The sequence below is a fragment of the Bowmanella dokdonensis genome, assembly GCF_017254865.1.
Lineage (GTDB): Bacteria > Pseudomonadota > Gammaproteobacteria > Enterobacterales > Alteromonadaceae > Bowmanella > Bowmanella dokdonensis.
The window spans coordinates 1-55,452 of sequence record NZ_JAFKCV010000020.1; the positions used below are offsets into that span (position 1 = coordinate 1).

Here is a 55,452-nt window from a genome sequence, read left to right on the forward strand (position 1 = left end):
CGAGAAGAGCGTATGGTTTTAGAAATTTTGAAAACTACCGGATCAGAGTAATGACCCATTGCGGATGGAATGGTGTTATTAATCGTGTACGTTGAGTGCTGATCCCCCGTTTATGGGGTAGAGCCTAATCTGGGGAGAGAAGAAGTTGGTCGGCGTGAGAGGATTTGAACCTCCGACCCCTGACACCCCATGACAGTGCGCTACCAAGCTGCGCTACACGCCGACCGAAGAGGCTGCACAGTTTACTCATTTTGTTTGGCTTTGCAACGCTCTTGTTGCCCTTTGTGAACCGTTTGCCGATTCCTTAGGCAGTTTGTCGCTATTCTGGCGATGACGGGAGCTTTTTTGCAAAGAGGAAGGTACTGAGAACCCTATCAGAAAAGCCAGTCCCAATAGCGCCGAACACACCGAGGCAACCAGGATAGCCAATTTGGCTTCATTCAGGTCGGACGCAGCCATGCCGAGACCGGCAATAAACAAAGCCATGGTAAATCCGATACCACATAACATCCCGCCAGCCATCAACATTGGCCAGCTCAGTTCTGCCGGGCGGACCGCCAGGCCCAGTTTCACCGCAAACCAACTGAACAGGAACACGCCCAGTGGCTTACCGATGATGAAGCTGACTACAATCGCGGGAACCAATGAACCAGAGAAGGTGATGTCTCCCATCGAAACACCGGCGTTAGCAAAAGCAAATAGGGGCATTATCAGGAAGCCCACCCAGGGATGCAGCATGATTTCCAGCCTTTCTACTGGCGAGAGCGCTTCTCTTGCCGCTGCCTCGGCGGTCCGCAGCATCATTCTGGCTTGGGTGTTGCCGCTCCACTTCTGGCCGGGAGGATGGGCAACCACATTGTGCAGAATCTGGTGTAAACGGGCATCGCTGACCCACTTCAGAGTCGGTGTCATCAAGCCCAAAATCACACCCGTTACGGTAGGATGTATACCGGAATGGTCCATGGCCAGCCAAATGCCCGCGCCGAGCAGGAAGTACAACATCAGGTTACGTATACCTAACCAAGCCATCCCCCGCACTGCCAGCAGACCGATACCGGCCAGTGCCAACGCCTGGTAGTTAAGGGCCTCTCCGTAACCGATTGCTACCACCAGAATTGCCCCGATATCGTCGACGATGGCCAACGACAGCAGGAAAACCCGCAGTTGTAACGGGATCCTTGAGCCCAGCAGGGCCAGACAGCCAACCACAAAAGCGGTGTCGGTGGCCATGACCATACCCCAGCCGTGCTGCGCAGAATGTCCCCACATCATTGCCAGATAGATGCCGGCCGGCACCACCATCCCGCCCATTGCGGCACAAACCGAGAGCAACGCCTGGCGTGGTTGACGCAACTCGCCCAGTACCAGTTCTCTTTTAAGTTCCAGCGACACCACAAAAAAGAACAGCGTCATTACCGCATCGTTGATCCAGTCTAGCAAGCTATGACTGATTTCCATCTGGCCGAGACGAAGACCAAACTCCACCTGCCACCATGAGAAATAGTGTTCCGACCAGGGGGAGTTAGCCAGAGACATGGCAAGCAAGGTCGCCACCAATAAGAAGGCTGCAGCCGCCGCTTCGATACGCAAAAAGCGGCCCACTGGTTTGTTAAGCCAGTCAATCAGTTCCTTGGGCATCCGGTCCAACTGCCCGTCATTCCCTGCTTTGGCCCTATGCATTCCTCCCTCCGCCCCGTTAGCCCGACCTTATTTTAGAGGGGGTCCGCCGGCTCTCAAGCGCGGCATAATCGAGGGCATGCTGTAGTTTTTCGTAGCTATGCTCCTTGTACCAGTAAATGACTTTGGTTTCGCTGCGAATGCCATGCTCCTCCATCATTTTTCGCTGTTCTTCACTGACATCGTTCATGAGATACCTCCACCGGCTAAACCGCCTGATCAGATAATAAAAAAGAAATGGCCCCTGACTATGCAGGGGCCTAACGTTCAACCATCTCGTACTATTGCTTCCTTGTCGCGTCCATGCCGAGTAAAACGCTATAGTAACTTCCTTGCCCTATCAAACATCCTTGTCGCTTCCAAATTTCCTGTAGTTCCTACTTCCTTTTAGCCTCTACTTCCTTGTAGCCTCTACCTCCTTGTAGCTTCTACGTTCCCTGTAAATTCAACTTCCTTGTAGCGACTCATCTTCCTTGCAATCTGGACTGCTGTCCTATGAAGATTATTTCTTCTCTTGGCGCTTTTCGGCTTGCTGTGCTTGCTTCTTCTGCTGGTCACTGCCGGGGGCAAGTTTCTGCTGCTGTGAGGGTTTGTTCACGTTTTGATTGGGGTTACTGTCTTTATTGGGAGTTTGCATAGGCACCTCTGGATTCTCGCTGTCGGCCTGATTGCCTAAGCGAAGAGTAATAGCTTAACGCCGCCTGCTCCGCCTATCTGTGCGCTGGCACACACCCCGTAAAAAAGTTGTTATTTATTTTTGCAAAGCTAGTTAGTTTCCCCCTTCCGTATATGCGCTATCGCACAGACCCGCCACCTGGAAGTTGGCAGGATAATCCTGCCAGGAACGCTATTCCCCTGGCAATCCAACAGGAGTGAGATCCATGCAACAAAGCCACTACATACAGAAATCTCCCGTCAGACGCCCTTCCATTGATCAAATGGAACAACTTACCGACCATCGGCAATCCGGTGACCACAGAAGATCGCCGAACAAGAAACGCCCGGTGGTTTTTTGCAAGGATACAGAGGAGGGCAAGCAATGAATGACGTGGCCAATGAAACCAGCAGGACAAAAATCGCTGTCGATAGTTTGCCCGCAATACAACTATTCCGTACGAGCAGCTTATGTGACCAGGACGTCTATAACCACAGGGACGAGAAACTGGGCCAATTGCACGACCTGGTGGTGGAACTGCCAGCAGGTTTAGTATCGTTCGTTATCATGTCGAACGGAGGATTCTGGGGGATCGGAGAAAAGCTGCTTGCCATTCCGTGGAAGGCGCTGACGCTGGACACCCACCGTAAGCGTTTTGTGCTGGATATTTCGTTAGACAGGTTGAAAAGCGCCCCGGATTTTGACAACGGCAATTGGCCTGATCTGAATGACCCGGCCTGGATGTCTGATATTTACGGATATTATGGCGTGGGTCATCCGAGGCCCCAAAAAGCCGTCAGGCACGGACCAGAAAAGGCCCAGCAATAACATTACAAACACGGGCAGTTTGGCCATCGGCGCTGCCCGTTCTTTTCCCGCCCAGCCCACAGTTATAGTGGGCTGTCAGAGGCAAGCATTGATCATAGCTTTTCAGATCCGCCGCATAACAACCGCAACTGATCCCCATCAGGCCTCAATGGGACGAAACTTGTATCTGCCCGCGGCGATACCGGATCATTTTTTGTCCTGTAACTGACGAGCCTCAATAGTGACGGCGCTGCGCCCCACAGCATATCGGCGAGAATCCTGTGGAACAGTCTGAGATAATCCGATTCAGCCCTGTCATGCCCCATCAACAGACAACGGGCCAGTCTCACCCTTACGTCGTGATAGCAGCGGCAGGCTGCGGCTTGGGCCAGTTGCTGGCCGGACTCGAACTCTAAGATTCACTAGCTTAGTAGGGAAAACAATTGCTGTTGGCTTTCCAGCGGCAAGGCTGCCAACAGCTTGTTGTCACTGGGAATGGGTGCCGGATTCTCTTTTGGCATGGGGTTTCCCCTGTTGCTTCCGTCAGCTACAGGCCTCCCCGTCAGATAATCAGAGTTAAAGATGCTCCTTGTTATCAGGATAGGGCCCTACTTTTACTTCAACCAGGGTGGGCTTTGCATAGGCAGTTGGAACCAGTGCTTTAGGCCAATGGGGATTCAAGGCGGCCTGATGTCGCTCTTTACGCGGCAACTGAGTGTAGTGCAAATTGTTGCTGTTCGGACTGATTTCTTCCATCTGACTCTCCGCTAGGACTCAATGCTGTGGCTGTACCTCTTGGTATACCAGCATATTGATTACGGTTATGTACGATAGCGAACAGATGTTCAGATAAACCTAGCACAAACTTAGGGTTTTATAATATTCAGTGCAGGGGCTTCCGCAGCAACCAGTTCATACCACTCTCATTTACGGGATGCGGTGGTGAACAGATAAGCAATTGCCAGGAGTTTCCCAACTGCCTACTCAGAAGAAGGCAATGCCAATGTCCAGCTCGAAAATCAACTTGTTGCTCGTGATGGAAGACACCTTGAGGGCTGGTTCCATCATCGACGCCATACATCAAAAAGTCCCGTCGCTGCATCTTCGCCAGGCAAAGACAACCGCAGAGGCAATAAAACTCCTAACTAAATACGACGTCGAGATGGTCATCATTGAACTCACGTCGGCGTCCGGGCTGGACATTAAACTCAGACTCATTTCACTCCTTCCTGCAACCACCTTGCTGCTGGTATTGGGTGAAAATGTCCTGAGCAACAATCAATGGCTGACTAAGGCCATACGCTATTTCGGCGAGACCAATCAGCCTGACCATCCGATAAGCGCGCGGGGTATTCGCGAACTGGATTATCAGGAGCTGGCCGGCGTGGCACTCGATGCGATGGGGGATGCGGTGCTGATCTGTGACCTTAAGGGTCAGATCATCTACCTTAACCAGCTTGCAGAACTTCTCACGGGCTGGCCAGCCAAGCAGGCCATCGACAAACATTTTACAAGAGTGGTTCTGTTAATCGACAGCCAAACCCGACGTCCTGTCGACTGCTGTACTCAAAGTATCCAAGAGGATGAAAAGTCAGAACACCTTCTACTAAAGCGGGACGGAAGGGAAGTGCCTGTAGAAGACAGGTTATCCTTGATTAGTAATGCTGAAGGACAGATAGTCGGACATGTTATTGTGCTGCATGATGTGAGCCGCACATGGGTCATATCTGAGAAAATGGCATACACCGCTTACCATGACAGTTTAACCGGATTACCCAACCGGCCCCTTATCGAAGAACGACTGCAACAGGCAGTACAGATGGCCATCAGGCACAGGAAAATGGTCGGCATGCTGTTTATCGACCTGGACCAATTCAAACTCGTCAATGACTCATTCGGCCACAGTGTCGGCGATGAGCTTTTACAATCGGTGGCCAGGCGACTGCAGGACTGTGTCAGAACCAGCGACACAGTCTGTCGCTACGGTGGTGATGAATTTGTCATTCTGCTTGCCGAAATTGCCCATAGTCGTGACGCCGAACAGGTCGCTGAGAAAATTATCCAGGCCTTCGCCGCTCCCCACCAGCTCAGCCACCGCCAACTGATCATCAATCTCAGTGTTGGCATCAGCGTTTTCCCGCTCGATGCACAAAACTGTGAAATGCTGTTGAAACACGCTGACCAAGCCATGTATCTGGCCAAAGGGAGTTTGCAGGCTTCCTATCAACTGTTTCAGGAACCGCCGGAATTGGTCAACAAAAGCTAACTATGCGAAGGCAGATCAGCTACGACGTTCGTCCGAACTGATGCGGCTGGCAATCGCGCCGTCCTGATCCTTGTACTTGGCGTCGATTCTTGAGTTGTAGGGCTTTTCGGCGAAATCCGACAGGACCTCGAAGCTCAGGGCGCCAATCTTCATCTTGGGTTTGAGTGCCAGCGGCAACTTACCGCTGTTGAAAAATTCCAGCACGATATTGCCGGACCAGCCCGGGTCGATGCGATGCGCGGTCACATGCACCATCAAACCCAGGCGCGCCAGGGACGAACGGCCATCCAGCCAGCCCACTACATTGGCCGGCAGGGTCACCGATTCCATGGTTACCGCCAGGGCCAGTTCTCCCGGATGCAGGAAAAACGCCTTGCCGTCGGGCAGTTCTATTTCATCGCTCATCACCGATTCCAGGGCCGCCTGCATTTCTTCCTTGGGACCGCTTAAATCAATATAAGGCGCGGCATGGTCCTCAAAGACCCGGAATTTGTTACCCAGGCGAATATCCACGGTGACGCCGCTGATCATAGACTCCTCAGGCATGGGGCTGATTCTGATCTTGCCTTCGTTGAGCCAGGTCTTGATGTCTTTGTCACATAAACGCATTGGGATCTCACTGGGAAAAGGGTTTGCAACACAAACGCACTAACGGGGGGCTATTATTCATGCCCCCGCCGGTCGCTTCAATGTTTAAATCAATCATTTTGCATGCTGATATCAATCGCCTGGGGGGCCTTGAGACTATGCAGATAAAGCTCCAGGGCAAGCTGTCTTGCCGCAGCGCCATACGCCTGGCTCAGAGGACTGTCGGGGCGTTCTGTGATCAGAGCTTTGCCGCTGTCTGTATATTCACGGATATGAATATCCAACGGGATATGACCTAAAAGCGGCACCTGGTTATGGCTGCTGATGTGCTCCCCCCCATCCCGGGCAAACAAATACTCTTTGTGGCCGCATTTTTCGCACTGGTGATAGCTCATGTTTTCCAGTACGCCAAGTACCGGCACATTAACCTTGTTGAACATGGCGATGGCCTTTTGCGCATCGGCCAGGGCAATGTTTTGCGGGGTGGTGACCACCACCGCGCCGGACACAGGGATTTGCTGGGCCAGGGTCAGTTGGATATCCCCTGTGCCAGGGGGCAGGTCGATAAGCAGATAGTCCAGCTCCGGCCACAGGGTTTCGTTAAGCAGTTGCTGTAAAGCCCTGCTGGCCATGGGGCCCCGCCAGATAGCCGCATCGTCTTTTGAGACCAGGTAACCGATGGAATTGGCCACCAGTCCGTGAGCCTCAAGGGGCTGCATATGCTTGTTGTCGCTGGAGGTGGGATGTTCCTGAGAGTTCCCCAGCATAATGGGTATAGAGGGTCCGTAGATGTCTGCATCCAGAATGCCCACCCTGGCCCCTTCAGCCTGCAGGGCCAGGGCCAGATTGACAGTGGAAGTGGACTTGCCCACGCCCCCTTTGCCGGAAGCCACTGCCACCAGATTGCGGATACTGCGGTGGGCCCTTTTTGGCTGGCCGGAAAACGCCACCTTCTGCTGCAGTTCAACCTTGTCCGCCACCTCGGACAGGCGCTTTTCCAGCTCGTCTGACCGGGAGGAACAGGCAAAGGGCAAGGTGATGGTCAGGCCTTTTCTTGAGGTTTCCACCCAGCCTTTTACCTGAGCAGGACAGAGCTGGAAAAATCCGCTGAGCACATTGACAACCTGCTCGGCTGACGCACTGGATTGACTCGATTTGAAGAACAAGGACGACTCCCTTTGGGATGTGATTTGGTGATGCATTAAAGCCTAGATTTGGGTACCATTTGCCTCTTTTCAATTCCAGCCCTCAAACTTCTCACTTAGATAAGGCGGTTATGGCAGATTCGCAACGTAAAATCCTGGTCACCAGTGCCCTTCCCTATGCTAATGGCTCCATTCATCTGGGTCATTTGCTGGAGCATATCCAGACGGATATCTGGACCCGGTTTCAGCGAATGCGCGGCCATCAGTGCTATTCTGTGTGCGCCGATGACGCCCATGGGACGCCGGTCATGCTCAAGGCCCAGGAACTGGGTATTACGCCGGAGCAGATGGTGGAGCAAACCCGCAAGGAGCATCACCAGGATCTGCTCGACTTTTACGTGGAATACGACAACTACTATGTAACCCATTCCCCGGAAAACCGTGAGCTGTCGGAGCTGATCTACAACCGCCTGGATCAGGCTGGTTACATCAGTAAGCGTACCATCAGCCAGCTTTATGATCCGCAAAAGCAGATGTTCCTGCCGGACAGGTTCGTCAAGGGCACCTGTCCAAGCTGCGGCGCAGAAGATCAGAACGGCGACAGCTGCGATGTGTGCAGCGCCACCTACAGTCCCACCGAGCTGAAAAACCCCCGTTCTGTGGTATCAGGCGCCACGCCTGTACTCAAGGACTCCGAGCACTATTTCTTCGACCTGCCCCAGTTCGAGGGCATGCTCAGGGAATGGCTGCGAAGCGGCGCCATTCAGTCCGAGATGGCCAACAAGTTGCAAGAATGGTTCGAAGACGGGCTGCAGCAGTGGGATATCAGCCGTGACGCCCCTTATTTTGGTTTCGAGATACCCAATGCGCCGGGCAAGTTTTTTTATGTCTGGGTGGATGCGCCGGTGGGCTATATGGCCAGCTTTAAGCATTATTGTAACGAACACGGGGTGGACTTCGACACGTTCTGGAAGCCGGACTCCGATGCCGAGCTGTATCATTTTATCGGTAAGGACATCACCTATTTCCATTGCCTGTTCTGGCCGGCCATGCTCGAAGGGGCGGGATTCCGCAAACCCACCGGGGTCAATGTGCACGGTTTTGTGACGGTCAACGGCAGCAAGATGTCCAAGTCCCGCGGTACTTTTATCAAGGGTCGGACCTACCTGAATCACCTGAACCCGGAGTACCTGCGTTACTACTTTGCCAGTAAGCTCTCCGAAGGCGTGACAGATATTGACCTGAACTTTGAGGATTTCGTCAGCAAGGTCAATTCCGATCTGGTCGGCAAGGTGGTAAATATCGCCAGCCGCTGCGCCGGCTTTATCACCAAACGCTTTGACGGCAGGCTGGCCGCCGAACTGCCCGAGCCGGCCCTGGTAGCCGAATTCCAGCAGGCTGGTGAGAGCATCGCCAATGCCTATGAAAAGCGCCAGTACAACCGGGCCATCCGCGAGATTATGGCCCTTGCCGATAAGGCCAACCAGTACATCGACGCCCAGGCACCCTGGGTGACCATCAAGGATGAGACCAAACAGGCCCATACCCAGCAGGTCTGCTCCCTTGGTATAAACCTGTTCCGCATTCTGATGGTGTACTTAAAACCGGTGCTGCCAAAACTGGCGGAACAGGCCGAGCTGTTCCTGAATGACCAACTGAACTGGGCCGGCGCCCAGACCACTTTAACCGACCATGCCATCAATCCGTTTAAAGCATTGATGCAGCGGGTCGATGCCGACAAGGTGACTGCCATGATCGACGCCTCCAAAGAAAACCTGCAGGCCACTGCCGATAAAGTGTCCGCCGACAGCCCGCTGGCCAAGGACCCCATTGGCGAAACCATTAGTTTTGAGGATTTTGCCAAAATCGATCTGCGTATCGCTAAAATAGCCAAAGCCGAGCATGTGGAAGGGGCGGACAAGCTGCTGCGTCTGCAACTGGATTTGGGCGGCGAGACCCGCCAGGTGTTTGCCGGTATCAAATCCGCCTATGCCCCGGAAGATCTGGAAGGCAAGTTGACAGTGATGGTAGCCAACCTGGCGCCGCGCAAGATGCGTTTCGGGCTGTCCGAAGGCATGGTGCTGGCCGCCGGCCCCGGCGGCAAGGATCTATGGATCCTGGAGCCCCATGAGGGCGCCCAGCCGGGTATGAAGGTAAAATAAGCCTAAGCCCGACAGAGTCAAAAAAAGCGCCGATTGGCGCTTTTTTCATGTCACTCGTTACTGGTCACCCGTCCTTCGGTCCTGTTACTACACCTTCCCAGCCAGCTTATCAATAGACTGCATCACCGCTTCGCTGCTTTGTTCCATCTGGCGAAGGGTTTTGAGCAGGTTGTCGTTGATCCCCCCTGCCAGCTCGCTCAGGGCTTTCTTGCCCAGGTCATGCACCTGACGATGCACGGTATCCAGTTGCTTGAACTCGGAAGAGCCGCCAAACTGACCACTGCCTTCACCCTGATACCACTGGCCGAGTTCACAGGCACGATGGTCAGTCAACTGACCGGCCGCCTTGGTGTCGTTCTGCAATACCCCTTCGTAGACCCGGGTTTTGAATATCAGGTGATCCAGTTGCGTGCTGGACAGGAATGTCCTTTGAGCCGAGCTGTTAATCACATCACGCATGGAATGCGACATTTCCAGCACCTGGCTGACCTTGTCCCGCACTTCTCCGGTTTTGTCCAGCAGTCCCCGGGATTGCTGAGAGACCTGGTTGATATTGGATTCAATCTTGCGCGTGCTGTCTTCGATCTTCTCTACCAGGTTATTGATTTCCTGAGTGGACTCGGAAGAGCGCATGGCCAGATTGCGCACCTCTTCGGCCACCACCGCAAAGCCACGGCCGCTTTCGCCGGCGCGAGCCGCCTCGATGGCAGCATTGAGGGCCAGCAGGTTGGTCTGTTCGGCAATGGAGTTGATGGAGACCACGAAATTACTGATGCGGCTGGCCAGTGAGGACAATTCCGTGGCGTGGGCCACCCCTTTTTCGGACAGCTTATCGATTTGGCTTAAGCCCACCACTGTCTCATCAAGCACATCCGATGATCCACTGAAGACCTCGTCGGTATTTTCCAGTCTGCTGCGTTCATGCTGCAGGGTATCCACTGTCTGGTGCAGGGCATTGCGCACCCCGTACAGATGCTGCTGGCCGTTCAGCCAGACATGGCTTAGGTCTTTCAGACCGTTGGCGTCGGCCTGTTGTTCGGCCACAGTAGCGTCGGATTGTCTGAGCTTTTCCTCCAACTGGGCAAGTTGTTGTCGAAGCGCCTGATTCTCGTCCCCCAGGGCTTTAATCTTTTTCTGATCTTCTTCGTTAACCCTGTTGCCAAACAATCCGAACATGTTGCTATACCGCTGTTAATACATTGAGAGGATTGCTATTTATCGACGATTTTGAATCTTACATCAAACATTTTATTTATCCCGTCGCGCATTGACATTAATGCGCTTACCCCTGGTGGAATTCAGATATTAACCTGCTTGCCGATAAAGGCAGGCTTGGGACTCCATTTGGGTCGAATCAGGGACAGGGGCAGTTCACGCTTTTTCGCCACCAGCACATAGACAGAACCAAACCAGCGCCAGTACCGGCAAGCCCAGCGCTGCCAGCGACTGTCTGGATTAAGGTGTCTTTCGAATAATAATTCGGAGTGCAGCAACCCCTGCTCTTCGATAATTTCGAAGCCGAGCAGATTCAACCAGTCCTTGATACGCATGGTCGAAAAACAGCGGGCGTCGTGCAGTAAACTGGCACGCCTAAACGGCAGGTACTTGGCCAGACCGGCCGGACTCAGCGGATTAAAGCCTACCAGCACCAGATGACCGTCCGGCATGATGGCCCGATTCACTTCCCGCAGTATTTGGTGGGGATCCTGGGCAAAGTCCAGCTCAAAGGCCAGCACGAAGGCATCGACGCTGCGCTTTTGCAGGGGCAGCTCCCTGGATCTGGCCAGCACAGATGCGCTTGCAGCAGCGCCACCGGTAACGGCAACCTGATGAGAGATGGGGCAATCGGGCAGATTCAGCTCGGCGCTCAACGCCCCGAGTTTGACCAGGTGATAACCAAACCAGTGGCGGCTGGCCTGCCTCAGACGTTCGGTCAGCAGATCACGAATCTGCTCGCCACAGGGTAGTTCCTGCCAGGATTTTGGATACCTGGGTTTACGGTGGGTAAATGCGGGTCTCATGGAAACCGGGTCAGCCTGTCGTTGTCATGGCAGCATGTTCAGTTAGTATTAGGCTATGGGATAACAAAGATCCTGAATTTGAATACCAAGCATATGATTGAAATAGTTCCGATAAAAGCCTTCAGTGACAATTATATCTGGTGCCTGCGCCGGGACCGGCATGCCTGCCTGGTGGATCCAGGCCAGGCAGAGCCTGCTCTGGACTACCTGCAGCAGGAGAGCCTGACCCTGACTGATATTCTGATTACGCATCATCACCATGACCACACAGGCGGCCTTAAACGACTGACCGGCGTATTTCCCGACGCCCGGGTCGTGGGACCGCACAACCCCGCTGTCGAACCTGTACATCTTCGGGTCGCCCAGGGGGACGCTGTGGGTCTGACGGGTCTTACTGCCAAGTTTGAGGTACTGGAAGTGCCGGGCCATACCCTCGACCATATCGCTTTTTACAGCCTGGAACTGGGTCTTTTCTGCGGCGACACCCTGTTCAGCGCCGGCTGCGGCAGGTTATTCGAGGGAACGCCGGCGCAGATGCTGAACTCGTTGAACAAGCTCAAGGCACTGCCGGACGATACCCCTGTCTATTGTGCTCATGAATATACCCGGGCCAATTTGCAGTTTGCCAGCCAGGTGGAACCCGCTAACGCTGATTTGCAACAATATAGTCACTGGGTCGCCTCCCAGCGTGAACATGACAGGCCCACCCTGCCCTCCAGCCTGGAACTGGAAAAAGCCGTCAATCCGTTTTTACGTACCCATGTCGACACAGTCATACGTCAGGCCGAAACCCACCAGGGACAAGCTCTGGCAGGTGAGGAGCAGGTATTTGCCGCAATCCGGGGCTGGAAAGATCGTTTTTAAGCTATACAATGCCAACAACGCGAGGATCAAAGGGCTCGGGCTGTTAAGGCTCAGGGCAATTTGATTGGAGACCCCCAGACGACGGCCGATAAGATTCCATTGAACTGTTGGATTCGCGTCAGAACAACAAAGAGAAGCCGTACGCCAATGAGAAAACTGCTTTTACTATTATCCTTGTCCGCCCTGCAGGCTTGCGTCAGCACGGCCGACCTGTCCCAGTCCGAAGTCCAGCAGGACAAGGAACTGGAGATTGCAGCCAGGGTACTGGAGTCCTGCGAACAGCCGGACCATGACCTTGAAGCCTGCCAGACGGCCCAGGAAGGCACGATTCCGGTCACCCATCCGGTACAGGAGATCAAGCACCCCATCGAAACCAGCCCCGAGCTGAAGGAACTGCCGGAGGAAGTGCAGGAAGTCACCAACCTGTGGATGCGTATACGCCAGCAGCTCAGCTTCGAAGTGCCTGAAGATAACCGCGTCAAGGCTCAGCAAAACTGGTATCTCAAGCATCCCGAATATATGGACAGGGTCAGCAAGCGCGCCGCCCCCTTTTTGTATCTGATTGTCGAGGAACTGGAAAGCCAGCAGATGCCCATGGAACTGGCGCTGCTGCCCATTGTAGAGAGTGCCTTCGATCCCTTTGCCTACTCTCATGGTCGGGCTGCCGGTATGTGGCAGTTTATTCCCGGTACCGGCAAACGCTTCGGCCTTCGCCAAAGCTGGTGGTATGACGGACGTCGCGATGTGCTGGCCTCCACCCAGTCGGCCATGGCCTATCTCAAGTACCTGCACAAGATGTTCGATGGAGACTGGCTGCATGCCCTGGCCGCTTATAACAGCGGCGAAGGCCGGGTGTTGCGGGCCATCAAGAGCAATAAGCGTAAAGGCAAGCCGACGGACTTCTGGTCCCTGGATCTGCCGCGTGAAACCCGTGCCTACGTGCCCAAGCTCCTTGCCCTGGCCAACATCCTGAAAAATGCCGAACAATGGGACGCCCAGTGGCTCCCCATAGAGAATCGGCAGGTCACCGGCGTGGTGGATGTGGGATCACAAATCGACCTGGCCCTGGCTGCCGAAATGGCCGGCCTGAGTATTGAAGAACTGCATGCGCTCAACCCCGGATATAATCGCTGGGCCACCGACCCCAAAGGCCCCCACACGCTGCTGCTGCCGGTGGATAAAGTCGACAGCTTCATGCTGGCCCTCAACGAACTGGACGATAACAAGCGTCTGAACTGGGTACGTCACCAGGTCAAAAGCGGGGACAGCCTGCTCAAGCTGGCCAAGAAATATCACACCACAGTCGATGTGATTCAGCAGGTCAACGAGCTGAGCGGCAACATGATCCGAACCGGTGACCATCTGCTCGTGCCAGTGGCGCTCCGATCCCTGGATACTTACAGTCTGTCCGCCGAACAGCGGCTGGAAGATCTCCAGTCCAAGCCAAGGGCTTCCTACCAGCTCAACCATACCGTGGGCAACGGCGATACCCTGTGGGACCTGAGCCGCAAGTATGATGTGAACCTGCGCAGCCTGGCCAAATGGAACGGCATGGCACCCACAGACCCCTTGATGCCAGGCAAAAAGCTGGTCATCTGGGTCAACAAAATCTCCAGCAAACAGTCCGACAACGCCGTTATGCGCACTGTCACCTATACTGTGCGCAACGGTGACTCCCTGGCACGTATCGCCGGCCGGTTTAATGTGGGCATCAGCGATATAGAACGCTGGAACCAGTTGAGCCGCAGCAAGTACCTGCAGCCGGGGCAGAAGCTGAAAATCTATGTGGATGTCACAAGGATATAGAGCGATGCTAAGGGTAACCCGGATGAGACAGTTTAGCGTCCGGGTTGTCTGCCCGCTTTTCCCGAAATTCGCTTCGCGCTTTACAGATTACGGACAGCCCTGCCTACTCACTCTTAGCCCCTCTTCCCTCACTATATAATGTTAAATTTCAGCCTGAAAAGACTCAAGGAGAGCCACGAAGGCACCTGGCTGGTCCTGGATTTTCTGATGTTGGGACTGTTAGTCCTGAACCTTGCCCTGATCCTGTTCGACTCATTGTATGCCACCGAACTGTTCCAAAGCAGCCTGAACGATGTCTCCCCGACCCTGCTCAACTGGTACAAGCCCATCCATGCCAATTTTATCCTGATTGACCTGGTGTTCGTGTCGATTTTCCTTATCGAGTTTTGTTTTCGCTGGGTGGTGGCCGTCAGGCGCAAGGAATACCTGCGCTGGTACTTTTATCCATTTATTCACTGGTACGACCTGGTTGGCTGCATTCCCATCGGCGGGGCCAGAATTCTGCGTTTCCTGCGTATTTTCTCCATTCTTTACCGGTTGCAGAAATACCAGATCATCGATTTGAAAGACACGGCGCCTTATCGTTTCTTTGCCTTTTACTACAACGTGCTAATCGAAGAGCTGAGTGACCGTATTGTGGTGAAGGTACTGAGTGACGCCCAGCGGGACCTGCAGCGCGGCTCGCCTCTGTTTGACGAAATTCAGCAGAAGGTGTTGGCGGTGAGGCGCCCTGTTGTGTGCCGCTGGGTTGCGAATTTGCTGGTCCATTCGGGTAAGAGTATTGAAGATCTGCAAACCGGTAATATGCTGCGCGAGCATGTCAAAGCAGGTGTTTCAAGGGCTGTACGCAGCAATGCGCAAATCGCCGGCCTGAAGATGGTACCCATTGTCGGCGGCACCATTGAGAAAACCCTGGAGCGGGCCGTTTCAGATATTGTCATCCAGTCGGTTATCAATCTGTTGTTGGATGTGACGCCGGAAAAAATTGATCATCTGATCAGCCACGGCATTACGGCCAGCAGTCTGGAAGAGCAGACCCTGGATCAGGAAATGCTGGATGTGATTAACGAATGCCTGGAACTGCTCAAAGGCCATGTGTCTCATCAGCAATGGAAAACCAGGCTCTGAATCAGTGATACCAATCGGATTAATCCGATTGGTATGTAGCAGGAGTGTCTGCTTTCTGCCGCTTTTTCAGCGCGTACATTTTCTTATCTGCCACCCGGAACAATTGTTCCGGGCTTCGCCCATGCTCAGGATAGATAGCCGCCCCAATACTGACACTGACGTTCAGACAGTGTTCCTGTAACTCGAAAGGCTGCCGGAAAGCCTCAGTAATCTTTTCCTCAACCCGCTGCACATCGTTTTCATCCCGGATACCGGTCAGCAACAGGGTAAACTCGTCTCCCCCCATACGCGCCACCGTATCAGCGTCCCGGACAATCCTGTCGAGACGTTTAGCCACTTCCAGCAACAACAGGTCACCGGTTTCATGGCCCAGATTATCGTTAATGTCCTTGAAACGGTTCAGGTCCACATAGAGCAGGGCCAGTTTTTGCCGGTTTCGTTGCGCCAGTTTCAGGGCAGTTTCCAGTCTGTCATGGAATAAATTGCGGTTGGGCAGATTTGTCAGGGCGTCATGAGAGGCCATATGGATCAGACGCTGCTCTGTCAGCCGGCGGGTAATGGCCATGGCTAATTGGGTGGCGACAAACTGTAACAACTGCCTGTCCTGTTCTGTAAAGCCGCCAGGTCCGGCCAGTTGTACGATCAGAGCCCCGGCCCCCCAGTCCTGCTCAGGAAAGGGTATCCCAAGCCAATCCCCCGATTGCTCAGGCAGGGACGACGGCAATTGTGCAGCTCTCAGGTTCAGACTCTGACCATTCAGCAATATCCTGCTCAGCGGACTGTTATTTTGCAAGACTCCACTGTGCAATTCAGGGGGTTCAGGACCGATAGAAAACGGACAGGACAGGTTCCGGGTACCCCGGTCATACTGCACCACTGCCAGACTTGAAAGGGGCAACAGGCCAAGAAGAAGCTGATGTATTTTTTCACCCCGGACGGCCAGGTTGTCTGCCCCATAGGCGGTTTGGGTAACCTGGTAGAGGACTTCACGTGTACGCTCGGCACGCTTTAGTGACGAAACATCTCTTGCCACCGCCACCCGCACTCCCTGAGAGTCAAACCAGCGGGCGGACCACATGATATCCACCACAGTGCCATCCTTACGAATATAGCGGTTCTCAAAATGAGGCTTGGGACTGCCCTGCATGATCTCCCGGGCAGCCTGCAGGGTCCGGGCCCTGTCGTCCGGATGCACCAGTTCAATCATCCTGCGGCCGAAGAGCTCATGAGCCTGGTAACCGAAGATACGCTCGCAGGCCGCGCTGAGGTAGAGAAAATGCCCCTCGGCGTCCACCACGCATATGGCATCGAGCAACTGATCGGTGATTTCAGGCAGCAGACTGCTGAAAGCTTGTTTCACGGTAAATACCAACTTGCCTGGCTCTGATACATCTCAAAGCCAAGCATGTCGTATTTCTGACGGCTTTAACAGCCAAAAGGCAAAGAATTCGGCTTAGCGGAACAACACTTTTTCCTGATTGAACCAATACACACAAAAGGCGATGAGTGCACCGGCTATCACGGCTGTGGAACCGAAGATGGCAATGAGGGAATAATAATCCATGGTGCCCTTGATCAGCTCCTTAATCGCCAGGGCGACGTTGGTGATGGGCACCCAGGCCCAGCCGCTGTCGAGATCCACCCCCGGCAGGGTGGCCAGTACTATAGGCAGAATCACCACAAACATGACCCCACCCATATAGCTCTGTGCTTCCTTGAAGCTTCTGGCGTAGATGGACAGGCTGAGCAACATGGAGGCAAATATGGCCACAATGGGGATGAGCATCAGGAACATCAGCACAAAGTCGATAAGGCCGATGGCACCCATAAACTCGGCGACAAATTCGATGGCCATGCCCTGGCTGAGCACAATGCCCCAGCCGGCCATACTGGTGACTGTAATCAATGCCGAGGTGACACCAGCCAGGGCGATAGTCATGAACTTGCCCAGCACCAGTTTGTGGCGTTCAATGGGGGAGATGAGCAGGGTTTCCAGGGTGCCCCGTTCTTTTTCACCGGCGCCCAGGTCAGTGGCCGGATACATGGCCCCCTGCAGGCAAAGGATAAAGACCAGATAAGGCACCAGACCGCCTATTTTCTCACCCCAGTTCTCGCGCTTGTCAGACACATCCTGTTTTTCCAGCACTATGGGTTCAAGCAGTGCCTGTTGCTGGTTTTCATCCAGCGCCAGATGGGCAAAGGCATCGGCTCGTTTTTGCTGGATTTCCCGTTCCACCAGCTCACTGACCCGTTGATGGACCATGTTCAGACCGGCGTCGTTTAACAGCAGTACCAATCTGGCCTGGCCACCCTCGAGGGGCGGAATGGCAAAGTTATCCGGAATGGTGAGAATAAAATCCAGCGTTTCACTGCGGATCAAGGCCGCATGATCGGCGCCAGCCTCAAGCTCCACACGGGAAAACCTGTCACTGTCTGCCATGGCCTGACTCAGCGCCGGTGCATGCTCGGCACCTATCAACGCATAATTGAGCACTTTGCTTTCGGCTTCTTCCACCGCCTTGCTGGTAAAAAAGCCGATCACGCCGAATATAAGCGGGAACAGCAATATCGGCATCGCGATCATGAAGAATAATGTTTTGCGATCACGCAGCAGCTCCATCAGTTCCTTACGAAATACCAGCCACATGCTTATTCTCCCGGTTGCAAAGTGGATAGGAAGGATTGATGCAACGACCCCACCGACAGGGCCTTGAAGGCGCCGAGGCTGCCGTCGAAACGAGTGCGGCCCTGATCGATCACCGTTACCCGATCACAGAGTTCGTCCACCTCATCCAGATGATGGGTGGAAAAGATGACAGGAATCCCCTGTTGTTTAAGCCGGCGGATAAAATCCAGCACCGTCTGGGTGGCCATGATATCCAGGCCGGTGGTGGGTTCATCCAGGATGACCGCTTCGGGTTGATGGATAACGGCCCGGGCGATGGCGGTTTTCTGTTTCATGCCGGTGGAAAAAGTTTCGCAGCGCCGATCCAAAAAGCTGTGCATGTCCAGAAGGGCAGCCAGCTCGTCAATCCTGTCGGTGATCTGCTGATCCGGCACCCCATGCAGACGACCGAAGTAAGAAATATTCTCGCGCCCGGTCAGTCTGCCGTACAAGCCGGTCGCGCCAGACAAGAAGCCTAATTTTTTGCGCGCCACCAGGGGCTGGGCCAATACGTCCACGCCCTTGATTTCCACCGTTCCGGCTGAGGGTTTCAGGGCAGTGGACAGCATGCGCAAGGTGGTCGTTTTGCCGGCCCCGTTGGGTCCCAGCAAGCCTAAGACCTGGCCTGCCTCACAGGCAAAACTGACATCTTCCACCGAATGGAAATAACGGCCCTTTAGCCGGGGATCTTTTTTTTCCTGCTCGCTGAGCTTCTTGGGATTTTCCACAGCAAATTTCTTCGCCAACCCTTTTATTTCTATCATGAATACCAAACTCCTCTGTTCCCTGTCCGATGTATCGGTATCTTTCCTGGCGAACATAGTCTGCAAGCTTCTGTTTTTATAACAAGTTTTTTTGCGAAAAATTTGCCACAATAGCCACCATTATTTGGTCAAGGAAATGCATTGATGCAAGAGGTGAATAATCCCTTCGCGGCCTGCCGGGACGTGCTATTCAGGCCCAATCCTGTATTTGCCAAACTGGCACGGGTCAACAACTGGTCCTGGGTGCCTTTTTTGCTGCTGGTGTGTTTCAGCGCTATGCCCGCTTACCTGTACTTTAATTCGGTGGACATGGACTGGTACCAAAACCTTATCATCAACCAGCAGTTTGCCGATGTGAGCCCGGCCGAGCAGGACGCCGCCCGGCGCAGCATGACTGCCAGCAACCTGGTCAGTCTGACCATCCTTATGTCCAGCATCGGTCTGGTGGTGATCAACGCCATTCTGGCGGTGTACCTGAACCTGATGACCAAAGTGGATGAGCATAACGTACAGGGTTTTACCGACTGGTACGGCATGACCTGGTGGGTATCATTGCCCAATGCGCTGGGCGCCGTGTTGAGTATATTGGTTATATTGATCGCCCAGGACGGACAGCTCTCGCCGGAGAGTCTGAATGTCACCTCTGTGGCCTTCTGGCTGTCTGTGCCCATGAGTTCGGAGTGGTTTACCCTGACACAGAGCATTCGCCTGGAAAGCTTCTGGACCATTTACCTGATTGCCGTAGGCATCAGTCAGTGGACACAGATCCCTTCCAACAAGGTCTGGACCATAGCGATAGCGCCCTATGCGGTAATCTGGACGGCCTGGATATTGATTCTGTTATTCTGATGAATGCATAGCGGGTGCGACTAAAGACGCAGAGCCCGCTAAGCCATCCCTGGGCATCGCCGGCTACTTTTTCAGGGGCTGATCATTGTAACCTGTTACCTGTTACCTGTTACCTGCAGGCATCGCCGGCTATCTGTTCCCGACCAAGCCGGCATACCGCCCATCCCTGGGCATAAAATACCCGGTGTTGTTGTAAAAGGCTGGATCCTGATTCTCCGGCCACCAGAGCGGCACCCCCAAAAGCGGCAGTGGAAATAACTGCCCACGGGTGGCCAGGCAATCCTGGTTTTCCAGTTTGTCTGCCAGCGACTCGTCGAGTTCTGTCAGTTGCCGGGTCAGATCGGCGGCAAAGAAATTGTCCTTCACCTTAATACCCAGCCACTTGCCGGTCAGGCCGATATAGGGATTAAGTAGCATCTCGTAATTGGCATGGCCAAACACAAACGCCTTCACCCTGCTACCCCAGGCCGTCCTATGATTCACAAATGCCTGCTGCCACTCATGTCGTGCAAGCGCGTCGGGAACGGCCGGGTCTGCGTAGGCCAATACCACACCGCATTCATCGAAATGGGTAATACGGTCACGCCTGGGCGTTCGCTGCCTGACGCCAAATTCAGCGATATCGCAAAGGTGCAGGCGATTCAGCGCCGCCTTGCTCAGAGGAAACTGACGCCAAACCAGTGCATTGAACAAGTCGTGCCAGTTACGCTGTCGGGTGGGCACCTGGGAGGTAGCGCCGATAAACTCCTCGTAACTGTACTGCCCCATATCCAGAGCATCCTGGGCAATAAAATCTACCGGCAAAGATTCATCGGCATTGAGCCAGATGCTGTCTGGCCAGTCGCTCAGGCTGGACAAGGAAAATAATCTGTCCAACTGGGCAAAGGGTTCACGCTCGAAACAGCCGGTTTGCCAGTGATCGGGCAACGTATCGGCAAAGCGTCGGGGTGAAGGTGAGACCGGAGGCGATAAATGAGAGGGTGACTGGCTGGTCATGATCCTGGGATTTTTCTACAATGAATCGGCATTTTATACTCAAGAAGAGCAAAATAATGAAAAAATCCCTTTGGGCGCTCAGTCTCGTCCCCCTGGTTATGACATTGGGTTGCAGTGAACCCTATAAGCAACAAGACCTCCCTGAAAAGAATAATTTTGATGAGGCCTACGCCAGCATCAGCACGGATTTGCTCAGTGAGCATACCCGTATCCTGTCCTCCGATGAGTTCGAAGGTCGCCTGCCTACCACAGTGGGAGAGACCAAAACCGTTGACTATCTGGTTTCCGAATTTAAAAAGCTGGGGTTGCAGCCAGGCAACGGTGACAGTTACCTGCAACCGGTCAACCTGCTGGAAATTACCGCCGACCCCAACGTGACTCTCAAATTGGGTAGCCAGGAACTCAATTACAAAGAGAATATGGTGGTTGCTACCAAACGCGAGCAGACCTCTGTCTCGCTGGAGAATTCCGAACTGGTGTTTGTCGGTTACGGCGTCAATGCCCCCGAATACGAATGGAATGACTACGAAGGTCTGGATGTGACAGGTAAGACGGTAGTGATCCTTGTCAATGATCCCGGCTTTGAGAACCCTGACAGCGGCAAATTCCAGGGCAAGACCATGACCTACTATGGCCGCTGGACCTACAAATATGAAGAAGCCAGCCGCCAGGGTGCCGCCGGCGCCCTGATTGTGCATGAAACGGCTCCGGCTTCCTACGGCTGGTCAGTGGTGGCCAATAGCTGGAGCGGACCCCAGTACAGTCTGGCCAGTGAGGATGGCAATGCCGGCAGAGTCGCCGTGGAAGGTTGGATCAGCCTGGAGGCGGCTGAGCAATTGTTCAAGGAGGCAGGTCAGGACTTCTATGCCATGAAAGCCAAGGCCCAACAGGGACCATTCCACCAGGCACTGGGCGGACTGACAGCCTCGGTAACGGTCAACAGTGAACTGGAGCATTCCGAGAGTAACAATGTCATCGCCACCTTGCCGGGCAGCAAAGTCCCTGAGGAACATATTATCTATACGGCCCATTGGGACCACCTGGGCAAGGATGAGAATCTGGAAGGGGATCAGATCTACAATGGCGCCCACGACAACGCCACCGGCACCGCATCATTGCTGGCTGTGGCTAAAGCCTTTAGCGAGCTGAACCAGGCGCCGGCTCGCTCCGTTACCTTCCTGGCGGTCACCGCCGAGGAACAAGGCCTACTGGGCTCAGCCTATTATGCCGAACATCCGGTTATCCCACTGGACAAAACCGTTGCCAACCTGAATATGGATGCCATGAATGTTCTGGGTCGCACCAAAGATGTTGCCGTGGTGGGCAAAGGCAAGTCTGAACTGGAGAACTATCTGGAAAAAGCCGCCACCCGCCAGGGCCGCACCCTGACCCAGGAAGACAGACCCGAAGCGGGCTCGTACTACCGCTCTGATCACTTCAGCCTGGCCAAGCAGGGCGTTCCGGCTCTGTATGCCAAAGGGGGAACAGAACCCTGGGATGAGCAAACGGCCGAATATCGCAAGAAGACTCAGGTGATTACCCGCGGGTGCTACCATCAGGTCTGTGACCAATTCCGTGAAAGCTGGGATTTTAGCGGCGTCCAGCAGGACAGCCAAATGCTCTTCGAAGTGGGTTATGATATCGCCACCAGCGATGACTGGCCCAAGTGGAACCCCAGCAGCGAGTTCCAGCGTAAATAAGTAACAAGTAACGGATGACGAGAACAAGCAGCGCAAGTAACAAGTGACGGGTGACCAGTAACAAGGCTGTCACCCGGTCTTTCCGTTCTCGTCACTCGTCACTCGTCACTCGTCACTCGTCACTCGTCACTCGTCACTCGTCACTCAAAACCATATTCCTACTTTCGTCATTTAATTACACAATCGTCTTGCATTTTTTCCCCAGGCTGGCAGAGTCGGGGTTCGAAAGGTTTATTTCCTGAAAAGGGCCCTTTCGGGAAGGATTTTTTATTAAAGCGCTGTTTTTTAAAGTTTTACTAACAAATCCACCATCAGGCTGGCTCCTTGTGTCCACCGGCACAGGCCAGTCACTCTGCCAGACACGGGCGCCGGATGCCCGTGATTTTGCTTGTTTAACCAGGAGAGACCTTTTTTTATGTGCGGTATATTCGGTATTCTGGACATCAAGTCTGATGTCACCGAGCTACGCTCCAAGTCTCTGGAGCTGTCCAAGTTATTGCGCCATCGCGGCCCCGACTGGTCTGGGATCTGGAATAATAATAATGCCATCCTGTGCCATGAACGTCTGGCTATCGTCGATTTGGATAATGGCGCCCAACCGCTCATCAGTACCAATAATCAGCAAATCCTGGCCGTAAACGGCGAAATCTACAATCACAAGCAGTTGGAAGCTGGCCTGGAAACACCCTACGCCTTTAAAACGAAATCCGACTGCGAGGTCATTCTGCCTTTGTACCTGCAAAAGGGGGTGGATTTTATCGATGACCTCCAGGGCATGTTTGCCTTTATTCTGTATGACGAAGCCCAGGACGCCTACCTGATCGCCCGCGACCATATGGGTATTATCCCCCTGTATACGGGCTTCGATGAGCATGGCAACTTCTACGTGTCTTCCGAGCTTAAGGCCCTGTCTCCCGTCTGCAAGACCATTAAGGAATTTCCTCCAGGGCATTACCTGTGGAGCAAAACCGGCGAGCTGAAAAAATACTACCAGCGCGACTGGATGAGTTATGACAACGTCAAAGACAATGAAACCAGTCTGGAAGACCTGAAAAATGCCTTCGAGAAGGCCGTCAAAAGCCACCTGATGTCCGATGTGCCTTACGCGGTGCTGCTATCAGGTGGACTGGACTCTTCGCTGGTTTCTGCCATCGCAGCCAAATACGCGGCCAAACGGGTGGAAGACGAAGACAGAACTGCCGCTTGGTGGCCACGCCTGCATTCCTTTGCCGTTGGCCTGGAAGGGGCTCCCGATCTGATTGCTGCCCGCAAAGTAGCCGACATGATAGGCACAGTGCATCACGAAGTGCATTTCACGATTCAGGAAGGGCTTGATGCCATCAAGGATGTGATTTACCACCTGGAAACCTATGATGTGACGACCATTCGCGCTGCCACGCCCATGAGCCTGATGTCGCGCAAGATCAAAGCCATGGGCATCAAGATGGTGCTGTCCGGCGAAGGCTCGGACGAAATTTTCGGCGGCTACCTGTATTTCCACAAGGCTCCCAACGCCAAGGAGTTCCATGAGGAAACGGTACGTAAGCTTCAGCGTCTGCATATGTTTGACTGCCTGCGCGCCAACAAGTCCACTTCAGCCTGGGGCGTGGAAGCCCGGGTGCCCTTCCTGGACAAGGAATTTATGGATGTGGCCATGCGCCTCAATCCCAAAGACAAGATGTGTGGCAACGGCAAGATGGAAAAGCATGTGCTGCGTGCGGCCTTTGATAACGGCGAATACCTGCCCGCCGAAGTACTGTGGCGACAGAAGGAACAGTTCAGCGACGGGGTGGGCTACTCCTGGATCGATTCGGTCAAGGACTATGCCGCCGGCCATGTGAGCGATCAGCAGATGAAGACAGCTCAGTTCCGCTTTCCGGTGAATACCCCGGACACCAAGGAAGGCTACCTGTTCCGGACCATTTTTGAGAGTTTCTTCCCCCAGGAAAGTGCCGCCAGATGCGTCCCCAGTGGTAAATCCATTGCCTGCAGCACAGTGGAGGCCCTGGCCTGGGATGAGAACTTCAGCAAACAGGCCGACCCATCAGGACGAGCCATGCGCGGCGTACACAGCGACGCCTTGAAGGACTGAGAAGACATGCCCATCAAGCCCACGTCAGTGGGCTTTTTTCTGTCAAATTAACTCCTTCCGTTTGGAACTGGCCAGGATCCTGATTATCCTGAGGTAACAAGGAGGGACTATGCTCGTCGGATTCTACAAATTTCACATACTGGGTGCCCTGTTCATCGGAGCGCTGGCCTATTTCTGGTCCTGGGTGGCCTGGCTACTGATCCCGCTGGCTTTTACCTTTACGGTCGGCCTGTATGACACCTTTCAGTCCCGGCATACTGTCAGGCGAAACTTCCCCCTGGTCGGACGAATCCGTTGGGCAGTAGAGTGGCTCAGGCCCTATGTCCGCCAGTATCTGATCGAATCGGATTTGGATGGTAAGCCGCTCAGCCGCATGTTTCGCAGCATTGTCTACCAGCGGGCCAAGGGAGAGCTGGACACCAATCCCTATGGTACCAGGATGGACACTTACCAGGATGGCTATGAATGGATAAGTCATTCCATCGCCGCCCGGGACGTAGAAGAGCTGGATAGCAGTCCACGGATACAAATAGGCGGCAAGGACTGTCAACAGCCGTACTCGGCCAGCCTGTTGAATATTTCCGCCATGAGTTACGGCGCACTGAGCCACCGGGCCATCGAAGCCCTGAATCTGGGGGCCAAGGAAGGCGGTTTTTACCACAACACCGGCGAAGGGGGCATCAGTGATTATCATCTTAAGCATGGCGGCGATCTGGTCTGGCAGATAGGCACGGCCTACTTCGGTTGTCGCACCAGCGAAGGTAGATTCTGCCCGGATACCTTCGCCGACAAAGCCAAGTTGCCCAGCGTTAAAATGATAGAAATAAAGCTCAGCCAGGGCGCCAAGCCCGGTCATGGCGGCATACTGCCTGCCAGCAAGAACAATGAGGAAATCGCCAGAATTCGCCTGGTAGAAGCCCATCAGGATGTCATTTCCCCAGCCGCTCATACCGCTTTTTCCACCCCGCGGGGGCTGTTGGAGTTTGTGCAGAAGCTACGCGACTTATCCGGCGGCAAACCGGTTGGCTTCAAGCTCTGTGTGGGCAGACAAAGCGAATTTATCGCCATCTGCAAAGCCATGGTGGAAACCGGTATCCGCCCGGACTTTATTACCGTGGATGGCGGTGAAGGGGGCACAGGTGCGGCGCCGCTTGAATACAGCAATTCTGTGGGTATGCCGCTCAGGGACGGCCTGGCGTTTGTCGCTGACTGTCTGCGGGGCTTTGACTTGCGCGAAGAGATCCGCGTCATCGCCTCTGGCAAGGTATTGTCAGCCTTTCATATGGCCCGCAGCCTGGCGCTTGGAGCGGACCTGATCAACTGCGCCAGGGGGATGATGCTGGCGCTTGGCTGCATCCATTCGCTGATTTGCAACACCAACCGATGCCCCACCGGGGTGACCACCCAGGACCCCAAGCTGGTAAGGGGACTGGTGATCGAAGACAAGGCGCCAAGAGTGGCCCGTTTCCATAAGGAGACCCTGCATGCCCTGGTGGATATCACCTCTTCCGCCGGCTTTGGCAATCCAGGGGAGATCAGCCGGCACCACCTGCATCGCAGAGTGGATCAGCATACAGTCCTGAGATTTGACGAGCTTTATCCTTACCCTGATGCAGGCTCTTTCCTGCAGGAGCCTTATCCCGACTGCTATAGCCATCACTTAAAAGAAGCCAGTGCCGATACGTTCACCCCTACCAGTCACGTGGTTCATACTCACTAGGCGTGGTTATCTTGACTGGGCCAAAGCGTCCATTTGCGCTATAATCCGCGCCGTTTTCCCCACCCCCCTGGCTCTTGAATTACGCTCTCTGCAGCACCATTTTCAGGGGAAGTGGCAAATTACTCATTTGGAGTCATAAATGGAAACCAGATTTGATGAACTGTTGGAGTTCCCCTGCTACCAAACCTTCAAGGTGCTGGGAGTAGCCCATGATCGTCTGCCGGAAGAGGTAGTGGCCTGTCTTCAGCAACTGGCGCCGGACGATTACAACCCTTCCATTCGCCCCAGCACCAAGGGCAACTATCACTCGGTCTCTGTGGAGGTAAGGGTTACCAGCAAGGAACATATGGAATCCGTCTATATCGAGCTTGGCAAACTTGAACTGGTCCGCATGGTACTTTAGTTAGCCATGAACAATACGTCGCTGATTATTCGCCAGTTGGGTCGCCAGGACTACCTGCCTATATGGCAGGCTATGCAATCCTATACTGACAATCGCACGGATGAGAGCGCTGACGAAATCTGGCTGGTGGAACATAATCCGGTCTTTACCCAGGGACAGGCAGGCAAGGAAGAGCATCTGCTGGCGCCGGGCGATATACCTGTGGTCAAGGTGGATCGTGGCGGCCAGGTGACATATCACGGCCCGGGTCAACAGATGATGTACGTGCTGCTTAATCTCAAGCGGCGCAAGCTGGGCGTACGGGATTTGGTCACGGCCCTGGAAAACTCGGTGGTGGACATGTTCAAACCTTTCGGTATTGCCGCTTATCCCAAAGCCGATGCGCCGGGTGTCTATGTGGACGGGCGGAAGATTTGCTCAGTGGGTCTGCGTATCCGTCGCGGCTGTTCGTTCCATGGCCTGGCGCTGAACATCAATATGGATCTGGGCCCCTTTAAGCGCATAAATCCATGCGGCTATGCGGGCCTGGAAATGATACACTCTGCCGGGCTGGGCGGCCCGGATAACCTGGCTGATGCAGGGCCCCTGCTTACCCGGGCATTCTGCAGTTCCCTGCAAATCGAACATACTGACTATCGAGAAGGTTTTGATGACTAAAGCATTGCGCGCCGAAGCGGGGGTGAAACTCCGCGACGAAGACAAGGTAAAACACATCCCCGTCACCATCATTCCCACCGAAAGGGAAGAAATGTTGCGTAAGCCTGAGTGGATCAAAATCAAACTGCCATCCAATACCGAAGGCATTGACCGCATCAAGAAAGTGATGCGCAAAAACAATTTGCATTCGGTCTGTGAAGAAGCCAGTTGCCCTAACCTGTCCGAGTGTTTCACTCACGGTACTGCCACGTTCATGATCCTGGGCGATATCTGCACCCGTCGCTGTCCCTTCTGTGATGTGGCTCACGGCAAACCCCTGCCGCCCAGTGCGGAAGAGCCCGAAAAACTGGCCAGGACCATCGCCGAAATGAAGCTCAAATATGTGGTGATCACCTCGGTCGATCGCGACGATCTGCGCGACGGCGGCGCACAGCATTTTGTCGACTGTATCAATGCCATTCGTGAACACAGCCCCAGCACCAAGATTGAAGTACTGGTACCGGATTTTCGCGGCCGCATGGACACTGCCCTGGAAATTTTCAACAACGGTGTTCCGGATGTGTTCAACCACAACCTGGAGACCATCCCACGCCTGTACCGGGAGTGCCGCCCCGGTGCCAACTACAAGTGGTCACTGGAACTGCTGAGGAAATTTAAGGCCCAACATCCGGATGTAATGACCAAATCAGGCCTGATGATGGGGATGGGCGAGGACATGGATGAGATGGCAGTCGTGCTCAAGGATCTGCGCGACCACGACGTGGATATGCTGACCCTGGGCCAGTATCTGCAACCCAGCCGCCACCACTATCCGGTGAAACGCTATGTTCATCCCAAGGAATTCGACGCTCTGCGCGATAAAGCCTACGAGCTGGGCTTTTCCCACGCCGCCTGCGGCCCGCTGGTGCGTTCCTCCTACCACGCTGACCGTCAGGCGGCCGGGGAAGAGGTCAAATAATCCTCTGAGTCACAAGCCTGGCCGGTGCCGGCATTTTTGTCTGAGGAAAAAACGCCGGCATGACCGGCGTTTCTTATGTGGAGAGTTTTTGGCGAGGTGGCTACTCCAGCGCCCAAACCAGGACACAGAGGCCGACAATCCCCTGCACGGCCATTGCGGGAAGACTTTGCAGCACGGCCGTCCAGTCCGGCGTGGAGGCGGGGGGTAACAGCCATTGCGCCGACAGCATCAAGAGTACTGAAAGGCAGATGAGTACCGCCAGCCAGTAATCTCTTCGCTGCTTTTTCTTCTGCTGGATACACTCCAGCACCTGCTGGCTGAACCCCAGGTCCTGCAGGTTCTCGGCTTCATTGGCATAGACGGCCTGAAGCTGTGTGAGTAGGTCCTGTTCTTTTGTCATGGTGTGTCTCCCAAAAGACTCTGCAACTGTTTTACCGCGCGGCTGATATGGGATTTTACTGTACCCAGAGGCATCTCAAGCAGCTCTGCCACTTCCTGATGAGTCAAACCAGCCCGGGTATGCAGAATCAGTACCTTAGCCTGCTCGGCGGCCAACTGCTGCATGGCCCGGTGCAAATCCATTTCCCGGTTCAGACTGGCCTGTGACCGCGCCATATGGCAAGCAGACTCTGTGGTATCGAGCGCATCCAGGTCGGTGCGGGCAGATTTGCGCTTGTGCATCATCAGCTCCCGATAGGCGATACTGCACAGCCAGCTTTGCAACCGTCCCCCCCGGTAGCCAGACAACTTCTGCCAGGCTTTGATAAAAGTCTGTTGGCTGAGATCATCGGCCAGTGCGGGATCGCCGCACAGTTGCCTGAGCATGCCACGCACCACTCCCTGATAACGAAGGGTCAACTGCCCAAAGGCCTGGCATTCCCCTGCCACAGCGCGGGCAATCAGGACATAGTCTTCGTTTGGTGCTGACTTCATTCCTGGCTTGGATACCAAAATCGCCAGAACGCCAGGTAGACCAGCGCCACCATAAACGGAATAATGGCCAACACTAAAATTGCGCGATTGCCCTGCCCGTCCTGAAATGGCTTCAGCAGACCGATCAGAACCAGTCCTGCGGCCAACACCATAAACAGCACGCCTTTACGGAGGTCACTTCGCTGTGGATCCACGGTCTGCAGGAACTTCTGCCAACTCTTTTCGGACAGCGGGTAGTCTTTTTGCAGCGCCAGTTGCAGAGTCTCATGCCATAGCCGACGTTTCTGCACCTGCCGGTCTAGCACGAATTTAACCACTACTCCGATAAGGATAAAAAAACTGACTGGTACCAGGATATCTGTATTCATGAGCCTTCTGCCTGCATTTTCAGGAATGCGTCAAATTTCGGGTGGGGAAACAGGGAGTTAACCACTTTACGCACCACCTGCATACCCTTTGCTCCGTTGGTCAGGACCACTATGCCGGTTTGCGTTGCCGGCACCATTACCGCCAACGCCCGCTCTCCCCAATCTCCACCCCCTTGCATGTACAGGGTGAGATCACCGTATTCAACCAGGGTCCAGCCCATCACGAATCCCAGCTTCTGCGGGCAGTCAGTCTTGTCCAGTCGCCCGGACTGGCAGAGTCCTTCGGCCAGATTGAAATCCAGCGACCAACGCCGGCTAGCCAGCGGTTCATTCAGTCCCTGGCCAGTCACCACAGAAGCGACAAATAAGGCATAATCATCGATGGTGGTATAGAGATCGTCCGCAGCCACAAACTCTTGCCTGGGAGCCGGTTCTGAAAACTCCCCCTTGGGGCCTTTGGGAAAAGCCAAACGTCCCTTGAACCAGGGTTTTTGGGTAAATGCACTGTTATGCATCTGCAGGGGGGTGAACAGATGCTTCTGCATCAGTGCCTCAAAGGGTTGTTGCCATTTCTCTTGCATGGCCAGGGCCAGATACTGGTAACCCTCTCCTGAATAGCCACTGCCGGTGCCCGGTTCAAACTTAAAAGTGAGTTTGTCCTGACTTTGATAGCGCCAGTTGGGAAAGCCGCTCTGGTGGCTGAGCAGATGTTTGATGGTCAGCTTTTGGGCATAGTCATGGCCGGCTATATCAGGATCCAGCCAGTACCTGGCAGCCGTCTCGTCCAAAAAGGAGGGTTGCTCGTTGCTCAGTCGCAGCAACAGTTCCGCCGTGACCGGTTTGGCCAGGGAGGCGACGTTATAAAGTGTGTGCTGGTCAGCCGCTACCCCTGGCGCCTGCTCCCCTGTCACCAGGGTCCAGCGGACTTTGCCCTGTTCGATATAAGCCACAGCGGCGCTGGGCGTCCCAGTGCCTGTCAGCCAGGAATCCAGTTGCTCTCGTATTTCATCCCTGCTGGCCGAAGCAGCCGGCAGGCAGACTCCCAACCCTATGGCGAGGACCAGCAAAGACGTTGGCAACGTTCTGTTTGTGACAAACTGCATCAGTTCTTACTCCCGTTAACTCATCATTTAGCTGCTAATAAGATGCCTGTTGATCAGTGTTTGGATGCAAGGAAGCAAAGATTTTATTAAGTCCGGCACGACTGGCCCTTCCATTTGCCCGTCCCCCGCGCAAGGTCAGGAAAATTACCCGGCAATGTCGAAACCCTGTGTTCCTAATCGACTAGTAAGGAAAGTCACCGAAACAGAGAGACGCAATATGCAAATTTACTGGATTAAGGCCCAGGCCCCTCTGCGGGTGCTGGCCTTGTGCAAACATCTTGGCTTGCAGGCAGAGTTTATTCAGTTGGATCCCACCAACGGCAGCCTGAAGACCGACGAGTTCGCCAAGCTTAACCCTAATATGAAAGTGCCTGTCCTGGTGGACGGCGACACTGTGCTATGGGAAGCCTCAGCCATTATGGTGTACCTGTGCAACAAAGCAGGTTCATCCCTGTGGCCTGCGAATAATCCCGCCGAGCAGGTAGAGGTGATTAAGTGGCTGTCCTGGAATGACTGCCACTGGATGGAAGCGGTGGGCACTTTCTACTTTGAGCATATCGTTAAAAGCACCTTTTCCTTTGGACAGTTGGACATTCCTGCCATTGAAGGCAGTCTGCCTACCTTCCATCACTATGCCGGAATTTTGAATCAGCATCTGCAGGACAGAACTTATGCCGCCTGCAACCGGCTGACCATTGCCGACTTTCAGCTTGCCTCCATGGCCCGCTACTGGCGGGAAGCGAAAATGCCGATGGGGGATTATCCGAATATCACCAGCTGGCTGGACAGGCTGATGCGACTCCCGGCCTGGGCTGAGCCCTGGCCGGCGTAATCTTCCCGGCTGGTCACAAGCCGGTAGTTCAACCATTTAAAGGTAAGGATGGTCGGCAAACCATTCCTGTAAAAACTCAATCAGGCAACTGAGTCTGGGTGGAACGAAGTGTCGTACCGGGTATAAGGCATACAGCGTCATTTCAGGCTTATGTTCGCCAGTCAGTACCTCCACCACCTCTTTGGATTGCAGGGCCGGATGGCTGATGAAGCGCGGAATGAACCCCACTCCCATGCCCTGCTTCACCATATCCAGCAAAAACACCGAGCTGTTGGCTTTAAGCCGACCTCCGACCGGCACGGCATCCTTACCCACAGGCCAAAGGTGCTTGCTGCGAAAATAGCTGTATTCAAAGCACTGATGCTCGCGCAAATCGTCTGGCTGATTAATGGGCCCATGTAGATCCAGGTAAGCCGGCGAGGCGCAGATACTATAGCTGAAGCGGGTAATGGCCTTGCCCACATAGCTTGAATCGAAGGGTTGACTGGCAACCCGCAATCCCAGATCGAAGTTATGCTCCAGCAGGTCCTGGGCCTGGTCACTCAATTGAATATCCAGTTCCACCTGGGGATAGCGGCGCATAAACTCCGCAAAGGCCGGGGCCAGGGCGGTCAGCCCCAGGGCCATTGCGGCGTTTATCCTGAGCAGACCTTTGGGCACTTGCTGGAATTCCTGAATGTAGGTTTCGGTATCTTCCACCTGCCGCAGGATTTGCCGGCAGCGCTGAAGATAATCCTCGCCCAGTTGAGTCAAACGCAACCGGCGGGTGGAACGCTGCAGCAGTCTGGCTCCCAATGCCTCTTCCAGGCTGCTGATCTGTTTACTGATCATGGATTTGCTGGTGGCATGCTGCTCCGCGACCCGGGAGAAACTGCCTAGCTCCGCCACCCGGACAAAGAGCTGCATGGCCTTCAACTTGTCCATATTGTTTCCATAAAGGAAAAAGAGTTATCTCATTGTATCCATATATCTAACCAATGCATATCCCTATAGTGAAGCTGTTCTGCGGATGACAGAACCAACCATAGGAGATCTTTATGTATACATTGTATTTCTCAAAGGGCGCCTGTTCCCTGGCTACTCAGGTGATTCTGCGCGAATTAAATCAACCTTTTGAGCTAGTCAGCAAAGCCAGAACACCGGATTTCAACAAGGTAAACCCCATTGGCGCCGTGCCGGCACTTGCGGTGGACGGCGAGATACTGACCGAAGGGGCAGCCATCATTCTTTACCTGTTGCAAAAGCACCCCAATGACCTGTTGCCCGGTGCGGCGTCAGCTCGCCAGCAAGGCATTGAAGATCTGATGTTTGCCAATGCCACCGTCCATCCGGCTTACAGCAAGTTATTCTTTATCGCTTCGGTCCTGCCGGATGGCGATGTGAAAACCCAGGCCTTTTCAGCCGCCGCTCAGCAGTTGTCCGGTTTGTGGCAAAGGGTAGAAAACAAGCTTGCAGACCAGCCCTATCTGGGCGGCCTTCATCCCTCTCCGGCGGATGTTCTGCTGGCAGTATATGAAAGTTGGGGACAGTTCTTTCCTGTGACCATCCCGGTGGGGCCACGCAGCCGGACCATGATTGACAGTATCAGGAACCGTCCAAGCTACCTGGCGGCGGTGGCGGCTGAACAACAGGCCGCCTGAGCATGAGCGACCCCCATGTCAGTCAATTACAGGCGGTCGAAGCGCTGTTGATGAAATACTTCGACGGCCTGCACCGGGCCGACACCCAACTTCTGGACAGTATCTTTGACCAGGATGCCAGGCTCTGCGCCCCGGGGATCCGGCGAAGTAAACGCCAGTGGTTGGAGCTGGTAGCCAACCGTCAGGTACCTGAAGCGCTAGGTGATGCCTTTGCTTACCGGATACTGGCTGTCGAGCTGTGTGGCGAGCAGGCCATGGCCAAAGTCAGCTGTCCGCTGCTGGGCGAGCAGTTTATTGATTACCTTGGATTGCTGAAGGAAAACGGTAACTGGCGAATTGTGGCCAAACAATACGCCGATAATCCCTTTATCTAAACAGGAGGCACTATGCCCTATGTCAATATCAAGGTCACCGATGAAGGTGTGACCGCTGAGCAAAAACGCAAGCTGATAGAAGGGGCCACCCGGTTGCTGGTGGACGTACTGAACAAGAAACCCGAAACCACCTTTGTCCTGATTGACGAAGTCAGCACGGACAACTGGGGAATAGGTTACCGGTCGGTCAAAGATATACGACAGGCTGAGAGCTGAAGCGAATGCAAAAAGCCCCGGGGCATTGCCGGGGCTTTGAACTGGCTGAGCAGATGCAGGCTTACCTGTCTGCCCGGCCCTGGAAGCGGCGCTCTTCGGTATTGATACGCACCCAGTCACCGGTGGCGATATATTCCGGCACCTGGATCACCAGGCCGGTGGACAGCTTAGCCGGTTTGGTACGTGAGGTGGCTGACGCCCCTTTGATGGAAGGGTCGGTTTCCACCACTTCCAGCTCCACGCTCACCGGCAAGTCCAGGGCCACCGGCAGGTCATTGACCAGCACCACATAGATTCCGTCAGTCTCTTCGTTGATAAACTGGACTTCTTCTGCGATGGCCTCTTTGTTGAGGTTATAGGGGCTGTAGTCTTCCTTATCCAGAAACACATAGTCGTCGCCGTCGATATAGGAAAACATTGCCTGGCGACGGACCAGATCGGCCAACGGCAGCATATCCGCATCTTTAAATGTCTCGTCCAGTTTACTGCCTGTGACCACATCGTACATACGCATACGGTAGATACTGCCGCCTGCGCGGCCCTGGGGTACTGAACGTTCGATATCGCGCACAATATAGGTCTTGTTGTTGTAAACAATGGCTGCATTACGCTTAATTTCACTGGCTTTTGGCATCTTAGGATCCTGACAAAATAATGGGCTTGCAAAATTTGCCGGCTATTTTCCGTCATCTGAGTCTGTAGAGAAAGTCAGAATATGACGAAAACCCAGATATTTTACTGTTGCCTGCAAGCCCCATTGGATCCCCTGACCAGGCAGCGCCGCGTTTCGATCCTGATTTTCTGCCGGTCACTTAGACAAGCTTAATTTACCTTATGTAAAACACGCTTGACTTTTAACTAAGCCCTGCCAAGATATGTAAAGCAAACATGACTTTTTGACAACTAAGGACGACTTATGAATTCACATCCACAGAACCAGTCCGACTGGCAGGCAAACCTCAAAGGCAGCACTTTAAAATTGGGAATCTGGACGGTAGCCTGGCTACTCAGCACGGCCCTGTTGGCCTTTGGCCCCAAGTTTATCTGGCAGTACGCAACGTTATACTCGTCGTTGGCAGTGGCATTGAACCTGTTGGTAGGCGCTTTGATGATCCTGTCCAATATCAAGCATGTACGGGCCATGGATGAACTGGAGCGCAAGATATTTATGGATGCCTCTGCCATTACCCTGGGCATGGGAGTGGTCGCGGCCAGTAGTTATGGTCAGCTTCAGAACATTGGGCTGATGGAGTCACACCCAGAGATCTCGCACCTGGTGATCCTGATGGGCCTGACTTTCCTCGGGGCCGTGCTGTTCGGTAACTGGAGATACAGATGAAGAACCGCCTCAAGGTGCTAAGGGCAGAACGTAACTGGACCCAGGCCCAACTGGCGGAGGCACTGTCAGTGTCCCGCCAGACCGTCAACGCCATCGAAACCGGCAAGTTCGATCCCAGCCTGCCCCTGGCTTTCAAGGCTGCCAGGGTGTTTGGCATGCCCATTGAAGCGATTTTTCAGGATGAGCAGGAACAGTGAGAACTGCCCCCCAGGTGGCTCTTGTTAACTATCCGGAGCAATGCCAAGATAACGCAGTAAATCCGCCAGGAGGCTTACTGTGACCGCCCACGAAACCAGCCTGAAGCTCTATTGCACCCCTCGTTCGCATTTTTCCCGTAAGGTGCGAATTCTGCTGGATGCCTGGAAACTGGGGCATGAACTGGTGGATATCGGCAATGTGGCAGACGATGCGAGCAAAGAATTTGCCGGCAATCCGCTGATGAAAGTACCGACCCTGGTGGACGGCGATATCTGGCTGATCGACTCGGATCATATCGCTCAGTATCTGACCCTCACCTACCATCCCGGCGACCCGTTCAATGTGCTGCTGAAAAAACCAGAGCTGCTGAACCTCAGGGCCGTGATGAACGGCATTATGGCGGCAGAAGTGGAGTTGTTGCTGGCCAAACGCACCGGCACGGACATCAGTCAACCCAGATACCAGAAATTGCAAAAGACCATTGCACAGGGACTGGATTGGCTGGAACAAAATGCCGGGCTGTTTGCTGGTCCCCCCGACTATCAGGATTTTCATCTGGTTTGCCTGTGGGATCACCTGGCTTTCTACAAACTGGTCAAACTCAGCTACCGCCACCTTGCCGCCCGGGTGACCGAGCTTTCATCCCTGCCCTATGTCAAAGCCAGCAGGCCTGCTTGATTTTCCGGCAATTGCCCTTATCTTCCACAAGCCTATATCTCACAAGGACGCTTATACCAATCAGATTAATCTTTAGTGCATTCAGAGCTGACCAGAAAGGATTAGCTCAAGGCGCTGCCTCGAAGGTATAGTGGCTCTATGTCAAGAGACTGGAACGCAGAGAGAATGCTTTCTGGACGCTCCCGACAACTGCTCCTGCGTTGTTCTACTTCACGCCATCCATGGCGCTCCCTGCGGGCGAAGCCAAAGTGCCCGCTACCTGTGTTGCCCGCATTCGATTTAGCGCCACTAGACCTTCATACGGGCGCCTTGGTATCGAACACTTTGGCTTACGCTGAGTGCACTAAAGATTAATCCGGTTGGTATTACATGCACCTGGCCCAGCTTGACATTGCCCGCCCCCTCTATCCGTTGGATGCCCCCCAGATCAAGGACTTTGTCGACAACCTTGAATTTATCAATGGCATTGCCGAACACAGTCCCGGGTTTATCTGGCGGTTACAGGACGAAAGTGGCGACGCCACTGCCATTCAGGCCTTTGAGGCCCCTGAAGTCATTGTCAATATGTCAGTCTGGACCTCGCCAGAAATGTTAAAGGATTTCATGTTTAAAACCGCTCACCGAAGCTTTTTCCGGCGCAAGGCGCAGTGGTTCGAGCGGATGCCACAGGCCAGCTATGTGCTGTGGTGGATCCCCGAAGGACATATTCCGCCACTACCGGAAGCCCTGGCCAGACTGGAATACTTGCGTCAGCATGGCGAGAGCCCCTTTGCATTCAGCTTTAAACAACTTTATCCGGCCAGCGCCCAGCCTGATACTACAACACCCTGACAGAGTCGATACCACTACGCCGGCTGAAGTTCTCAATCAGTCGCTGTTTATGCGTGCCCTGCGGGATGATAACGAGCAGAGGATGACCGCTTCGACTTTGCTGCCACTCGCACCAGAGCCTGTGCACCGATTCCATGCCGCTGAGGGTGTAAAGCTCTCCCCAGCTATTGCGGTAGATGAAGGTAATGCTTTCCACTTCGGCTTTGAGCCGACGGCTTTCGAAATTGATCACTGCCAGGCAGGTCTGTAATCTGGCAGGCGACAACAGGGCTTCACGACTCAACTCGGACACCCTGACCGGCGGGAAAGCCTTTTCCACTTCCGCCACCAGATTATACAGATCTTCCTCCACCACCGGCTCTGTGTGGTAATCCAGTTGAATGCGGGTATTGCCGTCCAGAATGCGGTTCCATACCCCCCATACAATCAACTCTATGGGACTGAGGCTTGACTGCAGAAGGGATTTTTCCAGAGTCTTGCCATTTCGGCTAATCTGGTCGCCGGCGTAAATACGCCAGCGCCGCGTACCGTTAGGATAAGGCGTAGCCTTGACCGTGATAGTGCCACAGTAGAGTTCGTCGTCGAAAACGCTGCGAAGATACTCAATCTTGCCGTCTTTTTTCGAGTAGAAAGTATCCAGCTTTCGGCCAATGACCGTCATGTCTTCCTGACTGACCAATTGGTTATCCCTGGCGATGCCGGCGGACAGCCGTCTATAGCAACCGATCAGAAAGCCGTGGATCTGGCGACTCAGCACCGACTTTTCCATGAAATCCCAATGCCTTATCCGGTCAACCTTCTTGATTTTTTCCTCACTCCAGCCCCAACTTTGCACATAGCTGCGGATAATCTTGTCCTTGAAGTTCTCGTTATCGGCTGCTTTTCCCAGACTCAGATGACAGGCACATTTGATATACAGGCAAAGCTGCAGAAGTTGTACGACGGATTGATTGTTCGCAGCCTGGTAATGGTCAATGAGCTCATCGAACATCAAAGCATAGGGATCCACATGTTCCAGGGCACCGGGAGCCAAATCCCCGGCGTGCACCCGGTTTTTGAGTTCGTTGCAAAGGGGCTGTTTCTGGCCGAGGTTTTCCAGAAACACCTCCAGTTTGGCCATTTTCAGCACCGACTTGAACGGCGAATCCATGGCTTTGACAATCTGCCAGATGGCAGCGCCGAAAAGCTCATTCGGATCCAACTGTTGCAGATTGCCAAGATCCATAAATAGTCTGGGATCCGGGGAGCCCCCTGGTGTCAGCGAGCCGATTAACTGCTGATACTCCAAATCTGAAATCCGATCCGGTATCAACCACCAGAAGGGCAACTTGCCGGCCACGACGATGTTGGTGGTATAAAATTCAGCCTTAAGAAACACCGCCTGGGCCGAACCTGAGCTTTCATTGTCTGCCTCGCCAAAATCGTTCTGTCTGACCTTGTCGATTTCAGACAGGAAGAAATGCACTTCCAGCTCATGCTGTTCGGCCCATTTTTCCACCAGTCTCAGCTTTTTCTCTAATAATTCACGGCTTTTTTCATTCAGTTTTTCACCATCAACACATACCCAGTAGTCAAAATCAGAACTTGCTGATTGGGCGATTGAGCCAATACTGCCCATCAGGACCAGAGAGTCGATAAATCTGCGCCTCGGCCAGATTTGCCGCATATCGGCAAACAGCGGGCGTAACTCTGGAAATACCTGCTCCAGTGATTCACCTACCTGTTTTCTCAATGAATAATTGTTCAGGCCAAAAGGGACATCTTTGTCGTCCACATAACCCGGCAAATCGGGATGGTTGACATGTAACAGGAAAGGCAGGATATGAAACAACGGTTGCTTGTCCGCCGGCAGTAATACAAGCGCCCGCTCAATGCGGGCCTTGTTATAACGCAGTACGCGCAGGAGTCGGATGGCCAGGTCTTTTTGTATACTCATATCAAAGGCGAACAGCCTGCAGTCTGCCCGCTGGGCAGGGATGTTTGGGGTCAGAATTCACTGTACTCAAGTTACAACCAAAAAGAGGCCAACGCAAAAGGGAAAGTGCATTGTATGACAGAGCTCCTAGCCCATTCGTGGATCGGCATCATTGCTTTGGAACAGGATAGCGGCTGCAGAAAAAGCCCATATCGGCCCCCTGGTTGAAAGTCAAAAGAAAAGGTTATAAAGAATAATCAAAATGATGATTTTGCGAATAAAAAATCCCTGCTTATTTATTACCAGGCGATCTGAACTTGTCTTGAATTTTTGTTAGTTAGTCGTACGAATTATGTTGACGAGTTGAAAAATCCGGCCGTAATATCCGCTCGCTACAACAAGGAAAATATCCCTGGTGAGCACACTGCCGGCGTAACCTCTGCGCCGGTACACCAATTATAAAAACCGCTAAGCCAATAGCGGTCTCGGGAGATACACACTTATGACAACCAATTCCAGGTTGGCGAAATCCATTCGCCTAGCCCTGCTCGCCGGTGCCTCGGCTACCGCTTTCACTCACCACTCAGTCATGGCCCAGGAAGCGCCTGCTGCAGACGGCGTGGAAAAAATTGCCGTAACAGGGTCACGTATTAAGCGTTCAGACATGGAGACAGCACAGCCAGTGTTGCTTATCTCCGCCGAAGATATTTCCCGCTCAGGCTTAACCAGCGTGGGCGATGTGCTCAAGGAAATCGCCACTAACGGCGCATCCCTGGGATTGCAAACCAACAACGGCAACACTAACGGTGTGGTCCGTGTCGACCTGCGTAACTGTGGTGCCAACCGAACTCTGGTGTTGGTAAACGGACGTCGCTGGGTCAGTAGTATCAACGGCGCAGTGGATCTGTCCACTATTCCGCTGCCAGCGATTTCGTCCATTGAAATTCTTAAAGACGGCGCCTCATCCATTTACGGTACTGACGCCATTTGTGGTGTAGTAAACATCCTTACCCGTGATGATTTCCAAGGTGCAGAAGTGGCCGCCTATGTGGGTGAATATGACGAAGGTGACGGACGTCGTGAATCTTACACCTTTACCGTAGGCTCCACAGCGGACAAGAGTTCTGTACTCTTCAGCGCCAACTACACCAAGCAGGAACAAGTGCTGGGTGGAGACAGGGAAATTTCCTCTGTGCCTATTTTCGGTCTGCCAGCCAACGTATCGGCAGCCGGTGGCCGCGCCAGTCCCACCACCCCTTACGGCCGTTTCTCCGCCACTGCCAATGGTGTGGCAGGTGTCTGGACCCTGACGCAGGGAGCCACTGGTTGCGTAGCTAACGAGGAATGTACAGCTTCCGCTTTATCTGATTTCCATATCTATGACGCCAATAAGGATGGTTACAACTTTGCCCCTGTCAACTATCTGCTTCAGCCTACAGAGACCCGCTCTCTGTACACCCAGGGTACCTATGAATTGACTGACAATATCAGGGCCCGCGCGGAAGCCGTGTATGTGAATCGTACATCCGAGGCCCAACTGGCCGCTCAGCCACTGGGTGGGCTGGCCATCGCTGCTGACAACATCTACAACCCCTTCGATCAGGCCATCGCAGGTGGATCCTTCCGACCTATCGTCGCTCCACGTTCTTACGCTGCAGACAACACCACCTGGCGCATCGGTGCAGCATTGGAAGGCGAGTTTGAACTGGCTAATCGAGAGTTCAACTGGGACGTAGCTTATGTCTACAGCGACAATAGCCTGACTCAGTTGAAAAACGGCTTTTTCAACGCCAGTCGTATGGCTACCGCATTGGGATCTTCCCATATCGATTCCAACGGCGTGGCTCGCTGCGGCACTTCTGCTGCTCCCGTTGCAGGCTGTACTCCCTTTAACCTGTTCGGGGGCCCTGGCGGCGTAACCCAGGACATGCTGGACTATGTCACGGTTGCCCCTCGCAACCTCGAATATTCCAAGATGACCAACTATTCAGCCAACATCGGTACCGAGCTGTTTGAGTTGCCAGCAGGCCCGGTGGCTGCAGTCGTGGGTTATGAATACCGTCGTGAATCTGGCTACACCAGCCCCGATCCGCTGACCGTTGCCGGCCAGGTACTGGGTGACAACGCTGCCACCCCCACAGAAGGTGGCTACAATCTGAATGAAGTTTACGCAGAAGCCATTATCCCGCTGCTGGCCGATATGACGATGGTGGAAAGCCTGGAACTGTCGGTGTCAAGCCGTTATTCAGACTACTCCAACTTTGGTGATACCACTAATTCCAGCTACAAGCTGTCCTATCGTCCCATTGAGGAACTGTTGATCCGCGCCAGCTACGGCGAAGGCTTCCGTGCCCCGTCAATTCAGGAGCTGTATCAGGGCCAGAACGACAGCCGCCCGGCTGCTACAGACCCTTGTAGCAGCAACTCAGTGCCTTTCCAGGCCAATGCTGATGTAAGAACACGCTGTGCGGCAGATGGTGTTTCGCCCACTTTCGTTCAAAACGATCCCCAGTTCCGAGCCAAAGTGGGCGGCAACCCGGATCTTCAGCCGGAAGAAGCCGAAACCACAGTATTTGGGTTTGTTTACAGTCCGCAGTTTGTTGAAAACCTCGGCTTCAGCGTGGATTGGTACCGTATTGAACTGGCGAACTTTATCGGCGCCCGCACCGCAGGATATATCGCTAACGCCTGTTATGTCACTGGCATCCAGTCCTACTGTGACCTGATCCAGCGCGACTTTACCGGTACCCTGAACGGCAACCCGGGCGAGATATCCCAATTGCTGTCCCTGAACCAGAACTTCGTTGGAGGCCTGGAGCGTGAAGGGGTGGATATTAACATCGACTATCGCTTCAGCACAGAATACGGCGATTTCCGTATCAACTCAGATACCGCCATCATGCTGTACGAGGGCGATAAGGGTCAACCTAATCGTGGTGAATTGAATGATGACGGTGATATCTCCGAAGGTAACCTTGTGGGTCGACTGGCCACCAACCAATCCGGTGGAGGCGCCAGAAACCGCGTCAAGTCGAACCTGACACTGGCTTGGGATATGGAAGAATGGTCCGCTTCAATTACGGCTCAATATCTGTCCTCCATGGTAGAAAATTGCGCCAATATCGTGACCGCCTCCAATGGCCTTGGTCAGCCTGAACTGAGAAACCTCTGCTCTGATCCTGACCATACCTGGGATACTTTCTCCTTCAAACCAGGCACTATTGAAGTGGTTGTGAATGAAGATCAATCTGCCCCTGAGAACAAATTGGGCTCAGTGGTCTACTGGGATATGCAAGTGGGATGGGAAGCCCCCTGGGATATGCAGGTTACTCTGGGTATCCGCAACCTGTTTGACAAAGAGCCTCCCTATGCCTACTCGGCCTTTGCCAACACCTATGACCCCAGCTACCGTTTACCCGGCCGCTTTGGTTATCTGAGTGTGACGCAAAGATTCTAAGCAGGCATTGCCACGTCAGCTCCTTCTAATGGAGGAGCTTTTTTATTCCAAAGCCATCTGAACAATCAGGTGGCTTTGTCATTGTTCCGGCGGTTTCATTTCTGCATAGAAGTGTGTTTTACCCTCTTCCACCATCAACGCCATAATGTCCCTGATCTTTGCGTGCAGGTTGGCATGTGGGCTTTTCTTCGCCAGGCCCAGATGGGCGGTTTGGGAAACATCTGGCAGCGGCGGTTGAATCGGGATCAGCACACCATGGTATCTGGGCAGGTTGTCGATGGTCCTTTGCAGCAAGTGCAAAGGTCCTATCAGGTATTCCACCTTACGGTGATATAACGCCATCAGGGCCTGATCATCGTCTTCATACCAGTCTATCTGATAACCTGACTGCAGCAACGCCGGTTGAATACCGGCGCTGTAGAGGCGACGCCTGACCAACGCCACGCGATTGGCTTCCGCAGAGGACACAGACAAGGCCTTCACATGGCCGAACCAATGCTCGCTACGGGCTTCATCGAAGGGGATAAGATACAGATAGGTCTGTCGCTGCGGACTATCAAGCAAACCGGTCATCAGGTCTGTTTTGCCTTCCTGCAACAAGCTCAGGCAACGTTCAAAGGGGGTAGGCATACTGTAAGTCAGTTCGAATCCACCCCGCAGGGCCAGTTCCTCCATCATGTCCACCATGGCACCATGTGGTGGCTGCCCTTCAATGTAGTAGTGGCGTGGCGGAAAATGGTCCAGACACCATTCCAGCCTTGGCTTGTCTTGCGCCAAGGCGCCACCAATCAGCGAAAAAGATAAAACAAGCAGAATGGAGCCGCGAGGTACAGGCATAAGCAGTTCCCGTTAAACAGGGTGAATGGTCAGGGCTCACGACTCCAATTAGCGGCCATCTGCCAATATCCTAGCCGGGTTACAGCAACTTTCCAATCAAGCCTGCCAATCGTTGAAGGTAAAAACTCTGTTCACGGCTATTTTCTGTCCGCGCCAGCGCCTTCTCATACTCGATTCTGGCCTGCTCCGGGTCACCCGCCCGGCGATACAGTTCGGCTTTGGCGGAATACAGTAACGCATAGTGGGCGATCTCATCGTGCTTCTGTAATGCATTGAGTTTTGCCAGGCCCTTTTCCTCTCCGGCCAGCATGGCCAGAGCCACGGCCGCATTGATAGCGATCACCGGGTTACCGTCATATTGCATCAACAGGCTGTACAGCGCATTGATCTGCAACCAATCCGTCTGCTCTGCGGATTGGGCCAGACAATGGACGCCGGCAATGGCCGCCTGTAACTGGTAACTGCCGGGCTTTTTCATGCGCAGGGCCTGTTCCAGCCTGGCGTCGGCCTGCTCGATCAAATTCCTGTCCCAGAGACTCCGGTCCTGCTCTTGCAGCAATACAGGGTTACCCTGTTTGTCAGCTCTGGCGTTGCGCCTGGCCAGGTTGAACTCCATCAGTGAGACCAGCCCCATACATTCCGTTTGTTCCGGCAGCATCTCCAGCACCAGGTTGCCCAGACGCAGCGCCTCGGCAGCCAGATCCACCTCATCCTGAGCCTCATGCCACTCTTGCTGATAGCCGCTGGTAAACAGCAGATAGATGACTTTGAGCACGGCATCAAGACGTTCAGGTAGCTGCTTTTGCTGTGGGATAACAAACCCTATGCCGGCGGACTTAAGCTTGCTTTTGGCCCGGGTCAGACGCTGCTCCAGACTGGAAGTGCTAAGCAGCAGTGCATTGGCTATCTGTCGGGTGGTCAGTCCGCACACCGCATACAGGGTTAATGCCAGCCGGTTTTCATAGGCGATGGCCGGATGGCAGCAGGTAAAAATCAGTTTAAGTAATTCATCATTAAAAGGATGAGCATCAAATGCCTCAGACTGGTCATCCTGAATTGCCAGGGCCTGTATCAGACGGGATTTGGCCAGGCTCACTTGCTGGTGCCTGAGTCGATCGATAGCCAGATGTCTGGCCGTCACCCTGAGCCAGCCCCCGGGATTGTCGGGCAGGTCTTTTGGCCAGCTTTTCAGCGCCAAGGCCAGGCTGTCGTGCCAGATTTCTTCGGCGACGCTCAAATCCCGCAGCAATCCAGTCAGCCAGGCCAACATCTGACCGGTTTGCTGTCGGTACAAATGCTCAAGCAGTTTATCCGGGGAAAGACAGAAGGCTTGCTTAACTTTCATATTGACCTGTGTTGAAAGCTGAGCACGCCCTACTCTTCCTGAAACCACAAGGGGCGAATTTCTATACTGCCGATCTCGGCACTGGGGATCCTCCCGGCCACTTCCATGGCATGGTCCAGATCCCGGCAGTCCACCAGAAAGAAACCGCCCAGTTGTTCTCGGGTTTCGGCGAAAGGGCCGTCACTGACCAGCCTGTTGCCGTCGCGCATCTGCACAGTGGTAGCTGTTTCCACCGGCGATAATCGCTCGCCGCTTAGGTACACCCCTTCTTTTTCCAGTTCACTGATCAGTTGGTTATATCTGGTCATCAGGCGCTCTTCGTCCTGCTGAGCGTCGAGTTTCTCATCCGTGTAAATCATCAACAGATACTTCATCTTTTATCCTTGGGCATAGGTAATGGCCGATAAAGTAGCACCCTGAGGGTCCTGAAACAGCATAAACCTGCCGACACCGGGAATATCGGTAGGCTGCACCAGCATTGTCCCGCCCAGCATCTCCACCCTGGCCGGCAAGGCATCCACATCCTCCACCGTCACATAGTTGCCCCAATGTGGCGGTGTTCCCGCCGCCTGGGCGGGAATAGCCATGACCCCGGCAATCTTGTTCTCGCCGATTCTGGCCACATGATAGTGGCCGTCGGGCATGTCCATGCTGTCGAACTGCCAGCCAAACAACTCGCCATAAAAGCCCCGGGCCGACTCTGGGTCCTGCGTCATCAGTTCGGCCCAACTAAAGGCACCGTGTGTTGCAAATGCATTCATCTGTGTTCTCCTGTGATAGTCGAGTTACAATCCCCCGACTGATACACTGACGAACCAGTACTACGATTTTAGACAGACCACAGAATTATTTTCCATGCGGCTTCCTTCCCCTATCCAACTTGAACAGGTGCAGCAGCGCCTCGATGACTGTCTTGCCCTTGTCCAGGAGCAGCTAAAATTCACTCCGCCAAGGCCTCTGCTGACGTTTACCCAGCGGGGCCGAATTGCCGGCACAGCCCGATTACAGGCCAACGAAATCAGACTGAACCCCGTTTTGCTCAGGGACAATCTGCATGAATTCCTGGAAGAAGTGATCCCTCATGAGCTGTGCCATCTGCTGGTCTGGCAGCTTCACGGCCGGGGCACCAAAGCCCGGCCCGTGCGTCCCCACGGTGCCCAGTGGAAACAACTAATGTGGGAAGTGTTCGGTCTCAAAGGTTCCGCCTGCCATCGCATGGATGTCAGCAAGGTGCAGGGACGGCAATTCAACTATCAGTGCCGCTGCGGGCCGGTAAAGTTGTCAGTACGTCGCCACAACCGGGTTCAGCAAGGGGTCACATACATCTGCAGGCATTGCCGGCAAAGCTTACAAGCAGCCTGAGCTATCGCCGGCAGATTGAAGGCGGTTTTTGGCTTCGATCCACTGAGCCATATACTGGGTAGATTTCAGGGTATGGTGCCGCAGCATGGCGCCGTAGAAATTCTCCTGCCGTTCCTGTTCCAGTTGACTGCACAGTTGCTCAATGCGGTTGAGTAACGGCTGACCGTGCCCGGCCAGGCTGAAGCGCCTGGGAATCAGCTCACGGCTGTTATCGCTCAGGGATTGCCATAGGATTTCTTCCTGGTACAGGCTGATGGCCAGTTGCACAAATTCGTCAGGATCATCACTGATCAGCAGACCGGAAGGCAAACTCCCGTATAAGCCTTCTGCCCCGATGGAACTGGTTACGGCCGGTGTACCGCAAGCGGCGGCATCCACCAGCTTGCCCTTGAGGCCCGCACCGAAGCGAAGCGGCGCCAGCATTACCCTGGCCTTTGCTATTACCCCCCGGGCGTCATCCACCCAGCCTTTCACCAAAAAACCCTGTGCCGGATTATGCAGTTGCTCCACTTTGGGTGAAGGATAGGCCCCGTAGATATGCAGCTCGGCATCCGGCAACTGACGACGAATGGCCGGCCAAAGCTCTTTGAGATAGCGCACCGCATCCCAGTTGGGGGCATGGCGGAAATTGCCGATGCTGATAAAATGTCTCCGTGCGGCAAAGTCGTTGCTGGCCACCTCATTGTCCTCATCCAGCATAAACGGACTGTAATGAAGCAGTTGCCCGGGTACCTGAAATTGTTGGGTCAACCACCCCAGTTCAAATTCTGAAATGACCAGACTCAGATCACAACGCAGAATGGCGGCAATTTCACGCTTGGCCAGTTCATTGCAAATATGTTCCCTTGCCAGCGGTTTGCCCTCCCTGAAAGCCAGATGACGGGCGTGGCGCAGGCTGTGGATATCCTCAGTATCCAGAATCCTCACCGCATTGGGGCAGCAGCTCTCTACCCGCCAACCGAACTGCTCTTCCATCATAAAGCGGTCGAACATCACCAGGTCGGGGGCAAGATGGCGGATATAATCATCGAAGGAACTGCAGTTGAGGGTCAGGGGAACGGCTTCCACGCCGATGGCTGACAGGTCGATGGCATGCTGGCTGCTTTGGGCAGGCGACCCATAGACCACGTTCCAGCCGGCCCGCTGGAATAATTGCAGCAACTGCAGCATGCGAGTACCGGCCGCAGAGGAATTGGGCTCCGGCCACACATAGCCGATAAAAAGGGCCTGTTTGTCTTTCATAGTCTTTACCCCGCCAACTAACGAATTAATCCATATTATCATTGCGCAAACAGCGGCATTAAGCCTATTTTTGTCAGTAACTTACGCGGAGAACAGCATGGAACAGAATCTGAAAGAGAAGACCGGAAAAGATCTGCAGGAATGGAAAGCCCTGCTGGCACCCAAAGGATTGGCCAGGCATGGAGAAATCCTCGCTTATCTGAAAACAGAGCATGGTCTGACACATGGTTATGCCAATCTTATTTCACTCAAGTTTCGCGAAGCAGATGCGGCTTCGCACAGCGACGAAGATCTGCTGGCCGGCCAGTATCAGGGTAAAGAGGACCTTAGAGCTATTTACCAGAAATTGCACGATGCAATCCTTACGCTTGGGAACGATATTGAGGTTGCGCCCAAGAAAGCGGCGGTGAGCTTCAGGCGCAAGCGCCAGTTTGCCCTGGTGCAACCTTCCACCCGATCCCGCATTGATTTGGGATTGAAGTTTAATAACCGCCCTCATGGAGGGCGGCTTGAAACATCCGGTCCCTTCGGCAGCATGTGCACACACCGGGTCCAGTTGACTGACATCAGCCAAATCGATGATCAACTACTGGACTGGCTCAACGCCGCTTACCAGGAAGCGGGTTGACAGAAAAGCGACCAATCAGAGGGTTGGCAATTCCGTCTCTGTTTCCCCGGTCAGGGAGTCACCCACCGATAAGGCTTCCTGACCATTATGGGCAGGAAGGATCGGGGCAAGATACTCACGGGTGCGCTGCCACCAGTACTGGGCTTCCTGATAATTACCCCGGCTTTCCAGCGCCTGGGCAATATTAATATAAGCCGGCAGCAACCCGATGCGTGCTTCCAGTCTTTGCTTCCACAAGGCCAGGTACAGGGGCGGGATCATTTCCTGGTCATGGTATTCCATAAAGGTCAGCTTGCTGCTTGCCTTGTATGCCTGCATAGGATGATTGTTGCAGGTTCTGGCTTTGGCCAGGGTCCACTCCTGCCCGGAGTCACGCCAGGTAGAGAGCTTCTGAGGCAATTCTTCGCTGTCCATAACCATCACCAGATTTGGCGCCGAGCTGGCGGGATGGCAGATATTCTCGGCCATTGAACTTGACAGGGGATACTCATCCACAAAGCCGGCAAAATGGGCCAGTTCATGGACGAACACCGAGTAAGAATCGCCCAGATCCAAATACATAATACCGTTGTGAACATTGGCCTTGCCCCGTTCGGCCAGGATCAGCAAATGGGTAAAATCTTCGGCCAGGGGCAACCTGGTGAGATCGCCGGCATCACAGCCTAGTCTGCGCCCCCCCTGCCAGTCCTCCTCACATTGCAGCGCAGTGGCCTTAACCCAAACCGGTTCGAGCAGACAGATGGGCAACTGGGCCAGACGCTTATCGCGGGCAAACTGCTCGGCCAGTTGCGTTAACTGCTGCATGTTGTCCAGGGACAATACGACGGGTTGCAGCCGGATAACACATTGTTCCTTGTTCAAATCGACCAGATGCGGCCCCACGCTCACCGCCTTCTTACCCGGCCAGTAGCGACTGATTAGTTGCAGGTAGTCAGCGGCCGGCTGACTGCCCATGGCCTGAGCCCGCCTGAACCAGTCCCGAGCCTCGTCAAACTGTTCATCCCGCCAGCGCCGCTTAGCCAACAACAGAGCACTTTGTGGGTCTTCAGGTGCGGCCTTTTGCAGCCATGGCAGGGCCTCGTCAAGCTGCTCGTTGACGATCAGCCATTGATAGAGGGAAATGATGGCGGGCAAATAGTCCTGCTCGGCCGACAGCCGCAGCCACTCTTCACGGTGGACCGGGGAGTCCGTCAACAGGGCCACTTCATGCTGGGCGGCAGCATGGCCTGCCGATGCGGCTTTGCCCATCAGTCGTTGATAGCGGACTTCATCGGTTTCTTTGAGGGCCAGTTGATAGTAAGACTGGGCATCCCCCTGCCGGGCTGCCTGTTGCAACCAATAGGGATCCTGCCTTTGCTGTGCCACCTGGCTCAATCGATCGAGGGCTTCATCGGAGCCCAGTCCAATGGCCCGGTATAACTCAACAGGATCGTCCTGTCCCTGGGCCAGTAACAGGGGCAGATAGTGCTGCTGGCTGGCGAACAGGATAGAAGCCCCCGCCACGGAGACCAGCAACAGACGCAATATTTTCAGCACAGGGCTACCTCACTGGGTCTTCATTCTGGCGCGGGCTTTTTCCCGCAGCAGATCCAACTCCAGTCTGGCATAGCGATGTTCGACAAACTCGTAGACGTTGGTGCTCAGGGCCAGCTTGAAATAGTTTGACGCCACGGCCTTCTGACCTTTTGCCGCGTGGAACTTGCCAAGGTAAAAATAGGCTTCGCACAGACGATTGGCCAGTTCCTGTTGATTTTTAATATTCACCAACAGGTTGGATAACAATTGACCTTCATTGATGGTGCCCAGAAACAGATCCACAAGTTGGGTCGCCCAGTTGCTGGCGCTCAGTGAGGCACGGCTTTGTTTCAGATTGGCTTTGGCTTGTTTGGCGTCCACTTCTGACTCTGCGATATAAGTCCAGAGGGCGCGGTACGGGTCACTTTCATCCTTGTGATAGAACTGATTCAGATCCTCCACTGCCAGTTCCGGACGACCGCCGTAATACAGGGCTATCCCCCGGTTTAGGAAGGCATAGTCATGGCCCGGGTCGATATCGAGGGTGGCGTCGAAGGCTTCATAGGCAAGGATAAACTCCATGTTCTGGGTATGATGGATGCCAATGAAATTATAAGCTTCCGCCATGTTCGGCTTGAGCTTGAGGGCCATGGAAAAATCAAACTGTGCCAGTCCGGGCAGGCCGACGCTGTCATACAGCATGCCACGCTGATACAACAAATCGGCACGCTGGCTGTCGTCCAATTCCACCTGGCCGAGGATTTGATTGTATCTGGCCAGCGCCATCTGGCTGCGCATATTAGCCGGCATGGGTTCAACCAGGATCAGGTTGCCCATCTGACCATTGCCGGCTGAATACTGGCCCATGGAACTGCAAGCCACACTGGACAAGGCCAGCACCGAAACAAAAAGCGTTTTAAAAATATTCATAAACCAATCTTGTTGCTGTCCTTTAAGTGAAGGGAACATCCTTTTCCATGCCCTTATACCGGTAATTCCGCCAAGCATAAAGGACTTTACTGTTGCAAATTATCTATCTGGCAACGCCGGAAAACAATGTCGTCAAAAGACGTCAGGCCCGGAAATCTGTACCAAAAAAACAAAATGGCATCCGAAGATGCCATTTCTCTCTAACTGCGCTCAGAGCAAAAAGCTTAGTCCTGGGACTCGTCGGCTCTGTCTTCAGCAGACGCAGCAGGTTTTTCCAACAGTTCTTTGATGCTGAGACGGATGCGGTTCTGACGGTCGATTTCCATCACCTTCACATCAACCATCTGACCTTCCTTGAGGTAGTCAGTCACCTTGGCCACACGCTCGTGAGCAATCTGGGAAATATGCACCAGACCTTCCTTGCCGGGCAGGACTTCAACAAAAGCGCCAAAGTCTACGCAACGGGTCACTTTACCGTGATAGGTTTTGCCCACTTCCACATCGGCCGTGATGCCTTCGATCATATCGATGGCGATCTGGGCCTTGGCGCGTTCGGTAGCAAAGATCTTGATGGTGCCGTCGTCTTCGATCTCGATGTTGGTATCGGACTTTTCGGTGATGGTACGAATCACCGCACCGCCTTTACCGATCACTTCACGGATCTTGTCCTGATCGATCTTGATGGTGTAAATGCGCGGCGCGAACTCGGACATCTCTTCACGGTGGCCGCTGATAGCCTGATCCATGACACCCAGGATATGCAGACGGGCTTCTTTGGCCTGTTTCAGTGCAATCTGCATGATTTCCTTGGTGATACCTTCGATCTTGATATCCATCTGCAAGGCGGTGACACCGGCGCTGGTGCCGGCCACTTTAAAGTCCATGTCACCCAGGTGATCTTCATCACCCAGAATGTCTGACAATACGACGAACTTGTCGTCGCTCTTGACCAGGCCCATGGCAATACCGGCCACGGAAGCCTTAATTGGCACACCCGCGTCCATCAGCGCCAAAGAGGTACCACAGACAGAGGCCATGGAAGATGAACCGTTGGACTCAGTGATTTCAGACACCACCCGTACCACATAGGGGAATTCTTCCTCAGAAGGCATAACAGCCTGGATACCACGCTTGGCCAGACGACCGTGACCTATTTCACGGCGCTTGGGTGATCCCATCATGCCGGTCTCGCCCACACAATAAGGAGGGAAGTTGTAGTGCAGCATAAAGCGGCTGTCAGTGCGGCCACCCAGCTCGTCAATCATCTGCGCATCACGCTCTGTTCCCAGGGTGGCAGCAACGATGGCCTGGGTCTCACCACGGGTGAAAAGGGCAGAACCGTGCGTACGCGGCAGGATACCGGTCGCTACGTCGAGGGCACGGATCATCTGAGGATCACGGCCATCGATGCGTGGCTCGCCATTGAGAATACGCGAACGAACCACTTCACTTTCCAGCTCATGCAGAAGCTCTTTCACTTCCTTGGCATCCTGCTCCGGATTCTCTTCGAGGATCTGTGCAGCAACCTTATCGGTTAGCGCGGTCACGGCATCTTTACGGGCCATCTTGTCGGAAATCTGGTAGGCCTGGCTCATTTCGGCTTCGGCCAGTGCCTTGATCTTGTCCTTGAGGGCTGTGTTTTCAGCTTCTGGCTGCCAGTCCCACTTGGGTGTATTCACTTGGGCGGCAAATTCATTAACCGCAGTCACAACAGTTTGCAGCTCATCGTGGCCATATACGACAGCGCCCAGCATCACTTCTTCTGACAAGACTTTAGCTTCGGATTCCACCATCAGCACGGCGCCCTGGGTACCGGCAACCACCAGATCCAGTTCGCTGTCAGCCTGCTCAGAGACACGGGTGTTGAGGATATACTGACCATCCTTGTAACCCACCCGGGCGGCGCCGATTGGACCATTGAACGGGATCCCGGAAATGGCCAGGGCCGCAGAGGTACCGATCATGGAAATGATATCAGTGGGAATATCCGGATTGGCGGACATGACAGTGATGACCACCTGCACTTCATTCTTGAAACCTTCCGGAAACAGAGGGCGGATAGGACGGTCGATCAGACGAGCGGTCAGGGTCTCATTTTCAGAGGGACGGCCTTCACGCTTGAAAAAACCGCCGGGGATTTTACCGGCAGCGTAAGTCTTTTCCTGATAATTGACTGTCAGGGGGAAAAAATCCTGATCTGCCTTGGCTTCTTTTTTACCAACAACAGTTACCAGAACTGCCGTGTCATCCATGCTGGCCATAACGGCAGCCGTGGCTTGGCGAGCAATCACACCAGTCTCTAAGGTGACAGTGTGCTGACCATATTGAAAAGTCTTAGTAATCGGAGTCACTTTGTTATCCTTTCAGGGAACCGCTGGCCTGTCGGAGACAGTATCGGACGCACCCGCTTCACCAAACTGGCTTGGAACAGGCTTTTTATCCATCCTTTACTGCCCCTGTCATTCACCAGAGGCTCTTACATTGATATTTGCTTTCGCTTTTTAACGCGGCGCATAGTATAGCGGCTAAGGTGGTCTAAAAACAGGGAAAATTCTGTGACATCCCCCCGTCCGCTGAGGGACGCAGCAGTCTCTTTTCGGGCTGGCTTTGCGGCAGGTTGTCCGTCAGGATCACTGACCTCTTACTTAGTTATTCACCTGCAACGCCTCACCGTACTTTGCCACCAGCGCGTTGCGCTCAGCCCTGGGCAGGCCTTTGACAACCAGTCCGTAGGAATGGTCAATCATCCGCTGGATTTCGCCTGCGGGAATGGAGCCATCCAGCCTGATGGTATTCCAATGCAACTTGTTCATATGGTAACCAGGCAGGACTGCGTCAAACATATCCCTTAGCATCAGGGCCTGCTGTGGATCGCATTTGAGGTTCATTCTGCCTTCACCCTGTTCCACGGACAGGGTGGCGAACATTTTGTTGCGAATTTTCATTACCGCCACCTCAGGTCCGAAGGGAAAATCCTCCCGGGCTTCGGGTTTGGCAAGCAGGTAACTTCGGGTTAAAGCAAAATCCATTTGTGCATTCCAGGCTGGTTAGACAGCCACAACATAAAACAGACAATCGGTGGTGGCAATATCGACCCGTGGCGTCGCCATAAAAATGCGCAGCGGCACCCGGCTGACCAGGCAGTCTCCCTTAACTGAAAACAGATTGCGTGACACCTCCTCGCCCCGCTCATTTCTGACCGCCAGCATCTCCAGCCCCGCCTCCCCCAGTCTGCCGAGTAACGTCCCTGCGGCTGCTGTGCCAGAGTTAAGTGACTCGATATCAGGTCTCAGGCACAGATCGGCTGCTCCGCTGGCTGTATCAGCATATTCCAGGCGAAACCCTCTTCGTAACTCCACCCGCAAGGGCGCACGGAGCACCTGGACAGGGGACAGCCCGGCCGGTCGCCGCCAGTCCTGTGCATCACACAGGCTTTTAATGCCCAGATAGGCAGTCTGGTGAGAGTGACGCTGACCGGCGCCGCCACATTCGATGGTTACATTGGGGCAGCCAAAATCCTGTTCCATCAGCGCGCCAATGCGTAATCCGGTCAGTATCATGGTGTCGGTGAAATAGCCGGCCAATGCACGCTCCGAGTCGCCGTCCCTGACGCTTACAGCAAAGGCGGGCCCCTCTCCTGAGGTATTGTGCAAGTCCAGCAGCACCTCGGGCCTGAGTTCACGAATCGCCTGCATGATGGCCCGGCCACGCTGGTAAACGGGCCCGTGCCCCGGCTGGCCAAAACAGCGGTTCAAATCCTCCTCTTCGGCCAGGTATCGGGTGGTAAACAACGGCGTCTTTCTGGCTGCCTGCACCGATGCCAGGATAAAACACAGATTGGTCGCCGGCTGGTGCCCTTCGCTCAACCAGCGATGCAAAGCAATAAAGCCAGAAGGTTCGTTGCCATGTACCAGGGTACTGATCATCCGGCAACGGCTCTGGTCCCTGCCCTTTACGTCAATCAGAGTGGGTCCGCGTAAGCCGTGCAAAAAGGCCTGCGGGCTGTCGCCCAGCTTCAACTCCCCCGCGCCAAACCTGTCCAGTATGCCGGTCAGCATTCAGGCGATCCTCGGCCACTGGCTGACCGGGATGCAGCTTCTGGCATGGTGGACATATCGTTTGACCATCTGCTGGCAGGCTTCATCCCGGTTTGACCTGACCTCCAGGGTTTTGAGGGTCTGTCTCTGCCATCTGGCTCCGGTCACGCCGCTGTCAATCCGCTCGGCAATAATCCCCAGAAACTGCTTGATATCAGAAGCATCCACCCCTAACCCCTGCAGACCTCGTCGTGCCGTATCCAGTATGGGTTCAAACAAATCCCGGATTGGCACTTCAACAAGCTGATGGGTATGGGGTCTGGGCCAGACAATGCTGGCGTCCATACCCTGCTGGGCAGCCCGGTAGAAATTGTACTCCGCATGCCGGAACGGCAAAGCCGCCATCATATCTTCCATGTCAGCGGCAAAGCCTGCCGCCAGGCCGATAGCAAAAGCCGCGTTGGCCACCATATCCAGGGAAGTGGGCCCGGCGGGGATAGCCCGCATTTCCATCCTGACATGCCCGCTGCCCTGGGCACTGTAAACTGGTCGGTTCCAGGGCCAGATAGTGCCCATATGCACGGCCAGTTCATCCAAAGCCGGCAGGCGGTTCATTCCCCTTGCTTCAGACGATGATTCCCGGCTTAAAACAGGCAACAGCGGCGGGTTCAGCGCCACCGCTTCGGCAAACAGCTCCCAGCTGTCCCGTCGTACCCAGCCATAGCCAAAGCCAACCCGACTGGGCCGCCGCCATCTGGCTTTGTCGTCAGGCAGGCGCACGTCCAGGGCCTGTTTGAATAAGGCCACCCGGGTCTCATCCCAGCTCAGCCTGCCCAACAGGATGGGGGAATTGGCTGACACCGCCGTTACAAAAGGCTGAGTCAACTGAGCTGCATTAAAGGTACTGGCAAACTTGTCATGTGCCATCATCATATGCACCTGGAACGAGGTGTTGGCACCCTCGGCTGTCACATCGTCACAGGTTACCGACACCGGCTCCTCACCGTTGATATTGAGCTGGAATGCCTCCCCCCGCTGTTCATACAAACGCCGGGCAAGGGCCTGATATCTCGGCAGCGGGGTCATGAATTCTTTTTTCAGGTGATGCTGTCGCAGAGTCGGCAATATACCTATGGCGACAATATTGGTATCGATTTCTGCCGCGATGCGCTCCAGATAGCCGGTCTTGTCCAGGATCTCCTGGCGCATCAGGCTGAAAGGCCTTCCCTGTAACTCAAATACGGACAGATTGAGTTCCATATTGTAACGGTTCAACTCGGCCTGAAACTGCTTGTCGTCCGCAGCTTCCAACAGTTCCAGGTTGCAAGGCGCCACCCGGGCTTCATTGTCTACCAGATACATTTCCAGCTCAGCGCCTATTTTCAGCGGATCCTGGCCAAATCCCTGTTGACGGATCAGCTTTTTGAGCACACCGAGCTGGGCCTCCAGCCGGGAGGAGAACGCGGAAAAGTCTGACTGGGAAAAAGAACCGTCTTCGATGGGATTGCCCATAGTCCCTCTCTGAATGTTGATAACTTCAGAGTTAACAATAGATTAGGAAGTGCGGCAGGGACAATGACAGGGCAAAAAACAAAACCCGGCCTAAGCCGGGTTTGGTCTGCGGCTCTTCATCATTAACGGGGGACATCAGCATTCATTAAACTGATTTTGCGAAGATCATTTAATGGAGATAAGCCGATGTCCCACGCAGGTGCCATTTTAGGCATAACTGAACTAGAAATCGAACGA

At 54.1% G+C, this 55,452-nt stretch carries 54 protein-coding genes and 1 tRNA gene; 24 read left to right on the plus strand and 31 right to left on the minus strand.

Annotated elements, in window-relative coordinates; all coding sequences use genetic code 11:
* Window positions 1–146: 146 nt before the first annotated feature.
* The 4 genes from J0A66_RS20085 to J0A66_RS23625 form a co-directional block, all read right to left on the minus strand.
* A tRNA-Pro gene (locus J0A66_RS20085) sits at window positions 147–223 on the minus strand.
* Between the two features lie 23 nt (window positions 224–246).
* The gene (nhaA, locus tag J0A66_RS20090; protein ID WP_206575654.1) at window positions 247–1,680 is read right to left on the minus strand and encodes a Na+/H+ antiporter NhaA; all 1,434 of its coding nucleotides are present in this window, start codon (window positions 1,678–1,680) and stop codon (window positions 247–249) included.
* Between the two features lie 16 nt (window positions 1,681–1,696).
* Window positions 1,697–1,867: a hypothetical protein gene (locus tag J0A66_RS20095; protein WP_206575655.1), complete on the minus strand. Its 171-nt coding sequence runs from the start codon at window positions 1,865–1,867 to the stop codon at window positions 1,697–1,699.
* 312 nt (window positions 1,868–2,179) lie between these two features.
* Entirely contained in the window at window positions 2,180–2,314 is a 135-nt protein-coding gene (locus tag J0A66_RS23625; RefSeq protein ID WP_277603604.1) for a hypothetical protein, read from the minus strand.
* Between the two features lie 402 nt (window positions 2,315–2,716).
* Between J0A66_RS23625 and J0A66_RS20100 the strand changes: the two genes are divergently transcribed.
* On the plus strand, window positions 2,717–3,160 hold the full coding sequence (locus tag J0A66_RS20100) for a PRC-barrel domain-containing protein (RefSeq protein WP_206575656.1): 444 nt from the start codon (window positions 2,717–2,719) through the stop codon (window positions 3,158–3,160).
* Window positions 3,161–3,715: 555 nt separating this feature from the next.
* Here the strand turns inward: J0A66_RS20100 and J0A66_RS20105 are convergent.
* Window positions 3,716–3,895, minus strand: coding sequence for a hypothetical protein (locus J0A66_RS20105; RefSeq protein ID WP_206575657.1), 180 nt, complete (start codon window positions 3,893–3,895; stop codon window positions 3,716–3,718).
* Window positions 3,896–4,142: 247 nt separating this feature from the next.
* Between J0A66_RS20105 and J0A66_RS20110 the strand changes: the two genes are divergently transcribed.
* On the plus strand, window positions 4,143–5,405 hold the full coding sequence (locus tag J0A66_RS20110; RefSeq protein ID WP_206575658.1) for a diguanylate cyclase domain-containing protein: 1,263 nt from the start codon (window positions 4,143–4,145) through the stop codon (window positions 5,403–5,405).
* Between the two features lie 15 nt (window positions 5,406–5,420).
* Here the strand turns inward: J0A66_RS20110 and dcd are convergent, their stop codons facing one another.
* Both dcd and apbC read right to left on the minus strand, forming a co-directional pair.
* Window positions 5,421–6,014 (minus strand): dCTP deaminase, encoded by a 594-nt coding sequence (gene dcd, locus J0A66_RS20115; protein WP_206575659.1) that lies wholly within the window; start codon window positions 6,012–6,014, stop codon window positions 5,421–5,423.
* A gap of 89 nt (window positions 6,015–6,103) precedes the next feature.
* On the minus strand, window positions 6,104–7,159 hold the full coding sequence (apbC, locus tag J0A66_RS20120; RefSeq protein WP_241264344.1) for an iron-sulfur cluster carrier protein ApbC: 1,056 nt from the start codon (window positions 7,157–7,159) through the stop codon (window positions 6,104–6,106).
* 110 nt (window positions 7,160–7,269) lie between these two features.
* Here apbC and metG point away from each other — a divergent pair, with 110 nt between their 5' ends.
* The gene (gene metG / locus J0A66_RS20125) at window positions 7,270–9,300 is read left to right on the plus strand and encodes a methionine--tRNA ligase (RefSeq protein ID WP_206575661.1); all 2,031 of its coding nucleotides are present in this window, start codon (window positions 7,270–7,272) and stop codon (window positions 9,298–9,300) included.
* Between the two features lie 87 nt (window positions 9,301–9,387).
* On the opposite strand, the gene J0A66_RS23630 is transcribed toward metG, so the two are convergent.
* The gene (locus J0A66_RS23630; RefSeq protein ID WP_206575662.1) at window positions 9,388–10,476 is read right to left on the minus strand and encodes a methyl-accepting chemotaxis protein; all 1,089 of its coding nucleotides are present in this window, start codon (window positions 10,474–10,476) and stop codon (window positions 9,388–9,390) included.
* A 122-nt stretch (window positions 10,477–10,598) separates the two neighbouring features.
* Entirely contained in the window at window positions 10,599–11,321 is a 723-nt protein-coding gene (locus J0A66_RS20135; RefSeq protein WP_206575663.1) for a class I SAM-dependent methyltransferase, read from the minus strand.
* Between the two features lie 93 nt (window positions 11,322–11,414).
* On the opposite strand from J0A66_RS20135, the gene gloB reads away from it, so the two are divergent.
* The 3 genes from gloB to J0A66_RS20150 all read left to right on the plus strand — a co-directional run bounded on the left by gloB (window position 11,415) and on the right by J0A66_RS20150 (window position 15,119).
* Entirely contained in the window at window positions 11,415–12,185 is a 771-nt protein-coding gene (gene gloB / locus J0A66_RS20140; protein WP_206575664.1) for a hydroxyacylglutathione hydrolase, read from the plus strand.
* A gap of 147 nt (window positions 12,186–12,332) precedes the next feature.
* Window positions 12,333–13,991, plus strand: coding sequence for a lytic transglycosylase (locus tag J0A66_RS20145; protein ID WP_206575665.1), 1,659 nt, complete (start codon window positions 12,333–12,335; stop codon window positions 13,989–13,991).
* Between the two features lie 138 nt (window positions 13,992–14,129).
* On the plus strand, window positions 14,130–15,119 hold the full coding sequence (locus J0A66_RS20150; RefSeq protein ID WP_206575666.1) for an ion transporter: 990 nt from the start codon (window positions 14,130–14,132) through the stop codon (window positions 15,117–15,119).
* A gap of 19 nt (window positions 15,120–15,138) precedes the next feature.
* On the opposite strand, the gene J0A66_RS20155 is transcribed toward J0A66_RS20150, so the two are convergent.
* From J0A66_RS20155 to J0A66_RS20165, 3 genes are all read right to left on the minus strand, one after another.
* The gene (locus J0A66_RS20155) at window positions 15,139–16,479 is read right to left on the minus strand and encodes a diguanylate cyclase domain-containing protein (protein ID WP_206575667.1); all 1,341 of its coding nucleotides are present in this window, start codon (window positions 16,477–16,479) and stop codon (window positions 15,139–15,141) included.
* 93 nt (window positions 16,480–16,572) lie between these two features.
* Complete coding sequence (locus tag J0A66_RS20160; protein WP_206575668.1) at window positions 16,573–17,766, minus strand: ABC transporter permease; 1,194 nt, start codon at window positions 17,764–17,766, stop codon at window positions 16,573–16,575.
* 2 nt (window positions 17,767–17,768) lie between these two features.
* Window positions 17,769–18,548: an ABC transporter ATP-binding protein gene (locus tag J0A66_RS20165; protein WP_206575669.1), complete on the minus strand. Its 780-nt coding sequence runs from the start codon at window positions 18,546–18,548 to the stop codon at window positions 17,769–17,771.
* Between the two features lie 144 nt (window positions 18,549–18,692).
* On the opposite strand from J0A66_RS20165, the gene J0A66_RS20170 reads away from it, so the two are divergent.
* A complete protein-coding gene (locus J0A66_RS20170; RefSeq protein WP_206575670.1) occupies window positions 18,693–19,397 on the plus strand; it encodes a YIP1 family protein in 705 nt (234 codons plus the stop codon).
* A 129-nt stretch (window positions 19,398–19,526) separates the two neighbouring features.
* On the opposite strand, the gene J0A66_RS20175 is transcribed toward J0A66_RS20170, so the two are convergent.
* Window positions 19,527–20,393, minus strand: coding sequence for a DUF3025 domain-containing protein (locus J0A66_RS20175; RefSeq protein WP_206575671.1), 867 nt, complete (start codon window positions 20,391–20,393; stop codon window positions 19,527–19,529).
* A 98-nt stretch (window positions 20,394–20,491) separates the two neighbouring features.
* Between J0A66_RS20175 and J0A66_RS20180 the strand changes: the two genes are divergently transcribed.
* The 6 genes from J0A66_RS20180 to lipA all read left to right on the plus strand — a co-directional run bounded on the left by J0A66_RS20180 (window position 20,492) and on the right by lipA (window position 27,923).
* Window positions 20,492–22,093, plus strand: a complete 1,602-nt coding sequence (locus tag J0A66_RS20180) for a M28 family metallopeptidase (RefSeq protein WP_241264347.1) — start codon at window positions 20,492–20,494, stop codon at window positions 22,091–22,093.
* 415 nt (window positions 22,094–22,508) lie between these two features.
* On the plus strand, window positions 22,509–24,185 hold the full coding sequence (gene asnB, locus J0A66_RS20185) for an asparagine synthase B (RefSeq protein WP_206575673.1): 1,677 nt from the start codon (window positions 22,509–22,511) through the stop codon (window positions 24,183–24,185).
* A 109-nt stretch (window positions 24,186–24,294) separates the two neighbouring features.
* Window positions 24,295–25,905 (plus strand): FMN-binding glutamate synthase family protein, encoded by a 1,611-nt coding sequence (locus J0A66_RS20190; protein ID WP_206575674.1) that lies wholly within the window; start codon window positions 24,295–24,297, stop codon window positions 25,903–25,905.
* A gap of 139 nt (window positions 25,906–26,044) precedes the next feature.
* Window positions 26,045–26,308: a DUF493 family protein YbeD gene (ybeD, locus tag J0A66_RS20195; protein ID WP_206575675.1), complete on the plus strand. Its 264-nt coding sequence runs from the start codon at window positions 26,045–26,047 to the stop codon at window positions 26,306–26,308.
* 6 nt (window positions 26,309–26,314) lie between these two features.
* Window positions 26,315–26,965 (plus strand): lipoyl(octanoyl) transferase LipB, encoded by a 651-nt coding sequence (gene lipB, locus J0A66_RS20200; protein WP_206575676.1) that lies wholly within the window; start codon window positions 26,315–26,317, stop codon window positions 26,963–26,965.
* Window positions 26,958–27,923 carry a lipoyl synthase gene (gene lipA, locus J0A66_RS20205; protein WP_206575677.1) on the plus strand — a complete coding sequence of 322 codons (966 nt, stop codon included), beginning with the start codon at window positions 26,958–26,960 and terminating at the stop codon, window positions 27,921–27,923. Before lipB ends, lipA begins: the two co-directional genes overlap by 8 nt.
* Before the next feature lie 100 nt (window positions 27,924–28,023).
* Here the strand turns inward: lipA and J0A66_RS20210 are convergent, their stop codons facing one another.
* Genes J0A66_RS20210 through J0A66_RS20225 form a run of 4 tightly spaced genes read right to left on the minus strand, consistent with a single transcriptional unit; the run spans window position 28,024 to window position 30,327 of the window.
* The gene (locus J0A66_RS20210) at window positions 28,024–28,323 is read right to left on the minus strand and encodes a hypothetical protein (RefSeq protein ID WP_206575678.1); all 300 of its coding nucleotides are present in this window, start codon (window positions 28,321–28,323) and stop codon (window positions 28,024–28,026) included.
* Window positions 28,320–28,856 carry an RNA polymerase sigma factor gene (locus J0A66_RS20215; protein ID WP_206575679.1) on the minus strand — a complete coding sequence of 179 codons (537 nt, stop codon included), beginning with the start codon at window positions 28,854–28,856 and terminating at the stop codon, window positions 28,320–28,322. The genes J0A66_RS20210 and J0A66_RS20215 overlap by 4 nt, the downstream gene beginning before the upstream one ends.
* Entirely contained in the window at window positions 28,853–29,224 is a 372-nt protein-coding gene (locus J0A66_RS20220; RefSeq protein ID WP_206575680.1) for a DUF6249 domain-containing protein, read from the minus strand. Before J0A66_RS20220 ends, J0A66_RS20215 begins: the two co-directional genes overlap by 4 nt.
* Window positions 29,221–30,327 (minus strand): serine hydrolase domain-containing protein, encoded by a 1,107-nt coding sequence (locus J0A66_RS20225; protein ID WP_206575681.1) that lies wholly within the window; start codon window positions 30,325–30,327, stop codon window positions 29,221–29,223. The genes J0A66_RS20220 and J0A66_RS20225 overlap by 4 nt, the downstream gene beginning before the upstream one ends.
* A 217-nt stretch (window positions 30,328–30,544) precedes the next feature.
* Here J0A66_RS20225 and J0A66_RS20230 point away from each other — a divergent pair, with 217 nt between their 5' ends.
* Window positions 30,545–31,159 (plus strand): glutathione S-transferase family protein, encoded by a 615-nt coding sequence (locus J0A66_RS20230; RefSeq protein WP_206575682.1) that lies wholly within the window; start codon window positions 30,545–30,547, stop codon window positions 31,157–31,159.
* 36 nt (window positions 31,160–31,195) lie between these two features.
* Here the strand turns inward: J0A66_RS20230 and J0A66_RS20235 are convergent, their stop codons facing one another.
* Window positions 31,196–32,083 carry a LysR family transcriptional regulator gene (locus J0A66_RS20235; RefSeq protein ID WP_206575683.1) on the minus strand — a complete coding sequence of 296 codons (888 nt, stop codon included), beginning with the start codon at window positions 32,081–32,083 and terminating at the stop codon, window positions 31,196–31,198.
* Between the two features lie 113 nt (window positions 32,084–32,196).
* Here J0A66_RS20235 and J0A66_RS20240 point away from each other — a divergent pair, with 113 nt between their 5' ends.
* From J0A66_RS20240 to J0A66_RS20250, 3 genes are read left to right on the plus strand one after another with little or no spacing between them, the layout of a single operon-like run.
* Window positions 32,197–32,799: a glutathione S-transferase family protein gene (locus J0A66_RS20240; RefSeq protein ID WP_206575684.1), complete on the plus strand. Its 603-nt coding sequence runs from the start codon at window positions 32,197–32,199 to the stop codon at window positions 32,797–32,799.
* A 2-nt stretch (window positions 32,800–32,801) separates the two neighbouring features.
* Window positions 32,802–33,173: a nuclear transport factor 2 family protein gene (locus J0A66_RS20245; RefSeq protein WP_206575685.1), complete on the plus strand. Its 372-nt coding sequence runs from the start codon at window positions 32,802–32,804 to the stop codon at window positions 33,171–33,173.
* Between the two features lie 12 nt (window positions 33,174–33,185).
* Window positions 33,186–33,389: a tautomerase family protein gene (locus tag J0A66_RS20250; protein WP_206575686.1), complete on the plus strand. Its 204-nt coding sequence runs from the start codon at window positions 33,186–33,188 to the stop codon at window positions 33,387–33,389.
* A gap of 61 nt (window positions 33,390–33,450) precedes the next feature.
* Here J0A66_RS20250 and efpL read toward each other — a convergent pair whose 3' ends face one another.
* Window positions 33,451–34,023, minus strand: coding sequence for an elongation factor P-like protein EfpL (gene efpL, locus J0A66_RS20255; RefSeq protein ID WP_206575687.1), 573 nt, complete (start codon window positions 34,021–34,023; stop codon window positions 33,451–33,453).
* A gap of 282 nt (window positions 34,024–34,305) precedes the next feature.
* Between efpL and J0A66_RS20260 the strand changes: the two genes are divergently transcribed.
* The 4 genes from J0A66_RS20260 (at window position 34,306) to J0A66_RS20275 (ending at window position 36,435) form a co-directional block, all read left to right on the plus strand.
* On the plus strand, window positions 34,306–34,728 hold the full coding sequence (locus J0A66_RS20260; protein ID WP_206575688.1) for a hypothetical protein: 423 nt from the start codon (window positions 34,306–34,308) through the stop codon (window positions 34,726–34,728).
* The gene (locus J0A66_RS20265) at window positions 34,725–34,925 is read left to right on the plus strand and encodes a helix-turn-helix transcriptional regulator (protein WP_206575689.1); all 201 of its coding nucleotides are present in this window, start codon (window positions 34,725–34,727) and stop codon (window positions 34,923–34,925) included. Before J0A66_RS20260 ends, J0A66_RS20265 begins: the two co-directional genes overlap by 4 nt.
* Window positions 34,926–35,004: 79 nt before the next feature.
* Window positions 35,005–35,604, plus strand: coding sequence for a glutathione S-transferase family protein (locus J0A66_RS20270; protein WP_206575690.1), 600 nt, complete (start codon window positions 35,005–35,007; stop codon window positions 35,602–35,604).
* A gap of 369 nt (window positions 35,605–35,973) precedes the next feature.
* Entirely contained in the window at window positions 35,974–36,435 is a 462-nt protein-coding gene (locus J0A66_RS20275) for a DUF3291 domain-containing protein (RefSeq protein WP_206575691.1), read from the plus strand.
* Here J0A66_RS20275 and J0A66_RS20280 read toward each other — a convergent pair.
* A complete protein-coding gene (locus J0A66_RS20280; RefSeq protein ID WP_206575692.1) occupies window positions 36,422–38,371 on the minus strand; it encodes a class I adenylate cyclase domain-containing protein in 1,950 nt (649 codons plus the stop codon). The genes J0A66_RS20275 and J0A66_RS20280 overlap by 14 nt on opposite strands.
* Window positions 38,372–38,852: 481 nt before the next feature.
* Here J0A66_RS20280 and J0A66_RS20285 point away from each other — a divergent pair, with 481 nt between their 5' ends.
* On the plus strand, window positions 38,853–41,807 hold the full coding sequence (locus J0A66_RS20285; RefSeq protein WP_206575693.1) for a TonB-dependent receptor domain-containing protein: 2,955 nt from the start codon (window positions 38,853–38,855) through the stop codon (window positions 41,805–41,807).
* 78 nt (window positions 41,808–41,885) lie between these two features.
* Here the strand turns inward: J0A66_RS20285 and J0A66_RS20290 are convergent, their stop codons facing one another.
* From J0A66_RS20290 to J0A66_RS20305, 4 genes are all read right to left on the minus strand, one after another.
* Window positions 41,886–42,644: a substrate-binding periplasmic protein gene (locus tag J0A66_RS20290; RefSeq protein ID WP_206575694.1), complete on the minus strand. Its 759-nt coding sequence runs from the start codon at window positions 42,642–42,644 to the stop codon at window positions 41,886–41,888.
* A 79-nt stretch (window positions 42,645–42,723) separates the two neighbouring features.
* Window positions 42,724–43,989, minus strand: a complete 1,266-nt coding sequence (locus tag J0A66_RS20295) for an RNA polymerase sigma factor (RefSeq protein ID WP_206575695.1) — start codon at window positions 43,987–43,989, stop codon at window positions 42,724–42,726.
* A gap of 29 nt (window positions 43,990–44,018) precedes the next feature.
* Window positions 44,019–44,363, minus strand: coding sequence for a YciI family protein (locus tag J0A66_RS20300; RefSeq protein WP_206575696.1), 345 nt, complete (start codon window positions 44,361–44,363; stop codon window positions 44,019–44,021).
* Between the two features lie 3 nt (window positions 44,364–44,366).
* On the minus strand, window positions 44,367–44,750 hold the full coding sequence (locus J0A66_RS20305) for a VOC family protein (protein ID WP_206575697.1): 384 nt from the start codon (window positions 44,748–44,750) through the stop codon (window positions 44,367–44,369).
* A 94-nt stretch (window positions 44,751–44,844) separates the two neighbouring features.
* Between J0A66_RS20305 and J0A66_RS20310 the strand changes: the two genes are divergently transcribed.
* Entirely contained in the window at window positions 44,845–45,351 is a 507-nt protein-coding gene (locus tag J0A66_RS20310) for a SprT family zinc-dependent metalloprotease (RefSeq protein WP_206575698.1), read from the plus strand.
* On the opposite strand, the gene J0A66_RS20315 is transcribed toward J0A66_RS20310, so the two are convergent.
* Entirely contained in the window at window positions 45,337–46,593 is a 1,257-nt protein-coding gene (locus J0A66_RS20315; protein WP_206575699.1) for a glycosyltransferase, read from the minus strand. The two genes, J0A66_RS20310 and J0A66_RS20315, sit on opposite strands and share 15 nt — an antisense overlap.
* Before the next feature lie 97 nt (window positions 46,594–46,690).
* On the opposite strand from J0A66_RS20315, the gene J0A66_RS20320 reads away from it, so the two are divergent.
* Window positions 46,691–47,221 (plus strand): DUF5655 domain-containing protein, encoded by a 531-nt coding sequence (locus J0A66_RS20320; RefSeq protein ID WP_206575700.1) that lies wholly within the window; start codon window positions 46,691–46,693, stop codon window positions 47,219–47,221.
* Between the two features lie 15 nt (window positions 47,222–47,236).
* Here the strand turns inward: J0A66_RS20320 and J0A66_RS20325 are convergent, their stop codons facing one another.
* The 6 genes from J0A66_RS20325 to J0A66_RS20350 form a co-directional block, all read right to left on the minus strand.
* Window positions 47,237–48,757, minus strand: coding sequence for a tetratricopeptide repeat protein (locus J0A66_RS20325; RefSeq protein ID WP_206575701.1), 1,521 nt, complete (start codon window positions 48,755–48,757; stop codon window positions 47,237–47,239).
* Window positions 48,758–48,766: 9 nt separating this feature from the next.
* The gene (gene nlpI, locus J0A66_RS20330) at window positions 48,767–49,666 is read right to left on the minus strand and encodes a lipoprotein NlpI (protein WP_206575702.1); all 900 of its coding nucleotides are present in this window, start codon (window positions 49,664–49,666) and stop codon (window positions 48,767–48,769) included.
* A gap of 224 nt (window positions 49,667–49,890) precedes the next feature.
* Complete coding sequence (gene pnp, locus J0A66_RS20335; protein ID WP_206575703.1) at window positions 49,891–52,017, minus strand: polyribonucleotide nucleotidyltransferase; 2,127 nt, start codon at window positions 52,015–52,017, stop codon at window positions 49,891–49,893.
* Window positions 52,018–52,311: 294 nt separating this feature from the next.
* The gene (locus J0A66_RS20340; RefSeq protein WP_206575704.1) at window positions 52,312–52,695 is read right to left on the minus strand and encodes an MmcQ/YjbR family DNA-binding protein; all 384 of its coding nucleotides are present in this window, start codon (window positions 52,693–52,695) and stop codon (window positions 52,312–52,314) included.
* Window positions 52,696–52,713: 18 nt separating this feature from the next.
* Entirely contained in the window at window positions 52,714–53,724 is a 1,011-nt protein-coding gene (locus tag J0A66_RS20345; RefSeq protein ID WP_206575705.1) for a M14 family metallopeptidase, read from the minus strand.
* Window positions 53,725–55,215, minus strand: coding sequence for a glutamate-cysteine ligase family protein (locus J0A66_RS20350; RefSeq protein WP_206575706.1), 1,491 nt, complete (start codon window positions 55,213–55,215; stop codon window positions 53,725–53,727).
* Between the last annotated feature and the right edge of the window lie 237 nt (window positions 55,216–55,452).

Coding starts and splice junctions, on each gene's coding strand:
- J0A66_RS20345 (WP_206575705.1), bottom strand. CDS start 53,724: ATGCTGACCGGCATACTGGACAGGTTTGGCGCGGGGGAGTTGAAGCTG.
- J0A66_RS20285 (WP_206575693.1), top strand. CDS start 38,853: ATGACAACCAATTCCAGGTTGGCGAAATCCATTCGCCTAGCCCTGCTC.
- J0A66_RS20175 (WP_206575671.1), bottom strand. CDS start 20,393: ATGACCAGCCAGTCACCCTCTCATTTATCGCCTCCGGTCTCACCTTCA.
- J0A66_RS20095 (WP_206575655.1), bottom strand. CDS start 1,867: ATGAACGATGTCAGTGAAGAACAGCGAAAAATGATGGAGGAGCATGGC.
- J0A66_RS20290 (WP_206575694.1), bottom strand. CDS start 42,644: ATGCCTGTACCTCGCGGCTCCATTCTGCTTGTTTTATCTTTTTCGCTG.
- J0A66_RS20170 (WP_206575670.1), top strand. CDS start 18,693: ATGCAAGAGGTGAATAATCCCTTCGCGGCCTGCCGGGACGTGCTATTC.
- J0A66_RS20190 (WP_206575674.1), top strand. CDS start 24,295: ATGCTCGTCGGATTCTACAAATTTCACATACTGGGTGCCCTGTTCATC.
- J0A66_RS20230 (WP_206575682.1), top strand. CDS start 30,545: ATGCAAATTTACTGGATTAAGGCCCAGGCCCCTCTGCGGGTGCTGGCC.
- J0A66_RS20105 (WP_206575657.1), bottom strand. CDS start 3,895: ATGGAAGAAATCAGTCCGAACAGCAACAATTTGCACTACACTCAGTTG.
- J0A66_RS20220 (WP_206575680.1), bottom strand. CDS start 29,224: ATGAATACAGATATCCTGGTACCAGTCAGTTTTTTTATCCTTATCGGA.
- J0A66_RS20145 (WP_206575665.1), top strand. CDS start 12,333: ATGAGAAAACTGCTTTTACTATTATCCTTGTCCGCCCTGCAGGCTTGC.
- J0A66_RS20300 (WP_206575696.1), bottom strand. CDS start 44,363: ATGAAGTATCTGTTGATGATTTACACGGATGAGAAACTCGACGCTCAG.
- J0A66_RS20280 (WP_206575692.1), bottom strand. CDS start 38,371: ATGAGTATACAAAAAGACCTGGCCATCCGACTCCTGCGCGTACTGCGT.
- J0A66_RS23625 (WP_277603604.1), bottom strand. CDS start 2,314: ATGCAAACTCCCAATAAAGACAGTAACCCCAATCAAAACGTGAACAAA.
- efpL (WP_206575687.1), bottom strand. CDS start 34,023: ATGCCAAAAGCCAGTGAAATTAAGCGTAATGCAGCCATTGTTTACAAC.
- J0A66_RS20310 (WP_206575698.1), top strand. CDS start 44,845: ATGCGGCTTCCTTCCCCTATCCAACTTGAACAGGTGCAGCAGCGCCTC.
- J0A66_RS20135 (WP_206575663.1), bottom strand. CDS start 11,321: ATGAGACCCGCATTTACCCACCGTAAACCCAGGTATCCAAAATCCTGG.
- lipB (WP_206575676.1), top strand. CDS start 26,315: ATGAACAATACGTCGCTGATTATTCGCCAGTTGGGTCGCCAGGACTAC.
- J0A66_RS20100 (WP_206575656.1), top strand. CDS start 2,717: ATGAATGACGTGGCCAATGAAACCAGCAGGACAAAAATCGCTGTCGAT.
- J0A66_RS20260 (WP_206575688.1), top strand. CDS start 34,306: ATGAATTCACATCCACAGAACCAGTCCGACTGGCAGGCAAACCTCAAA.
- J0A66_RS20210 (WP_206575678.1), bottom strand. CDS start 28,323: ATGACAAAAGAACAGGACCTACTCACACAGCTTCAGGCCGTCTATGCC.
- J0A66_RS20250 (WP_206575686.1), top strand. CDS start 33,186: ATGCCCTATGTCAATATCAAGGTCACCGATGAAGGTGTGACCGCTGAG.
- metG (WP_206575661.1), top strand. CDS start 7,270: ATGGCAGATTCGCAACGTAAAATCCTGGTCACCAGTGCCCTTCCCTAT.
- J0A66_RS20315 (WP_206575699.1), bottom strand. CDS start 46,593: ATGAAAGACAAACAGGCCCTTTTTATCGGCTATGTGTGGCCGGAGCCC.
- J0A66_RS20215 (WP_206575679.1), bottom strand. CDS start 28,856: ATGAAGTCAGCACCAAACGAAGACTATGTCCTGATTGCCCGCGCTGTG.
- J0A66_RS20295 (WP_206575695.1), bottom strand. CDS start 43,989: ATGAAAGTTAAGCAAGCCTTCTGTCTTTCCCCGGATAAACTGCTTGAG.
- dcd (WP_206575659.1), bottom strand. CDS start 6,014: ATGCGTTTATGTGACAAAGACATCAAGACCTGGCTCAACGAAGGCAAG.
- J0A66_RS20160 (WP_206575668.1), bottom strand. CDS start 17,766: ATGTGGCTGGTATTTCGTAAGGAACTGATGGAGCTGCTGCGTGATCGC.
- nhaA (WP_206575654.1), bottom strand. CDS start 1,680: ATGCATAGGGCCAAAGCAGGGAATGACGGGCAGTTGGACCGGATGCCC.
- asnB (WP_206575673.1), top strand. CDS start 22,509: ATGTGCGGTATATTCGGTATTCTGGACATCAAGTCTGATGTCACCGAG.
- J0A66_RS20150 (WP_206575666.1), top strand. CDS start 14,130: ATGTTAAATTTCAGCCTGAAAAGACTCAAGGAGAGCCACGAAGGCACC.
- J0A66_RS20225 (WP_206575681.1), bottom strand. CDS start 30,327: ATGCAGTTTGTCACAAACAGAACGTTGCCAACGTCTTTGCTGGTCCTC.
- J0A66_RS20180 (WP_241264347.1), top strand. CDS start 20,492: ATGACATTGGGTTGCAGTGAACCCTATAAGCAACAAGACCTCCCTGAA.
- J0A66_RS20245 (WP_206575685.1), top strand. CDS start 32,802: ATGAGCGACCCCCATGTCAGTCAATTACAGGCGGTCGAAGCGCTGTTG.
- J0A66_RS20110 (WP_206575658.1), top strand. CDS start 4,143: ATGTCCAGCTCGAAAATCAACTTGTTGCTCGTGATGGAAGACACCTTG.
- J0A66_RS20235 (WP_206575683.1), bottom strand. CDS start 32,083: ATGGACAAGTTGAAGGCCATGCAGCTCTTTGTCCGGGTGGCGGAGCTA.
- J0A66_RS20320 (WP_206575700.1), top strand. CDS start 46,691: ATGGAACAGAATCTGAAAGAGAAGACCGGAAAAGATCTGCAGGAATGG.
- nlpI (WP_206575702.1), bottom strand. CDS start 49,666: ATGAATATTTTTAAAACGCTTTTTGTTTCGGTGCTGGCCTTGTCCAGT.
- gloB (WP_206575664.1), top strand. CDS start 11,415: ATGATTGAAATAGTTCCGATAAAAGCCTTCAGTGACAATTATATCTGG.
- J0A66_RS20165 (WP_206575669.1), bottom strand. CDS start 18,548: ATGATAGAAATAAAAGGGTTGGCGAAGAAATTTGCTGTGGAAAATCCC.
- ybeD (WP_206575675.1), top strand. CDS start 26,045: ATGGAAACCAGATTTGATGAACTGTTGGAGTTCCCCTGCTACCAAACC.
- lipA (WP_206575677.1), top strand. CDS start 26,958: ATGACTAAAGCATTGCGCGCCGAAGCGGGGGTGAAACTCCGCGACGAA.
- J0A66_RS20240 (WP_206575684.1), top strand. CDS start 32,197: ATGTATACATTGTATTTCTCAAAGGGCGCCTGTTCCCTGGCTACTCAG.
- J0A66_RS20340 (WP_206575704.1), bottom strand. CDS start 52,695: ATGGATTTTGCTTTAACCCGAAGTTACCTGCTTGCCAAACCCGAAGCC.
- J0A66_RS23630 (WP_206575662.1), bottom strand. CDS start 10,476: ATGTTCGGATTGTTTGGCAACAGGGTTAACGAAGAAGATCAGAAAAAG.
- J0A66_RS20275 (WP_206575691.1), top strand. CDS start 35,974: ATGCACCTGGCCCAGCTTGACATTGCCCGCCCCCTCTATCCGTTGGAT.
- J0A66_RS20350 (WP_206575706.1), bottom strand. CDS start 55,215: ATGGGCAATCCCATCGAAGACGGTTCTTTTTCCCAGTCAGACTTTTCC.
- J0A66_RS20265 (WP_206575689.1), top strand. CDS start 34,725: ATGAAGAACCGCCTCAAGGTGCTAAGGGCAGAACGTAACTGGACCCAG.
- J0A66_RS20305 (WP_206575697.1), bottom strand. CDS start 44,750: ATGAATGCATTTGCAACACACGGTGCCTTTAGTTGGGCCGAACTGATG.